Genomic DNA, 56,041 nt, shown 5'->3' on the forward strand with positions numbered 1-56,041 from the left:
GCTTTACCGGGAACGCCCCTGCCGAGCATGGCTCGGCACTACATGGCATTCCCCATCATCCTTGTAGCGGCGGCGTAAGCCGCGAAGCTGGCCACGCATGAAGCCCCAAAGCCAACCCCTCCCCAGCCCTCCCCTTGCCTACGGCAAAGGGAGGGAGGAGAGCGTGGTGCCGAGCCATGCTCGGCAGGGGCTTTACCCGAAACGCCTCTGCCGAGCATGGCTCGGCACTACAGAGGCTGATTCTGAACAATTCAGAATCTAATGTTGCACTGCGCCAATTCCGCGTTATGCTGCAACGCAACAAGCCCCGCCGGATCACCTCGATGTCCGCTCAGTCCAACGACTTCAGCAGTTACACCCAGCAGTTCGCTGCTGCCGCCAACCGTGCCAACCGGCTCGCCTTGGAAAATGCTGAAAGCGTATTCGGCGTGCAGCTGCGCACCTTCGAGCGCAATACCACAGCCGCCGCTGGCTTCCTCGGTGAACTGGCGCAGGCTGGCGCGCAGGCCGATCTGCAGGCATTGCTGCCCAAAGGCCTGCAGGTGGCACGCGACAACCTCGAGCGTCTGGCCAATGCCAACCAGGAAGTGGTCGGACTGAGCCTGAAGACCGGCGAGGCTTTGGGTGAATTGGTCCGCCAGCCCTTCATCGACGCTGCCGGCAAGGGCAGCCGCAAGACCCGCTGAACCCCACACAGAATTTGCGCGGTCCCTCCCCCGCGCAATCCCGGACCCGGTAGCTCCCCTCCCGCTACCGGGTCTTTTTTTGCCTGCGATCCAGCATTCCATTGCCAAGGGCTGCGCTCGGCGGCAGCCGCTGGCAAACTCGACGACCACGCAGCGGCTAGACTCTTACGATGTTCAACACCGACACCCTCACCGGCAGCAAGCCGGAACAATACGCCCAGCTGCTGGCCCAGGCCCGCGCTCTGGTCCATGGCGAAGCCGACCGTATTGCCAACGCTGCCAATCTGTCGGCACTGGTCTACCACGCACTGCCGCAGCTCAACTGGGTGGGTTTCTACTTCTACGACGGCAAGGAGCTGGTGGTTGGCCCGTTCCAGGGTTTGCCGGCCTGCGTGCGTATTCCGCTGTCCAAGGGCGTGTGTGGCGCCGCTGCCAGCAGCCGCCAGACCCAGCGCATCGAGGATGTGGATGCGTTCCCCGGCCACATCGCCTGCGACTCGGCCTCGCGCTCGGAACTGGTCGTGCCCCTGGTCCACAACGGCACGTTGATTGGCGTATTCGACATCGACAGCCCGGTGCTCGCGCGTTTCGATGCCGACGACCAGCTGGGACTGGAAGCCATCGCCCAGGTGTTTGTCGAGGCACTGCAATGAGCGCACCCAAGCTGCGCAACATCGGCCCCAAGAGTGCAGCCTGGCTGCGTCAGGTCGGTTTGCGCAGCGAGCAGGACCTGAGCGCGATCGGCCCGGTTGCAGCGTTCATGAAGGTACGCCGCGCCGGCTTCAAGCCCAGCCTCAACCTGCTGTATTCGCTGGAAGGCGCCTTGGTCGGCTGCCATTGGCAGGAGATTCCCGAGGCGCGTCGCCAGCAGCTGGTCGCAGAGTACGAAATCGCCGCTGGCGCGCTGCCCACCACGCGTGCAGGCCAACAGGCAGGGCCGGTGCATGAAACGCATATGCAGGCCGAAGCTGATGAAGAAGAAGCCAGCGAGATCCGCTTCGAGGACTGAGCCTCACCAGAGGCTTTTGTGGGAACGGCGTTAGCCGTGAAGCTGGCCATTCTTCAGATCGCGCACTGCGTGATTCCGGATGCAGCGGTGGCTTCGCGGCTTACGCCGCTCCCACAATGTCTGCGGGCAGCGGTGCGAGGACCACCAGCGCCAACAACAGCAACGTCTCCACAACCTCGACGCTGGCCCCCAGGCCATCGCCGGAGATGCCGCCGAGCTTGCGCTTCCACCACACGGCCACCAGCGGCACCAGCAGCAGCGCCAGCAACAACGGCCAAGCAAACACCACGCTGATCGCGGCAAGCACCACCGCCCACACCCACATCGCCGAGGGCCGCAGCTGCCACGAGAAACGCTCACCCATACCATCACCATGCAGCGATGGTATGCGCTGGCTCCACCACAAGGTGCCCCAGCGCGCCCACGCCGGCACCAGCACGATGCCGAACCACAATGGACCCACCGCAAGCTCGGTCAACAGCACGAACTTGAGCAGCAGCTGCATGATCAGCGTGACCACGCCGAACACGCCCATATGCGGGTCCTTGAGTACTTCCAGAAAGCGCTGCGGGTTGCGATGTGCGGCGCCGAAGGCATCGGCGACATCGCCCAGGCCATCCAGGTGCAGAGCGCCGGTCACCCACACCCACATCAACAAGGTCAGCACACCGGCCAACCACGGTCGGTCTGCCAAGCCATACAAGGGCAACGCCAGCAATGCGCCGATGATGGCGCCGACCAAGGGGTAGTACACCGCCGACCTGCTCAGGTCTTCCTGGCGGAAGTCACGCACCTGCGGTGTCGGCAGCCTGGTCAGGAACTGGATGGCAAGGATCAGGCGGCGTCCAATCATGGTTGTCGCAACTCCAGCAGTTCGCCCCACAACTGGCCGTCTTCGCCGCGCTCCACGCGCAGGCGCACGCGGGTGCCGTAATCGATGCGCATCGCCCACAGCGACGACAGGCTCATGCCGCAGACGCGCGATACCACCAACCGCAACACGCCGGCATGGCTGACCACCAGCACCGGTTGACCGTCGCCATCGTCTTCGTCCACCAGCCGATGCAGCTGCGCTTCAACACGCGCCTGGAACTGCTGCCAGGACTCGCCATTGGGAGGCACCACATCGTGCGGTTCGCTGTAGAAGCCAGCAAGCTGCTCGGCAGGAACTTCGTCGAAGTGCAGTCCGTCCCAATCGCCGAAGTCGAGCTCGGCCCAATCCGGGTGGATCTCACAGAACTGGTTGCTGCCAGCCACCAGTGCATGCGCGGTGTCCAGCGCGCGCCGGCGCGGTGAAGTGATCACCCGGCTCCAGCCGATGCCGGCATGGCAGCGGTACAGCGTGTCCATCGCGCCTTCGATCAAGGGCGGATCAGTACGACCGTCCAGATGGCCGGCACGTCCTGTGGAGGCGTGTCGCAGCAGGTCGAGAATCATCGTCCAACACCACGATCGGCAACAGCTGCCTCGGCGAACGTCGCCATGCTGTTGTGCAGGGCGCAGGCCATGCGCACCAGCGGCAACGCGAGCGCGGCACCGGAGCCTTCGCCAAGACGCAGGTCCAATGACAGCAGCGGCTGCGCCTGCAATGCCTCCAGCAGGCGGATGTGACCACGCTCGGCAGACTGGTGCGAGAACAACAACCACGGCCGCAGGGTCGGATTGATGCGGACCGCCGCCAATGCTGCAGCAGAAACAATGAAGCCATCCACCAACACTGGAATGCGCCGTTGCGCAGCGGCAATCATCGCCGCGCTGATCGCTGCGATTTCCAATCCACCCACGCGCTGCAGTGCCTCGCAAGCAGGGGACTCCGCTGCATTGATCGCCTCGCCGTGCAGACCCAGCGCACGTGCGATCAGATTCTTCTTCTGCACCATGCGCACCGCGTCCAGGCCAGTACCGGCGCCAACCAACTCGTCCAATGGCAACGGGCCAAGCACGGCAGCGATGGCACTCGCAGCAGTGGTGTTGCCGATGCCCATCTCGCCGAACACCAACAAATCCGCACCATCGGCACAGGCAGCCTCCACCGCGCGGCGACCCGCATCGAAGGCAGCCTCCAGATCGGCGGCCGACATCGCCGGGCCCGTGCTGAAATCAGCAGTGCCATGCAGGGTCTTGGCACTGACCACGCCGGCAATCGCCGTGGTGGCGCGGCTGCCCACATCCCACACGTGCAGCGGCAGGCCCAGTTCGCGCGCCAGCACCGCAATGGCAGCACCGCCGCCGGCGAAGTTGTGCAGCATCTGCACCGTCACTTCGGCCGGGTAAGCCGACACGCCCTGCGCGGTCACACCGTGATCGCCAGCGAACACCACCACCGGCACGCGCTGCGCCACCGGCTGATCCACGCCTTGCAGCGCAGCCAGTTCAACGGCCAATGTCTCCAGACGACCCAAGGCGCCTTCCGGCTTGGTCAGCTGGCGCTGGCGCAGCAGGGCGCGCTGTCGGTATTCCTGCGAAGGCTGGCCGCAGGCCTGCCCGTACCATGTTTCTGTCACGACACTTCCGATACTGCGTTTGCAGCGCGCATTCTAGCCATTCAGCAACAGTGCTGCGCAGGGCGTGTGTCGCCAGCCCCCAATCAAATCGAACTCACGCAACACGTAGCCCGGGTAAGCGCAGCGCACCCGGGAACGAGTTTGCAGCACCGCCGCAAGCCTGCGGCGCCATGAGCTCCCCGGGTGCGCTGACGCTTACCCGGGCTACGTTGAGCTGCGGTTGCAGACACTGAACTATGCCGGCCGTTGCCGCCCATTCCGGCAAGGTGGGCGGCAATGGCATAGAATGCGCGCACTTTCGGGTGACCGTCCGGCATTGCCGGTCGGTTGAAACGGGAAGCCGGTGCCGCGCACTGCTGGAACTCCAGCCTGTCGCCATTCCGGCACTGCCCCCGCAACGGTAAGCAGGACAAGTCCAGACATGGCGCCACTGTGCACGGCACGGGAAGGCGTCTGGACGGAAGCGGCACACGCCGCCTCGCCTGCGAGTCCGGAGACCGGCCCGAAAGCCGACTGGTTGCGATGCGGAGGGCATGGCGGCGGCTGTAGCGCCGTGTGCGCCGCCTCCGTCTTCTCCCTCTTCTGGCAGCCTCCCCAATCCGCCTGCACGGGAGCGTGCAGGCCCAGGAGCTTCCATGAAACTGTCTTACCACACCCTTTCGCTCGCCCTTGCCCTGGCATTGCCGGGCGTTGCCGCCGCGCAGAACGCACCGACCGAGCTGGACGACGTCACCGTCACCGCAACCCGTACCCCGATCTCCATCGAGAACAGCGTGGTGCCGGTGCAGGTCATCGACCGTGCGCAGATCGACCACAGCCAGGCCAACTCGCTGCAGGACCTGCTGCGCGGCCGCGCCGGCCTGGACTTCGCCAACCAGGGCGGCAACGGCAAGATCACCTCGCTGTTCCTGCGTGGCAGCAACTCCAACCAGGTGCTGGTGCTGGTGGACGGCGTGCGCGTGGCCTCGGCCACCAGCGGCATGGCCGCCCTGCAGGACCTGCCGGTTGACCAGATCGAGCGCATTGAAATCGTGCGCGGCCCGCGTTCGAGCCTGTACGGCTCCGAGGCCATCGGCGGCGTGATCCAGATCTTCACCCGCAACGCCGGCCAGGGCCTGCAGCAGAACCTGGCGATCACCGCCGGCAGCAACAACCTGCGCCAGGTCAGCGCCGGCTTCAGCAACCGCGGTGAGCGCGGCTGGATCTCGGCCCAGGGCGGTTACCAGAAGACCGACGGCATCAACGCCTGCCGCGGCACCGCCGCTGGCTGGGGCGCCGGCTGCTACGCCGATGAGCCGGATCGCGATGGCTACCGCAACACCTCCATCAACGTGCGCGGTGGCTATGCCCTGACCGACACGCTGAGCCTGGAAGGCCATGTACTCAACGCCGACAGCTTCAACGAATACGACGGCAGCATTTTCGGCGGCAACGAAGCCGACAACCGCCAGCAGGTCTACGGTGCAAAGCTCGCCTGGGCTGCATCGGACAGCTTCCGCCTGAGCGCACAGGTTGGCCGCAACCGCGACCAGGCCGACAACTACTTTGCGGATGCCAGCACCGGCACCCGCAGCTTCGCCAGCGCCTTCGATACCCGCCGCGATACCGCCAGCGTGCAGGGTGACTTCACCATCGCCGAAGGCCAGCAGATCACCGCCGGTGCCGATTGGCAGAACGACAAGGTCACCAGCTCCACCGCGTTCGACATCGACCAGCGCGACAACCTCGGCGTGTTTGCCGAGTACCAGGGCCAGTTCGGCGCGCACGCGCTGCAGGCCAGCGTGCGCAACGACGACAACGAGCAGTTCGGCAACCACACCACCGGCAGCCTGGGCTACGGCTTTGCCTTCGGTAACGGCTTCCGCCTGACCGCCAGCGCCGGCACCGGCTTCAAGGCACCGACCTTCAACGACCTGTATTACCCGGGCTTCAGCAACCCGAACCTGAAGCCGGAAGAATCCAAGAGCCTGAACCTCGGCATCGCGCAGTACGCCGACAACTGGAACTGGACCTTCAATGCCTACGAAACCCGCGTCGACCAGCTGATCGGCTATGACAGCAACTTCGACCTGGTCAATGTTGCCGAAGCCCGCATCCGCGGCGCCGAGCTGACCGGCTACCTGTCGCTGGCCGGTTTCGACATCAACGCCCAGGCCAGCTTCACCGACCCGCGCGACCACACCTCCGGCGCTGCCACCTATGACAACCTGCTGGCCCGCCGCGCGCGCACCAGCGGTCGTCTGGACGTGGACAAGAGCTTCGGTCCGCTGCGTCTGGGCGTGACCGCTGCCGGCAGTGGCCATCGCTTCGACAACGCTGCCAACAGCGTGCGTCTGGCCGGCTACGGCACCATGGATGTGCGCGTTGAATACGCCATCAACGACGCATGGAGCCTGCAGGCCAAGGCCGCCAACGTGTTCGACCGCGAGTACGAAACCGTTGCCTGGTACAACCAGCCGGGCCGCGAGTACCAGCTGACCCTGCGTTACAACAGCAAGGCCAACTGAGCCGGCGAAGCTGCAGCGCCGCTGCGGTTTCCGCCAGTGTGAAAACAAGCAGGGCCGGCGGTGATTCCGTCGGCCCTGTTCTTTTGCACTCAGCGAATATCATCAGAGCTTCATGCGCACGCCAATGTTGAAGGTGCGGCCCAGCACGTCATACACCGCGGCCTGGTAGCCGCTCTGGTTGAAGCCGGCACCGCCGGCCTCCGCACCCGGCACACGCGGCGGCGCGCGATCGAAGGCGTTGTTGAGACCGCCGAACACGCTGAATTTCGGCGTGAACTGATAACTGGCGTAGAAATCGCTGTAGAAGGTATTGCCTGCCCACTCACGCTCGTAGCTTGCGGTGGACGTATTGCTGCCACGCATCTTCGACACGTGCCGCAGTGTCCAGTAGACGCTGAGCCTGGGATTGGACCAACCGGTACGAACCGTACCCTTCCACTTCGGCGTGCCCCACAGCGTCAGGTAATCCCATGCGTCATTCGGATTCAGCGGATCGGCGACGAACTTGCGTTCCAGCGTACGGCCATAGCTGAGATCCACCAAAATGCGGCCCGCATTGGAGTTGGCTACACCGCCAAGGTCATGGAACCAGTTGGCATTGATATCCACGCCGCGGGCAATGCTCTGCGACAGGTTCAACTGCTGCACCGCCACTTCGACGATATCGCCCGCCGAGTCGCGGGTGACCAGATCGCAGAAGGCGTTGTCCAGGCTGGCCTGGTCGACGCAGCGGTTGAGGATGGTCTGGTAGTCCAGGGTCGAGATCACCCCGCGCAGGTCGATCTTGTAGTAATCGGCGGACACCGTCAGGTTGGATATGAAACGCGGCCGCAGCACCACGCCGAATGTCGTGGTTTTGGCGGTTTCCGGCTTCAGGTTGACGTTGCCCGAGTAGACGATGTCCTTCCACTGCCAATAGTTGCCAACACTGGTATCGCTGGGACTGATCGCTGCGCAATTGCCCGCCGTGTAGCTGGTGGCACTGGTGCGGTTGGCCAGCGCATAGTCGTTGCAGGGATCGTAGATCCAAGCCGACGACACGCTGCCGGCCGTGTACAGCTCACCGATGTTGGGCGCTCGGATCGCCTTGCCGTAGGTGCCACGCACGGTGATGTCTTCGATCGGCGCCCATTCCAGCCCGACCTTCGTCGTCGTGGTGCGGCCGGCGGTGCTGTAGTCCGAGACGCGTCCGGCCAGCTCCAGTGACAAGCGTTCGGCGCCGGTCATGCCCGACAACAACGGCAGGCTGAGCTCGCTGAAGATCTCCTTGACGCTGAACTCGCCGGTCAAGCCGTTCTGGGTGGTGCCCAGGCTGGCGTCATAAGCCGGTTTGGTCGGATCGTACTGGGCGATGGTGCCGATCTCGTTGCGTTCCTTGCGGTACTCCGCACCCACTACGACCTTGGCCTCACCACCGGGCAGGTCGAACAGACCGCCAGATGCATAGGCCGAAGCAACTTTCTGGGTCAGCGTGGTCGTGGACCAGTCGGTGTCGTAGGTCAACCAATCGACCATCTCCGAGGTCAGCCGCTTGAACGGATTGATCGCCACGCAACCTGCCGGTCCATCCCAGCAGATCGGGTTGCCCGCCCCATCCACATAGGAGTTCAGGCCCGACAGCAACCGGTCGTAGGAGCCTGCGTTGAGCTCACGGGTGCGCTGGCGGCTGCGGCCGTAAGAGTAGTAAGCCTCGTAGTTCCAACTGCGGCCAAGGAAGTCGAAATAGCCTTGCGCGCCAACGGTTGCCTGCAGCAACTTGCGGTCGGTCTGCTGGCGCATATGCCCCAGCTCTTCATCGAAGTGACGGCCAAAGGCAATGCCATTGGTAAACGCAGCACCGTTGGCGGTGATCATTTCCTGTGTGATGAAGGGGCTGTAGTACGGCACCACTTCGCTGCCACCCGAACCGTAGGTACTGAGCGAGCGCCAGGACGCCTCGGACTGACTCTGCGAATAGTTGACCGTGCCCACCAGCCGCAGTGCATCGTTGACGTCGAAATCCAGCGTCGAACGTACCGTCTGGCGATCCGATGGTGTCACCAGGTACCAGGAGTCATAGCGGCCACCAAATTCGCCGCCATCGGTAGTGCCTTGCTGCAGCACGTTGAAGCCCGAGCTCAGGTTGGTAAGCCCACCGGGTCCGAGCTGTGAATGGCGCAGCGAGCCATCCGGATTGAAGGTATACAGACAGTTGGCAGCATTGGCCGCGCTGCAGTTGCCCAGCAAGACGGTTGCATTGGGCGAGTTGTAGACGTTGCGGCTGTTGTCCAGGATCACATACGGATCGGTGCTCTTGGCGCGCGCGTAGTACGGATAGCCGTTGGCGGTCCATGGCCGATCCTGGCCACGCACGGTGCCGGAGTTCTCTTCCCAGAAGCCATACAAGGTGAAGTTGCCACGGTTGTCGGCGAAGTTCTTGCCGAACAGCACATCACCGGTATAGGTCGGCATATCGCCACGCGAGGAATCACCGTAGCGAACGCTGGCTTCAAGTCCTTCGTAGTCACGCTTGAGCACGAAGTTGACCACGCCGTTGACGGCATCGGCACCGTACAACGCCGATGCGCCACCGGTGACTACATCCACGCGCTCGATCATGCTCGCCGGCAATGCGCTGACGTCGACACCGGCGGTGCCGGGGATGGAGGCAACCTGGCGACGGCCATCCACCAGCGTCAGTGTGCGCTGCACGCCCATGCCGCGCAGGTCCAGCGCACTGACGCCGACGTCGCCGGTCTGGTTGGCGGTCTGGCTGCTCTGGGTCACGGCGAAGTTCGGCAGCTGGTTCACCAGATCGGCAATCTGGGTATAGCCGGAGGCCTGGATCTTTTCCGCACTGATTGCCGTCACCGGCGCCGGACCTTCGAAGCCCGGCTCACGGCGAATGCGCGAACCGGTCACGATCACCGTGTCGAGGTCCTTCGCATCGGTGGCAGCGGCCTTCTGTTCCGGCTGTGGCGTCGTGGCAGCATCCTGCGCCCAGGCGGCCCCCGCCGCGCTGGAACAAAGTGCGATGGCAACCGCCACCGCCAGTGGGCCACGTCGACGACATGGCAGGGAGTTGGCGCGTTCGTTCGTCTTCATCTACTTCCCCTCGAATATGAAATGTGCAACGAAAATTTGGCAACAGACCACCGGCACCTGCGTACGACCGTGCAGCACACGACAACCGGATCGACGCAGCACCCTCGACCAATGACTGCCGGCATCGCGCACCATCCGGCGGTGCGCCGCTTGGCAATGACCATCGCCAAGCGGCGCGCGCACACGCCGACCTCGGCGCCGGCATGCGCAATGGTCGAAAGCAAACAGGAATTCACGCGCCTTGCCCTGGCGGATCGGGGCAATCACGGCGCATAGCAGGTGCGCGGACACCAGGCGTATACCGCCCACCACAGGGGATGAACCTGACAGCCACACCGCACCTTGTTACACCCCAGCGCCGGATTGAGATCCGCCTAATGCCAGACCCCGCACCGGCACCCGCCCGCGCGCCCGCACCGTCCAGGCTGCTGGCACGCGCACAATTGAATAACACGTAACAAATGCAACTATTTGATTTGCTTATGTATACTGAATCGAAAGAACGCTATGACCGTACATTTCGTATTCCATATTCCACCGCTTGCGCCGTCGCACGCTAGGTATATGTTTACCCGCAGGATGCGGATTTCAGCACAATAATTCCGCTTGAGGAGACGACTCCGCGGTGGCAGGGTGTGCGCTCTGCAACGGAGAGCAAGGCCATGGCTGTCACCCTGTCGCCACAGGTGTTGGTGCGCATGTTTGATCCCCTTCCCGACGTGGTGTTCTTCATCAAGGACACCGAGTGTCGCTACACGCACGTCAACCAGACCTTGATCCAACGCCTGGCAAAGAAGAGCCGCGAGGAGATCGTCGGCAGGAGCGTGTTGCAGCTTTACCCTGCACATCTGGCTGCGCGCTACATCCAGCAGGATCGTCGCGTGCTGACCGGTGAAGTCATCGAAGACATGCTTGAGCTGCAGCTCTACGCCAACCGCAGCCCGGGCTGGTGCCTCACCCTCAAGCAGCCGCTGGTGGAAGACAACCGCATCGTCGGTTTGATCGGCATCTCGCGTGATCTCGGCCAACCCGACCGCGAGGACTCTTCCTTCCAGCGCCTGCATGCTGCAGTGGAATACATGCAGGCGCATTTCCATGAACCGCTGCGCGTGCGCACGCTTGCCGGCAAGAGTGGCGTCTCGGTCGCGCAGCTGGAGCGTCTGTTCAAGAAGGTATTCCAGCTGACACCGCAGCAGCTGCTGACCAAATTCCGCATCGAAGCCGCTACCCGCATGTTGCTCACCGACAGTAGCATCGCCTGTGTTGGCCAAGCCTGCGGTTTCTCGGACCAGAGTGCATTCTCGCGCCAGTTCAAACTCACTGTTGGCATGACCCCGCGCGACTACCGGACACTGGCATCTACCACCAGGTAAACATCCCGCAGAGCCCGATGCAATGCGTGCGCGGGCGATTGCTTCGCAGCTTTGTCGGTTGCTCAGTCATCGCAGGCAACCACCAGCGGCACGCCGCGCGTCGGGTGCTCGATGACCTGCACCGGCTGGCCGTAGACCTTGCCGATGATCTCGCGGGTCAGCACTTCGCGCGGTGAGCCATCAGCGGCAATGTGCCCATCGCATAGCATCACGATGCGATCGGCATAGGCCGATGCCAGGTTGAGGTCATGCAGCACCACCACCACGCAACGGCCTTGCGCTGCGAGCGCGCGGGCGCTGCGCAGGGTGCGCTCCTGATGGCGAAGATCGAGCGCGGCGGTTGGCTCATCCAGCAGCAGCACCGGTGTCTGCTGTGCCAACGCCCGCGCAAGCGAGGTGCGTGCGGCTTCGCCACCGGACAACGTCTGCACATCGCGACCGGCGAGGCCGGAAACATCCACCTCAAGCAACGCCGCTTCGACGATCGCCGCATCCTGTCGTGGCTGTGGTGGATGCGGCAAACGCCCCATCGCCACTACTTCGCGCACGCTGAAGGCAAAGTGCACGGCATGATCCTGCGCCATCACCGCCCGCTGCAGGGCAAGCTCACGCACAGGCCAGTCGGCCAGTGCACGGCCATGCAGCAATGCCTGCCCGGCATCCGGCTCGGCATCACCGGCAAGCAGGGCCAACAAGGTCGACTTGCCTGCGCCATTGGGGCCAACCAGGGCGGTCAGCGTGCCGGCCTGCAATGCTAGATCAACACCCGCCAACACCTGGCGACTGCCACGCAGCACGCTGACCCCGCGCAATTCCAGCAATGGCGCACTCATGCCCTTCCCCCGCGCTTGCGCAGCACCAGCCACAGGAAGAACGGCGCGCCCAGGGCCGCGGAGAACAGGCCGAGCGGGATTTCCGACGGCGGATCCAACGTGCGCGCGGCGGTATCGGCCACCACGATCAACAGCGCGCCGACCACGCCCGACAAAGGCAACAGCCAGCGATGCCCCGGGCCAACCAGCATCCGCACCAGATGCGGCACCACCAGGCCGACGAAGCTGACGCTACCGGCAAACGCCACCGCTGCACCCACCAGCAGCGCACTGAACGCCACCAGCAACAAGCGCGTGCGCGCGACATCCAGGCCGATGTGACGTGCCTGGCGCTCACCGAGCGCGAGCATGTCCAAGGGCGTAGCCAGCCGCAGCAGGGCCAGCACGCCGAGCACAAACACCGGCGTAACCGCCGCCACGTCGCTCCAACTGGCCTGCGCCAACGAGCCCATCTGCCAGAAAACCAGCGACTGCAGTTCGCTCTCGCTGGCGATGTAGGTCAGGAAGCCAACCGCCGCCGAGCAGCCCGCACCAATCGCGATGCCGACCAGCAGCAGGGTCGCGGTGCCTTCACCGCGCCCCGGCCGCGCCAGCAGATAGATCAAGGTCGTCGCGCCAGCACCACCCGCGAATGCCGCCAGCGGAATCAACCACACAGCGAATGCACCCGCACCGAGCACGATGGCCGCCACCGCACCCAGCGCCGCGCCCTGGCTGACGCCGACGATACCGGGATCCGCCAGCGGGTTGCCAAACAGGCCCTGCAGCGCGACGCCGGCCATCGCCAGCGACGCACCAACCAACGCGCCCAACAGCGCGCGCGGAATGCGCAGCTGCCAGACCACGCCCATGTCGCGGGCACTGATCGATTGCGGATCCGCCAAGCCAAACTGCGCCGCCATCGCCCGCAGCACATCGGCTGCAGGCAGCTTCAACGGACCGGTACCGAACGACAACAGCACCGCCCCCAGCAACACCGCCAGCAACAGACATAACAACAGCGCGCCGTTCGGCCGCCGGACCTGCGCCGACATCATCCGCGCGACAACTCCGCAAGGGCCTGCGCCAGGGCCAGCGCACCGGCGCCGGAGCCCACGCTGGTGGATTTCAATTCAACATCAGGCATCACCCATACACGGTTGGCCGCGCCAGCGGGCGTGTGCTTCAGGGTTGGATAGGCCTTCCACAGGCCGGCTTCACCGCCGAACAGGCGCAGGTCGTTTTCCGTTACGAGGATCACGTCTGGCGCTGCCGCAACAACGCCCTCGTTGCTGAGCTGGGAGTAGTTGGCCACACCGGCTTCTTCACCGATGTTGATGCCGCCAGCGATGGTGATCAGCTGGTTGGCGGCGCTGTCAGCGCCGGCCACGGTCGGCAGGCCACCGGCGCCGCTGGCCGACAACGCGATCACCCGCGGGCGCTTCGCATTGTCCTTGGCGATGGCTGCGGCCTGATCGAGCTGTGCCTGCACCTTGCCAGCCAACGCCTCGCCCTGTGCAGACAGGCCAAGCGCAGTAGCCACCTTGCGTACCTTGTCCGCAGGTGGCTGCAGGTCGTCGATCACCACCGCGGCATGACCGGTGGCGCGCAGGCGCTCAGCCAGCAGCGCATGGCGGCGCAGGCTGTTGCCGAGGAACAGGGTTCCGTCCAGGCTCAGCACGCCTTCCACGCCGGTGGTGCGGTTGAACAGGAAGTGCTTGGGGGCAGCCCGGCCTTCAGCCGTCGCCGATCGTTCCGGCGCGGCATAGACCTTGTCGGCCAGGCCCAGCGCTTCGATCACCGCGATCACATCATCGCCACCCGCGACGATGCGACTGATGTCGCTCACTTCAACGTCCACGCCATCGTCCGAACGCAGCTTGGCCGGCAACCGCGGTGCTGCTGCGGCGACTTGCGGCACATCCTGCCCGGCCACGCGCTTCCAACCCGCCGGCAATACGATCGCATCAGCGGCATCGGTAGCGGGCGCTGCAACTGGGGGGGCTTCGGTGGCGGCCTGCGTTGGTGCGGAGCTGCGATCACAGCCGGCAACAAGCGCGGCCAGCAGCAGGCCCAGGCCAGTCGGAACAAGGGTGGTGGCTTTCATCAACATTTCCTCGGTTACCAGATTGGCCGACGCATCGGAGCTGCGTGCCAGCCAGATTTTGATGGCAGTGCGGGAGATGCCGTTACCAGCATCTCCCGCGCGTCTACCGCCTTGCCGCGCCCATAGCGCGGCGGATCACTCAGCGCTGCACAGGCAGCAGGCGGGTGATGCGATCGCCCTTGACGTCATCGGCGCCCTTGGACTTGTTGATCGCGAACATAACCGCATCCGGGCCCTTGCTGACGTGGTTCGGGTAGGTGCCGCCGTCGAGGTTGGCAACGATCTTGCCGTCTTCATCGACCACCGTGACGGTGCCGGCAGCGCGGTTGCTGACATAGGCCAGGCGCGTGCTCGGGCTGTAGGACACATTCAAGGAACCGGCGCCGACGTAGACATCGTGCTCGACCTTGGCCGTGGCCGGGTCGACGATCAGCAAGTTGTCGCTGCCCTGCGATACCACCAGCAGGCGCTTGGCGACCGGGTTCCATGCAACGCCGATCGCATCACGCGCGCCGGCCAGCGGGAATACCTTCTCCACCTTGCCGCTGGCGCCGTCGATGATCGCCGCTTCCGCAGCGGCCAGGCTGACGGTGTAGACCTTGCCGGTAGCCGTATCGATGTCCAGGCTGCCCGGGGTGAAGGTCTCACCGCGCTTGCCGGAAGCAATGGTGATGTTGTCCAGCTGCTGCAGCGTGCGGGTGTCGAACACGCTGATGTAGTCGCCACCGGTGGCCGAGACATAGGCGCGATTGCGCTGTGCATCGACCACCACGTCACGCGCATGCGACACCGCGCCGACCGGGTACTGCTTGACTAGCGACAGGTCGGACTGGCGGTAGACCGCCACCGTGTCCTGGCGGGTATTGGTCACCCACACATTGCCGTTGGCGTCGTCCACGCCCACGCCGTACACGGCGAACAGGTTGCCGTCATTGCCTGGTGCTGCCTGCGGCGATACACGGGCGATGATCTGCAGGGTTTCCGGGTCCACCTTGAGCAGTTCGGACTGCTTCACCGGCGGGCGGCCGACCGCGCTGGTCACGAACGCCGCCTTGCTGGCCGGGCTGTAAGCCACCTGGTACAAGCCCTGCACCAAACGGTTGCTGGCGGCCTGGATACGCTCCTGGCCGGAAAGCGGCACTTCGCGCGAGACCTTCAGCGAGAACACCGCTGCGGCATCCGGCGCAGCCGCTCGCACCACGATCGGGTGCGGGCCGGCGACGGCATCGGCCGGAATCGCCAGCGTGCCACTGAACTTGCCTTCGCCATTGACGACAAAAGGCTGCGCGTTGAGCACGGTCTCACCGCGCAGCAAGGTCACCTTCTGGCCCGGGGTGAAACCATTGCCCTCGATACCGGTTTCGCTGCCCGGCAACACCACCGGCGCGGTAGCGCGAACGCTGCCATTGAACGCGGTATCCGGCTGCGCGAACACCTGCGCGCCCGCAGCGCCGGTAGCCAACAGCAGGGCGAGGCCGAGCAGGTGCGGACGGGCTGCGCGGGCGGTGGGGGAAGCAGTAGTGGAACGAACGTTTGCCATCGGGCATTACCTCTTGGGTGCTGCGCGACGTCGCGCGCATCGTGGGTTTCTGCCTGGGCGATGACACTGCCTGGGTAGTGGAATGCCGGGCCTGTCGGCCCGGATTGCGAACTCAGATAAGGAGCAGGCAGATCAGGAGCGCGGCTCCGTGCTGCGGTCGCGCACGCCGGTGATTTCATGCAGCGCGCGCATCAGCGAGGCGCGGAACATCGGGCCATGGCCGAGGCCATCGAACTGGTGGTACTCAACCTCCAGCCCCGGCACCTGGCGAAGGCGCGCAGACAACTGCTCGGCAGCGTCGGATGGCGCACCGGAGACGCGCTTCAGATGTGCCAGTACACGCGGATTGCTCATGTCGCGGTTGCTGGTATCGCGATCACGCTCACCGCCACCGAGCATCATCAGCACCCGCGCCGGATGACCAGCGTTGTTGCCGATGAACTGGCGCTCGGGAGCCCCCAGCATCGCGCCCTGCTGCCACCACAACGATGGGCTGGCCGGCACATAGGTCTGGAATGCACCGCTACGCGTATACAGCGTATGCAGCACGAACAGCCCGCCCAGCGAATGCCCCCACAGTGCCTGTTTGCTGGCATCGGTAGCCACGTGCTGCGCCAGTTGCGGACGGATGCGCCGCTCTATCACTTCCAGGAACGCATTGGCGCCACCGCCAACCGCCGCGCCACCGTCTTCGGGCTGGTCGGCAATCGGCGTGTAGTCGCGGGTACGCGCAGGCGAATCGATACGCTGCTGGTTGTCGTAGCCGACGAACACCAGCACGGTTGGCTGCTTCTGCGCCAGTTCCTCCAGCAGGGGCGCGTCGAATTCCATCAACGCGCCGTTGCCATCCAGCATCCACAGCGCCGGGAAACCCGCTGCCGGCGCGGTGCCGGCAGGGATGCCCAGATTGACCCGCCACGTGCGCTGGCCATCATCGCTGCGCACCACGAAGCGTTCGAAGCGATAGTGCGCCGAGCCGGTGTCAGCAACGGTCTGGCCGATCAGCTGCGCGGGATTGCGTTGCTGCGCCGCTGCGATCGGTGCTAGCGCGCCAAGCAACAACAGCGAGGCCACGGCTAGCAATGAGTGAAAGCGGGTGCGCATGTGCGTTGTCATCGCTGTGCCTGGATCAGAAACCAACGGTCAGGTTCACCCAGTAGCTGCGACCGGGCTCATTGTAGGTCGCAGCACCAGCACCGGTGGCGCTGGTGCTGGTGGTGCCTTCGCGGAACAGACGCTTGTCGAACAGGTTGTTGATGCCGCCTCCCACGCGCACTTTCGGCGTGATCCGGTACTGGCCGCCCAGGCTCCACAGGTCATAGGCAGCGCGCGTATCCGGCGGCAGCACGGCACCGGTGGTGCTGGACTGCGTCGCCGACTCCTGCTTGCCGTAGAAGGTGCCGGTCAGCATGAACGACAACTGCGCGTTGACCTGCCAATCCAGGAAAGTATTGACGGTGTACTCGGGGATGATGGACAGCGGCTGGTCGGTGGTCTTGTCGACGTTCTCTATCATCCAGGTGACATTGGTATTCCACGACAGCACATCACCACCGCCGATCAACGGCACCTTCAGGTTGCCTTCGACACCACGGATGATGGCTTCCGGCGCATTGGTCCACTGGAATACCTGGCCCTTGGTGTCATTGGTGATGCCGATGCGGTCCTGGCCGGCAACGATCTTGTCCTTGTAGTCGTTGTGGAAATAGGTGACCGAGGCATGCCAGCCGTTGTCGGGCGCCCACTCGATGCCGATCTCCTTGTTGATGCTGGTTTCCGGATCGAGGTTGGCGTTACCCATCACGTAGCAGCCCGAGCCCAGGTTCGGGTTCAGCACCGGGCAGCCATTGCCGCGCGTGTAGTAGAGGTAATCCGGGTTGGCCTGGTACAGGTTCGGCGCCTTGAACGCGCGCGCGATGCCGCCCTTGATCGCCCAGTCTTCAGCCAGCTTGAACTGCACGTTGAGGCTGGGGCTGAGGTTGTTGCCGAACTGCGAATGGTGATCGAAGCGCAGGCCCGGGGTCAGCGTCCAACGCTCGCCGATGTACAGGTTGTCCTCGACGAATACCGCCGCGAACTGCTGGTCGCTCTTGCCGGTGCGCACGCCGTCATAACCCGGGATGCCGCCACCGCTGCTGGAACTCTGGGTCACCGAGTACGGATCATCCAGCTTCATGTCGCGGTACTCGAAGCCCAGCGTCGCCACCTGCTCGATACCGCCCCAGTTCAGCGGCACGTTGATCTCGCCGTCCACGCGGGTGGAGGTCAGTTCGGACGTGGAGAAGCTCGCGCCTTCGGTGATCGAGCCTTCCGGGCCACCGGCCAGTCCTTCGTTCAAGCGCGTGTTGTCGGTGTCGTCGTAGGCGGCGGTGATGCGCGAAGTGCCCCAGTCGTAGCTGCCGCGATGGGTCAGGCCGAACGAACGGCGCAGCATCACATTGGTCTCGGCACCGTAAAGCGCGTTCAAACGCTCGAAACCGTCGCTGCTGACGCCGCGCTCGCCGGAGTAGATATTGCCCTGGCGGCTGACCGCAGCATCCAGTTCCAGCACATGGTTGTCGTTGATGTCATAGCGCAGCAAGCCGCTGATGTCGCGGTTGCGCACGCCTTCGCGGCCGGCCGGCGGGGTCACGCCGGTGGCAAACTCTTCATTGAGCGACAAGGCATCCGGCTCGGTCTTGTTGACGTTGCCGAACAGGCGGAACGACAGCTGCTCGCTCAACGGGCCAGACAACTGGAAGCCAACACGCTCGCTGTCGCCTTCGTCACTGTGCTCGGCCTGGCTGCCGTACAAGGTCAGCGAGCCGGTCAGGTCACCGGTCGGCTTCTTGGTGATGATATTGACCACGCCACCGGACGCACCCGAGCCGTAACGTGCAGCGGCCGGGCCACGCAGCACTTCGATGCGCTCGACCGCTTCGGCCGGCACCCAGTTGCTGTCGCCGCGGCTGTTGCGTTCGCCGCTGCGGCCCATGCGCACCGAATCGCGCGAGCTGACCGGGCGGCCATCGATCAGGATCAAGGTGTTTTCCGGGCCCATGCCACGGATGTCGATCTGGCGGAAATTGCCGTAGGAGCCCGACGCGGTATTGCCGGTCAGGTTGATGCCGGGCATGCGCCGGATCACCTCGGACAGATCGTTGGCCGGTGGCAGACGTTCCAGATCGACCGCAGTGATCACCGAGCTGCCCAAGGCCTGCTTGGCGATCTGTTCGGCGGTGACGTGCACGGTGTCGATATCGGTGGCGGTCGCCGCACCTTCGGCCAATGCCGGGCCGGCGAGCAAGGCGCTCAACGCCAGCGCAGCAGAAAGGGGATTACGGGACAGCAAGACACGCGCGGACAACCGCGACGAGGAACGACGGGACATGGGCAAGCCTCTCGACAGTAGGGGAGCCAACCTCTGGCGAACGGCTTGAGGAACGGCGGATATCGAATGCAGCTGCCGGAAGCAAACGCCAGGCAGGCTGCGGGGTCGCCGTATTCTACACTAAATGAGAATGATTATTGATAACTAAGAGCCATCAGATTGTGGGAGCGGCGTAAGCCGCGAAGCAACTGGATCGTCCGATTGCAGACATCATCGCAATTTCATTGCAGCCAGCTTCGCGGCTTACACCGCTCCCACAAAATATCCTCAAGAATGGCTACGCGACGATGCTCACCAACTCACGCATATCGTCGATCACCGCCACGGCGTCGGCTGCATCCAGATCCAGATCTCGCGAATAGCCATAGCGCACCAGCACGATCGGCATGCCGGCATTGTTGGCCGCGCCCAGATCCGTGCCCGAATCACCAACCATCAGGCAATCCGCCACCGGCTGCTGCAACAAGCCTGCCACATGCAACAGCGGCTCCGCTGCGGGCTTGCGCTGCGGCAGGGAATCGCCACCAATGATGTGGGCAAAGAAGCCGGCAATGCCCAGATGCTGCAGCAACGGCGCGACCATTGCCGCCGGCTTGTTGGTGCAGATGGCCATCGGCAAGCCGCGTGCCTGCAATGCGGTCAAGGCCTCACCCACACCGTCGTAGAGGCGCGGACTGCGCAGCAGGCAGGCCTTGTAGTGCCGCATGAAAACCGACATAACCTCTTCCAGCGTCAATGCGCTGCCAGCGTTCGCCAAAGCGGTGGACACCAGATTGCGCACGCCCTCGCCTATCCAGCTGCGCACCGTCGCCTCGGAGACACGCGGCAGCGCCAGCTCTTCCAATGTGAGGTTCACTGCCTCGGCGATATCACCTGCGCTGTCCACCAGCGTGCCATCCAAATCGAACACCAAGGCCGTAGTCGCCACGCATCCACACTCCATCTCAACGAACAGCGATTGTAGCGGTGTCGCGCTGCGTGATGGATGTACTCAATCCAACGAGATGCCGCGGAACAAATCACCCTGGATCACCAATTCTTCGCGGTCGCGAAAGCCCGCCAGCCCAACACCAACCAGGCGATAGCGCGTATCCGCCGGCAACTGCACGCGCTGGCACAAGGCCAGGGCGATATCGCGCAGGTCTTCAACCGAGCTTGGTGGCGTATCGGGTGTATAGCTACGGGTGAGAATGCGGAACTGCGCGGTCTTCAACTTCAGCACAACCGTATGACCGATGCGTTCGGTGCGCCCGGTTGCACGCCAGGTGCGTTCGGCCAACTGGGTGATGGCTTCATCGAACTCGCCCATATGCAGGTCTTCGGCGAAGGTATCTTCGGAAGAAATCGACTGCACTGGTTGATCGGGCTCCACCGGCCGCTCGTCGATGCCACGCGCGCGCCGATACAAGCCCGCGCCAAAACTGCCGAACAAGGCTTGCAGTTGTTCAAGCGGCAGCGCACGCAGATCACCGACGGTGACGATGCCCAGCGCCGACAGTTTGCCTTCCATCACCTTGCCCACGCCCGGCACCCGTTTTACCGGCAACGGCGTCAGGAACTGCTCCACCCTGGAAGGCGGCACCACGAACTGGCCATCGGGCTTGCGCCAGTCCGAGGCAACCTTGGCCAGGAACTTGTTCGGCGCGATGCCGGCCGAGGCGGTCAGACCCGTGGCCTCACGGATCTGCGCGCGGATGGTGCGGGCGATCTCGGTGGCGATACCGCCACAGCTCGGCGATTCGGTGACATCCAGGAAAGCCTCATCCAGTGACAGCGGCTCCACCAGCGGGGTGTGCTGCAGGAAGATCTCGCGGATCTGCCGCGACACCGCCTTGTAACGGGCAAAGTCCGGCGGCACGAATACAGCGTCCGGGCACAGCCGCTCGGCCCGCAGCGCCGGCATGGCCGAGCGCACCCCGAACTTGCGGGCCTCGTAGGAGGCCGCGCACACCACCGAACGCGCCCCGCGCCAGGCCACAACCACCGGCCGTCCGCGCAAATCGGGGTCATCACGCTGCTCCACGGACGCATAGAAGGCGTCCATGTCGACATGGATGATCTTGCGTTGTGGGCTCAAGGCAACAGTCTCAAAAGGTCGCCAACATGATAGCTGTTGTCGCTAAATGCACACTTGTCCTCACAAATGTACTTATTCGTACCTCCCGTAACAGCCCGCGAACGGCGCTTATCTGCAGCTAACATACGCAACCGTCCAGTTAAAACATTTGATTGAACGCAGCTGCTGCAGCATGCTCCGGGGCTCGCAATGGCTTTGGATTACCCCGGATGACCCGTCTGCATGCTTTCTCGCGCGACCAGCTGCTGGCCAGCGCGCGTGGCGAACTTTTCGGCCCGAACAAAGGCCGTCTTCCCAATGACCCGATGCTGATGTTCGACCGCATCACCGAGATCCGTGAGGACGGTGGCGCACACGGCAAGGGCATGATCCGGGCCGAGCTGGATATCCGTCCTGACCTGTGGTTTTTCGGCTGCCACTTCATCGGCGACCCGGTGATGCCGGGCTGCCTGGGCCTGGACGCCATGTGGCAGCTGACCGGCTTCTACCTGACCTGGCTGGGCGCCGAAGGCCGCGGCCGTGCGCTGGGCTGCGGCGAGGTCAAGTTCACCGGCCAGGTGCTGCCCAGCGCCAAGCTGGTGCAGTACGAAATCGATGTCTCGCGGGTGATCAACCGCAAGCTGGTGATGGCCCAGACCGACGCCCGCATGCTGGTTGATGGCCGCGAGATCTATACCGCCAAGGACCTGCGCGTGGGTCTGTTCACTTCTACCGAGAGCTTCTGATGCGTCGTGTCGTCATTACCGGCATGGGCATCACGTCCTGCCTTGGCAACGATCTGGATACCGTCTCCAGCACCCTGCGTGACAGCCGCCCCGGCATCGTCGCCCTGCCCGACCACGCCGAAGCCGGCCTGCGCAGCCAGATCGGCGGCAAGGTCGAGATCGACCTGGACGCGCAGGTGGACCGCAAGCTCAAGCGCTTCATGAGCGATGCCGCGGCCTACAGCTATGTCGCCATGCGCGACGCCATCGCCGATGCCGGCCTGGACGAGGCTGCGGTCAGCAACGTGCGTACCGGCCTGATCGCCGGCTCCGGCGGCGGCTCCAGCGAATGGCAGGTGGAAGCCGCCGATCTGCTGCGCAACCGTGGCGTACGCAAAGTCGGCCCGTACATGGTGCCGCGCACGATGTGCTCTACCGTGTCGGCCAACCTGGCCACCGCCTTCAGCATCAAGGGCCTGAGCTATTCGCTGTCGGCTGCCTGCGCCACCTCGGCCCATTGCATCGGCGCTGCCGCCGACCTGATCCGCCACGGCGCCCAGGACGTGATGTTTGCCGGCGGCGGCGAAGACCTGCACTGGTCGATGAGCGTGATGTTCGACGCCATGGGCGCACTGTCCACCAGCTTCAACGAGACGCCGGCCACCGCGTCGCGTCCGTACGACGCCAACCGCGACGGCTTCGTCATCGCAGGCGGCGCCGGCATGCTGGTGCTGGAAGACTACGACCACGCCGTGGCCCGTGGTGCGCGCATCTACGCCGAACTGGTTGGTTACGGCGTGACGTCCGATGGTGCCGACATGGTCGCCCCGTCGGGCGAAGGCGCCGTGCGTTGCATGAAGATGGCGATGGAAGGCCTGGACCGTCCGATCGACTATCTGAACACCCACGGCACCTCGACCCCGCTGGGCGACGTGACCGAGCTGGGCGCAGTGCGCCAGGTGTTCGGTGATGCGGTTCCGCCGCTGTCGTCGACCAAGGCATTGTCGGGTCACTCCCTGGGTGCTGCCAGCGTGCACGAGGCGATCTACTGCCTGCTGATGATGCGCGACGGTTTCATGGCCGGCTCGGCCAACATCGAGACCCTGGACGAGCGTGTGGAAGGCTTCCCGATCCTGCGCAAGACCCAGGATGCGAAGTTGGACACGGTGATGTCCAACAGCTTCGGTTTTGGCGGCACCAATGCAACGCTGATCTTCGGCCGGGTTTGATGGCGGATTGATCTGAAAGAAACAGCCGCGAAAGCGGCTGTTTTTTTGTGCTTCTGCTTTGGCTTCTGCTTTGGCTTCTGCTTCTGCCTTGGCTTTGGCCTTGGCTTTGCTGTTGCCTTGGCTTTGCTGTTGCTTTGGCTTTGCTGTTGCTCTGGCTCTTGCTGTTGCTCTGGCTCTTGCTGTCCCCTCTCCCGTTTACGGGAGAGGGGCTGGGGTGAGGGGAAGCTTTTGCTTTTGCTTTTGCTTCAGCAATAGCCGTTGCTCTGCTTCTCCGAAAAACAACAACAATGGCAACAGCAACAAGCAGAAGCTGCCCTCACCCCTACCCCTCTCCCGCAGGCGGGAGAGGGGAAAGCAAAGCAGAGCAAAGCACTTCCTCAGTCGTAATTACTCAACGCCAGCGACAGCAACGCCTTGGCCTGCTCGCGCAGGGACTGCGGCTCCACGATCTCCGCGTCCGAGCCGTAATGCAGCACGTCCATCAACAGCTCGCGCGACACGCTGTACGGCACCTTCAATTCATAACGCCCGTCAGCAAGGAACCGTCCCTGCTGCTTGGAATGCCAGTGCTCATCAGCCACCCAGCGCGCCGCCTTGGCACTGAACACGATCGTCGCCCAGCCCTTCGGCGCACCCGAGAAGATGCCGTAGCTGGCCGCCAACTGCTCGTTCAACTCTTCATCGGCCACATCACGGGCCGGCTGATCGAGCAGCCGCGCCTGGTGGATGCGATCCACCGCAAAACTGCGTACCGCCTCCCGACTGTGATCCCAGGCGTCCAGGTACCAGTTGTCGCGGTAATGGGTAATGCGCTGCGGTGACACCGTGCGGCGAGTCGCCTCATCCGTGGAACGCGCGCGATACTCAAAGGACAACTGCTTGCGCTCCAGCACCCCCGAAGCCACCGTGCGGAAACTGGCCTCGTCCAGCTTGCGGCCACGGTGCGGAATCACCCGCACCCGCTCCACCGGCCAATGCGAGGCACCGGCCTGCGCCGCCAACAAGCCCTCGATGCGCTGCTGCAGCGGCGCCAGCATCGACGACAACACCCCACCACCGGTCCGCGACAACAGGTGCTGGGATGCCAGCAAGGCATGCAGCTCCTCCGAGCTCAGCCACAGACCCGGCAGCTCGAAACGGTCGCTCTCCCCACTCAGGTAGCGGAACCCGGCCTCGCCATCGCCCTCCACCGGCGCCATCAGCGCGTCACGCAGGAAGGCCAGGTCGCGGTAGACCGTGGCACGGGAACAGCCCAACTCCTCCTGCAGCCGCATCACCGTGACCGGATAGCGGGCGGACTTGAGCAGACGATGCAGCGCGTTGATGCGTTCATAGCGGTCCATGCCCGGATTATGTCCGACTCCGGGCCGCAATGGAGCAGGCCCGCTCCCCACATAACAGCGAATGAAGGCCCCGCCCCCCGTCAGCCTGGGGGTCAGGGACCATCCGGTATCATCCAGATGCCAATCATTCCCGTCTCTCCCTTGGAGATCCCCCTGATGTCCCTGCGTGTTTCCCTGATGCTGCCACTGTTGTTGGCCGCCCCGCTGGCCTGGGCCGATGACGCGTCCGACCTGGCCGCCATGACCTCCCCCTGGAGCGGCAGTGGCGGTGAACTGGGCTTTGCCTCGGCCCACGGCAACAGCACCACCGAGAGCTTCAACGGCCGCCTGAAGCTGCGCTATACCGACAACGACTGGATCCACAACATGGACCTGTTCGGCCTGCGCTCCAGCGCCCAGTACACCGAAACCGCCGACGATGGCAGCACCCGCCGCAAGCGCCAGACCACCGCCAACCGTTACACCGGTAGCGCCGGTAGCGCCCTGCAGCTGGGCGAACACCGCCAGCTCACCGCTACGGTGCGTTATGAAAGTGATGACTTCGCCACTTACGACCGCCAGGCCAGCTTCGGTCTGGGTTACGGCACGCGCCTGATCGATGGCGAGCGCCTGATTCTGGATACCCAGATCGGCCCGGGTGTGCGCCGCTCGCACAATGCCGATACCGACGAGGACCGCACCGGCCTGATCGGTCGCGGCCTGTTCGACCTGAAGTTCGCCATCACCGAGAACACCGACCTGGTCAACTCGTTGCTGGTGGAATCCGGCTCGTACAACACCTTCGCGCAGAATGACTTCGGCGTCTCGGTGAGCATGAACAAGCACTTCGCACTGAAGGCTGGCTGGCAGGCCCGCCACAACAGCGACGTGGCCGAAGACAAGCGCAAGACCGACACCTTGACCACCATGAACGTGGTCTACAGCTTCAAGTAACCAGGTGCCGGGGCATGCCCGGCATTCGCCTCACTGTAGTGCCGAGCCATGCTCGGCAAGGGGCGTTACCGGGCTGGTCTGATGCCGAGCAAGGCTCGGCAGTGCGCTTCGGCTTGGTTCGTGGAGCCTCTGCCGAGCATGGCTCGGCACTACGTTGGAGCTTTGTCGATAGAGCCCTTGCCGAGCATGGCTCGGCACTACCGGTAGCGCTCTCTCAGCGCAACAGCTCGCCCGCACCGCCTTCCAGCAGCTGACGCGCCACTTCGCGCCCCAGCGCTTCCGGATCGTTCGCCGGACCTTGCGCCTGCGCGCGCACCGCACGACCGTCGGTCACGCCACCGACCAACCCCTGCAACCATAGATCCTCACCGCGCCACTGCGCCAAACCGGCCACCGGCACGTGGCAGCTGCCGTCCAGCGCGCGATTCATGGCCCGCTCGGCTTCCACGCAACTACGGGTGGATGCGTCATCCAGCGCCTTGAGCAGCGTAATCGTGGTGGTGTCGTCCTGTCGGCATTCAATCGCCACCGCCGCCTGGGCAGGAGCTGGCAACCATTGCGGCGCTGTCAGGCGGTCGCGGATGCGTGCTCCCAATTCCAAACGCTCCAGGCCAGCGCAGGCCAGGATGATGGCGTCGTACTCGCCTGCATCCAGCTTGGCCAGGCGGGTGTTGACGTTGCCACGCAGATCACGCGAGATGAGATCCGGGCGCAATGCGCGCAGCTGTGCCTGGCGGCGCAGCGAAGATGTGCCCACGCACGCCCCCTGTGGCAAGGCGTCCAGCGATGGATAGGTATTGGACACGAAGGCGTCGGCCGAGTCGGCGCGGGTCAGGATCGCCGGCAGCGCGAAGGGGGCTTCCAGCGCCATCGGTACGTCCTTGAGCGAGTGCACCGCGCAATCCGCCTCACCGCGCAGCATCGCCACTTCCAGCTCTTTGAGGAACAGGCCCTTGCCGCCGATGGCCGCCAGCGAACGATCCAGGATTTCATCGCCACGCGTGCTCATCGGCACAAGTTCCACCTGCAGCCCGGGATGGGCCTCACGCAGACGGTCGGCAACATGTTCGCTCTGCCACAGGGCAAGCGGGCTCTTTCGGGTGGCGATACGCAGGATGCTCATCACTGCATTATCACCGCTGCGGGCGCCAGGGTCATCGCCATGGCCCCAACCCGGCCGACGGGGAGTGCCTCAACGGCACTCCCCTCCTCCGCGCAGCGTCGCGCAACCGGCCGTCAAGCCTGCGCGAAGCGCGCCTGCAGCCAGTCACCCAGTGCCTGGATTTCTTCGCCGCAGACCTGGTGGGCCATCGCATAGCGGTGCCATTCCACGCCAAAGCCCAGCGAGGTGAGGACCTGTGCGCTGTGCTCGGCAATCTGCAGCGGAATCACCGGATCGGCGCTGCCATGGGCCATGAATATCGGCTGGGCGATTGCGCCGTCCACCAGCTGTGCCGGCGCGGCGTCCACCTCCGGCAGATAGGTCGACAAGGCGACCAGGCCGGCTACCGGCTCACTGCGCTTGAGGCCCGCGGACAGGATGATCGCCCCGCCCTGCGAGAAGCCAGCCAGGATGATGCGCTTGGCCGGGATACCACGTGCCTGCTCGCGCGCAATCAGCGCTTCGAGTTGCTGTACCGATTCGGCCACACCCTTGGCGTCGGCGCGACTGCGGAAATCCATGCTGACGATGTCATACCAGGCCCGCATCGGCATGCCGTTGTTGATGCTGACCGGGCGCTTGGGCGCATGCGGGAACACAAAGCGGATCGCAGGCCAGTGCGGACGCACCAGCTCGGGCACGATAGGCGCGAAATCATGGCCATCGGCACCCAGCCCGTGCAGCCAGATAACCGACCATTCCGGCGACGCGCCGGTTTCCTGCTCCACTGTTTCCAGCATGTGTATGACTCCCAAAGACAGGCGGGGATTATGCCTGCCCGGCACACTCATCGGTGGAGCCGGCAATTTGTAGGAGCGGCGTCAGCCGCGAAGCTGAAGCTGCTGCCGGTTGAAGCCAAACCGGCGACTTGCACAGAGGTTGCAGGCCAAATGGCGACCGATTGCTATCGACTTCGCGGCTGACGCCGCTCCTACAAAAGAGCAATCCCGATCGTTTGTGGGAGCGGCGTCAGCCGCGAAGCGGGTGGTGCGTCCGATTGAAGCCAAGCTGGCTACCTGCACAGAGATCGCCAGCCAAACGGCGGTTGATTGCTATCGGCTTCGCGGCTTGCGCCGCTCCCACAACAACAGCAACAGCCGCAGCCATCAATCCTGCAGCGGCTCCTTCAACGCGGCCGCACGCAGTTCCGCCGCACGCAGCAGCACCGGCGGCGGTGCGTTCTCTTCCGGAATGCACAGCAGGCCATGCCGGCGCAGCCAGTCACCGGCCTTGCGCGAGGAGGTCCATGCCACCACCGGCACCGCCAGCGCCATGCCGATCACCACCGGCGCCATCCACGCGGCCAGCGGCGGCGACACCAGGTAGGCAGCCACGCCCATCACCACGCCGAATACGCTCAAACCGCCATAACTGCGCAACAAAGCGCTCAGCGAAATACTGCCGTCATCGCGCTGCTGCGCGTCCCAGCCCGAATCCTTGCCGGCCAGCACCTCGGCAACACCGCGCGACTGCACGTACATCACCACCGGCGCCATCAGCGCCGCCAGGACGGTTTCCAGCAGCATCGAAATGAACGCGCGGAACGCGCCGCCGCATCCGATGCGCTCCTTGCGCGAGGTCAGCATCGCCACATAGCCCATCAACTTGGGCGACAACAGCGCGACCATGGTCACCACGAATACCCAGAACACGCCGTCCTGGTCCAAGCCGCGCCAGTAATGCGCCGGCGACATCCGTAGCTGCAGGTGCAGCTCCTCGGCCAGATCGATGCCACCGTGGATGAGCGGAATGGCGATGCCGATCAGCATCAACATCGCCCACATCGGCGCGGTGAAGTAGTGGCCGATGCCGATCAACATGTGCACGCGGTTGACCCAGTGCAGGCCCGGCGTGGCCACTACCTTGGAGTGCTGCAGGTTGCCCTGGCACCAGCGGCGGTCACGGATCAGCAGGTCGGTCAGGGTTGGCGGGCCTTCCTCGTAGCTGCCATGCAGGTACGGCACCATGTGCGAGGCCCAGCCACCCCGGCGGATCAGCGCGGCCTCGACGAAATCATGGCTCAGCACATGCCCACCAAACGGCTTGCGCCCCGGCAGCTCCGGCAACCCGGCCTGTTCGGCAAACGCCTGGGTGCGGATCACCGCGTTATGCCCCCAGTAATTGCTTTCCGCGCCATGCCACCAGGCCACGCCATAGGCCATCACCGGCCCATATACGCGGCCACCGAACTGCTGCATGCGGGCGAAGGCGGTACGCCCACCGACCACCGCCGGCAACGACTGGATCAGGCCGACGGTCGGATGGTTTTCCATCGCCGATACCAACCGCACGATCACATCGCCGGTCATCAGGCTGTCGGCATCAAGGATCAACATGTGCGGATAGGCCCCGCCGAAGCGGCGCACCCAGTCGGCGATGTTGCCGGCCTTGCGCCCGACATTGCTGGCGCGGCGGCGGTAGTAAAGCCGCTCGGCGCCGCCGGTGGCTTCCACCAGCCTTGCGAACACCTGTTCTTCGGCGCGGCCGATGGCATCGCGGGTGGTGTCACTGAGCACGTAGAAGTCGAAGTGCTGCAGTTGCCCGGTCGCGGCCACCGATTCGTAGATCGCCTGCAGGCCCGCCATCATCCGGCGCGGGTCCTCGTTGTAGGTCGGCATCAGCAGGGCAGTACGGCTGCGCAGCTGCGGCAGCGGTGTATCCGGATAGATGCCAAGCTTGCGACGGCCGCGCAACAACGCCTGCAGGCCCGCCAGGCTGCTGACGAAGGACATCGCGATCCAGGCGAACAACAGCACGAACAGGACCAGCAGGCAGCCCTCCAGCACGTTGATGCCGCCGTTGGACAGCACCCGCGCCATCAACCAGGTGGCGAACAGCGTGGTCAGCGCGGTGCTGCCGAATACGTACAGGCGGCGCAGGCCGATATTGGCCGGGGCGGTCTTCTGCCGCGGCACCTGCAGCGAGCCCTCACGCAGCGATTGCTCGGGCATCGGCAACGGATGTTCGGCCGGCAGCACGGCAATGCCGGCATCCAGCCCATTGCCCGGGGTGAGGTTGCCGCTCATCGATCACCCCACTGCGCCATCGGCAGCCCGTCTTGGCGACACACCCTGCGGTAACGCTGTTTGCTTGCGTGTTGCACCTGAAATCCTTGAAGGAAAAGCCGAGCAGCCGGGAAAACTAGAAGAACCAACTTAAACCTGCGGCAAACGAACCCTGCCGGTCGCGATGCGGGAGCCCCCTCGAACCACCTCGCTGCTGGCGGCAACAACCCGCCATGGCCGCTCCAGGGCCAACCGCCGCAGTCCTTTGACCGCATGGGCGTTGGGGGAATTATCCACCATCGATCCGACAGGTACACCTCTGCCAGTCAGCTTGACTGTGACGCCCAGCGCATCTGATCGCAGCGGCAGCGCATCATCCCCGACGCCCCGCGCCCGCAGCCGGCAAGCCCGCCTTCATCCACCAGGCAGCCCAGCCGGCAGCCGCGGCGGTGGAAAACGGTGCGGGCCCGGCAAAGACGGTCACCGGGCGTCCTGATCGTTCAATCCGGGCAGGACGCGCTGCGCCGACGCCTGCGCGCCCCGGTCCAGTCCGCTGGCATACCGCTGACCGGATGAAAGCGGCCAGGCCGACCGGGATCGCGTCGCAGGCAAACACGTCAACGCACAACACAGGCTAAATCCTCCGGCCTGCACAACGCGATCACAACATCGCGCTCACCTGCCACAAACCCGGCGATGCGCAGTCTGGGGCCGTCTGCAGCGAGGCAGACGTTTCCGGAGACCGTTCGTGGACCGCAACCGTGTTGAAGGCACCAAGCACGAGATCAAGGGTGCCATCAAGGAAGCTGCCGGGAGGCTGACAGGCAACAAGGCCCAGCAGATGGCCGGCAACATGGAGAAAAATGCAGGCAAGGCACAGAAAGCAATCGGCAAGGCCGCAGACGAGGTAAAGCATCGGCATTCATGACGAACGCATCACACCGCAAGCACTGCTTCCGTAACGCACATGACCGGAGCACGTAATACCTGGCAACACTGTGCAGTTTCAATGGCGCGACCGTGTGGAAGCCGGCCGCGCCATTACATCAGCATCGAATCAGCGCGGGCGCTCGGACAACAGGCCGATACGACGGAACCACATCTCCAGCGGCACCGTCACCAGCGGCGGCACGGCCGCCAGCAAGGCCAGCAGCACCGCCCACAGCGGCCAGCGCAGCTTCACCCAGGCAAACAGGGTGACGACGACATAGAACAGGAAGGCCAGGCCGTGCACGCGACCGAACAGCCACACCCCCAGCTCGGTGGTGCCGGTGCCGTACTTCAGCAGCATGCCGATCAACAACCCGGCCCAGGTGACAGCTTCAATCAATGCAGCGGCGGCAAACAACTTGCCGGCGGCAGTCATGGGTTTGGCAGACATCGATTCCATCAGCTGTACAAAAGAGCCCGGATTGTAGACGAGAATGCGTCGCATCCCGACCACTCAGAGCCAGCCACGCCGTTTGAACCACAACAGGGGCAGCACGATGCTCGCGGCCACCGCAGCCAACGCTATGGCGTAACCGTAGTGCCAATGCAGTTCCGGCATCGCTGCGAAATTCATGCCCCACACCCCGACCAGCACGGTTGGGGGAATGCCGACCACCGAGGCCACCGCCATCACCTTCATCACCTCGTTCTGGTCCATGTTGATCAGGCCGAGCACGCTGTCCAGCAGGAACTCGTTGCGGTCGCCCAATTGCTGTTCGAACTCGCTCAGCGAGGTCAGGTCCTTGACCACCAGTTTGATGCGCTTCGGGGCATCGGCACCAAACCAGTCCGGCGTGGCCTCATCCAGATAGCTCATCATCCGCAGCATGCCGTGCAAGGTGTTGTGCAGCGCGCCGATGCGCCGCCCCATCATGCCCACCTCATGCAGCATCTGCTCCAGCCGGCGTGAAGCGCGCTTGCCCTTGGGATGGCTGAAGGCCTGCCGCGAGAACTCGCTCATCGTGCTTTCCAGCGACTCCAGCAGATCGGCCAGGCGATCGACGATGTGTTCGATCATGCGCAGGAAAAGATCGGCCGAGCCCTGGCAGGGGTGCTTGTCCAGCGCTGCTTCCACGCCTTCCAGCGCATCGATGCGGTGCTCACGCTGCACCACCAGCGCATTGGGCGCCACCACGAAGCCCAGCGGCCCGACGACGTGCTCGACTTCATACTGGAAGCGCGGCAGATTCAGCACCAGCGCCTCGCCCTCCACGCGCACCCGGCTGCTGAACTCGATCTCGCTGATGCCGGCACGGTCAGGGATACGGAAACCCACTTGCCGCGAGGCCTGTTCCAGCTCTTCCGGCGTGGGTTGGCACAGGTCCACCCATAACGACGGGGTCGCCTTGCCGCCAGCGGCGGTGGCGAGGGTGCGGCATTGGAGCATGGCGTGTTTCCGACACGGGACCAGCGGTCATCCTCGTCTCCACCGTCCGCCGAGTAAAGCCGCAACCGGCTCAATCCAACTGCTGCAGCGCGTACCAGGCCGCATAGGGTGTGTTGCGGACCAGATGGCGGTTGAAGTCCGGCGCCCCGTCCTGCCACCACACCGGTCCTCGCTCGCCCAAGGCGCATTTGGCCGCGTCAACCGCGCCACCCGCCTTGGCCAGACGCGGACGATCGCCGGCACGGCGTGCAGCGCCGACCTCCCGCCGCGCCGCCATCAACTGGTTTACCAGGGCCGCACGCACCGGCTCCTCCAAGCCCGGGTTGCTGGCCCGCCACAACCGCCCACGCACCACCAGATAGCGCCCGTCGGGCGTACGCAACGGTGTTTCGGCCATCTCCCATCCCCTGCCGGCATGCGAGGCCCCAGTATCCCACCTGCCCACGGTTGCAAAGCGCGGCCGCCTTCACGCAAGCTCGCCATTCCTTCAACCACCGGTCCCGCCATGCAAGACAACATCATCCAGATCATCCCTGCCGACGGCTGGGTTGCCGTATTCGAAGAAGCCGGTGATGAAAGCGCACAGAGCCTGGTCTGCTTCGCGGTAGTGGAAGAAGCCGGCAAGCGCGCGGTGCGCCCGATGCTGGCCAACGGCAAGCAGATCAGCTTCGCCGACAACCTGCCCAACTTCGTCCGCGTCGAAGAAGCCGACGCCTTTGAAGAAGAGGATGAGGACGAAGAGGACGAGGAAGAAGAAGACGAAGAAGAGGAGGAGGAGGAAGAGGCCTGAGCCTGCTTCCCGCTCCAGGAGCGGCCGGCATTGCGCCGGCCCGCTCGTTTCAGTCCGCGCCCTGCCCCGGCGCTGCCGCAGCTGGCACGCACTGCTTGCTGGCCGGCTGCACGGGTAGGCGCAGCAGGGAACCATCGGCCGCGACTTCATTCACCTTCAACATGCATACGCCGCCGGAGAAGTCCACGTCCAGGGCCACTTCGTAGTCCTTGCCGGCCTGCGGAGTGAAGGCCGAAGTGATAAGGCGATCACATCGCCAACCGGCCGGTGAGCCCATGCCCGCCTCCACCACCACCGACTGCCCCGGCACCAGCGGGTACTCCTTGAAGTAGGCCTTGGACATGATCATGCCGCGTTGCTTCAGGCTGCGGCTGGTATCCGTGTCCGGCATGCCCAGGCTCTCGTTCTTCACCTTGCCCAGCATCGAGCCGAACGCATTTCCCAGCGAACCGGAAGCGCGGATTTTCTGCGCATACTCTGCCGTGCAGCTGGTATTGGTATAGAGCACCATGCCAACACCGTTCTGGCCGAACAGCCGCAGCCGCGACGATGCCGGCGCGTCCGTCGCCAGCTGCTGCGCACCGGCGGTATTCGTTGCCAGCAACAGGAACACGGTGAAGATTCCACATGTGAAGCGCATTGCATTCTCTCCTTGAACAACAGCGTCCGTGACGCAGATTGAAGCACATGTGCACGCCCACGTGTCATGTGCACGTCACCTCTGCACGCCATTTTGCATGGTTGATTCCGCAACCATCATTCGCCAATGAATCGCAACTTCCTGCTGGGCATTCTGCTGGCCGCCGGCATCGCCGGGCCGGCCATGGCAAGCGCACCGCTGCCGCTGCAACACCATGGCGGTGTCTGGCAATCGGGCCATGTGCAGGGCATCGCCGTGGACCAGCAAGCGGGCTATATCTATTACTCCTTCACCAACCTGCTCGCCAAGTTCGACCTGCAGGGCAATCTGGTCGGTACCTTGACCGGATGGAACGGGCATCTGGGCGATCTGGATTTCAATCCGGCCGACGGCAAGGTCTACGGATCGCTGGAGTACAAGAAGGACCAGGCCTTCTATATCGCGATGATCGACGTGGACCGCATTGACCGGGTTGGCATCGAGGCCACCGACAGCGAAATCCTGCGTACCATCTACCTGCCGGAAGTGGTGAAGGACTACACCGCCGATATCAACGGGGATGGCCGCTTCGACGGTGACGACGGGAAATACCGTGGCAATGAAACCGCCTCCCCGGATCACCGCTATGGTTGCTCCGGCATCGATGGCGTCGCCTTTGGCCCGCGCTTCGGTCACGCCGATGGCCCACAGCTGCTGACTGTTGCCTATGGCATCTATGGCAATACCGCTCGCACCGACAACGACCACCAGGTACTGCTGCAATACGACGTCAGCGACTGGCAGGAAAAGGCACAGCCCTTGCTGGAGTCCGCACCGCACCACAGCGGACCCACGCAGGTGCAGGGCAAATACTTCGTGCGCACGGGAAACACCAGTTACGGCGTACAGAACCTGACCTACGACGCAGCCCAACAGCGCTGGTACCTGGGCGTATACCAGGGCAGGAAGCCGACGTTCCCGAACTACCTGCTGTTCGCGGTGGACGCTGCCGCCAGGCCAACGCCAGGAGACTTGATCGGCGTGCCCGGCAACACTTCCGGCCGCTGGGAACAGGGGCAGCTACTGCCACTCGCCGACGCAGGCCTGAAGGATCCCGTCACCGGCATCCGCGGCTGGATGCAGAAGGCCGACGTTGGCCTGCAAGCCGTTGGCGACGGTCTTTTCTATCTCGCCAGCAACTTCAAGCAGGACGGCAAACAAGGCGCAGAGCTGCACCTGATGCGGTGGACCGGCGATCCGGAACGGCCGTTTGTCGCAGCCGAACCGCAGAGGTAGCAACAACAATCCGCATTCCAGCAGGACACAGCGCAGGCCGCAGACCATCAGCGGCCAACCTTGCGCGTGATGCGGATCAGGACGCCGGACCCGGAAGGCCAGCGGGCAGGTGCGCGACGGCACTGCGTGCAACCGTGCGTAGCCGCGCGAGACCGAACAATCATCGACCGCGCTCTGCCTGCACGGCCACTGCAGGCAGAGCAAAGCAAAGCAAAAGCAGTTTCAGTAGCGACAGTATCCATGACTCAAACGTAAAGGTTCTGTAATTGTCCGGACGTAAGGTGGCGCCGCTTGCACGGCGGAACCTCAGCTGTGTGCGGTACTCCCACACTCTCCGGAACAGATCCATGCTCGAACTAAAGAAGTCGGCGCTGGTCAGCGCCATCCTGGCAGCGCTTTGCGTTTCGCCCGACCTGCCTGCCCAACAGCGCTACGACAACAGCGTCCAGACCATCGCCAGCGGCAGCCTGCGCGGCCGCGTGCTCAACACCGCCACCGGCGAGTACGTACGCAATGCCGAGGTGCGGATCGAAGGCAGTCGCAATATCAGCTATTCGCAGGAAGGCGGCCATTTCCAGCTCTCCGGCATCCCTGCCGGCGACATCACCGTGCTGGTCAAATACACCGGCCTGCAGGAAGCACGGCTCAGCGCGGCGGTCGTGGCGGGCAAGACCACCACGCTCGACGTTGCCTTGAAAGCGCCCTCCTACACCGCCGATGGTGGCGATGCGACCGACCTGGATGCGATCAAGGTCACCGCCTCGCGTGACGGCCAGGCCAGCGCGATCATGGAACGGCGTGCGGCGATGAACGCAAAGAACGTGGTCGCGGCCGACAACTACGGCGCACTGACCATGGGCGACGTCGGTGAGTTCATGAAGTCGATGCCCGGCCTGTCGCTGGACTACACCGAGGTGGATGCCACCGCCGTTCGCATCGGCGGCCTGGACCCGAAGTACTCGACCTTCACCACCGATGGCGCACGCATGGCCACGGCAACATCCAACAACAACTCCGGCCGCCAGAATTCGTTCGAGCAGATGTCGATCACCGGCATCGAATCGATCGAACTCAACAACACGCTGACCGCGGCGATGGACGCCGACTCACCCGGCGGCAATATCAACCTGCGCAGCAAGTATGCGTTCCAGCGCACCAAGCGTGACATCGTGTTCCAGCTGGGCGCGGTCGGCACCTCCGACTCGAACTGGTCGGGCAAGTACTTCCCGGACGACCGCAAGCACGACACCATCTATCCGTCCGGCCAGTTCGGCTTCGGCGATGTATTCATGGACGGGCGCTTCGGCGTCGAGTTCAACGCCAGCTACAACGCCAACTACGTGCAGCAGGACCGCATCCAGACCGACTATGCCTACAAGCCCGACGGCAGCGCCATGCCGTACCGGGTGATGTGGCGCCCGGGCCCGAAGATGACCAGCCGCACCGCGGCCAACCTCAGCCTGGACTACCAGATCACCGACGAACTGGTCGCCTCGCTGCGCAGTACCTACTCGATGTATGACGTGGAGTACTTCAACCAGTACACCTACCTGATTTTCGGCACCACCTCCAAGTCGGAAGCGGCACCGGGCTCCACCCCAGACCACATCGTGGTCAATCCCAACGGCACCAACACCCGCCTGCACACCCAGTATTCGCATCGCTATGCGGGCACGCCGGCGTACCTGATCGCGCCCAAGCTGGAGTACAAGGGCGAAGACTGGGAAGCCGTGCTGCGTGGCAGCTATTCCGGCGCGGAGTTCAACTTCCGCGACAACAGCAAGGGTTTCTTCCAGCGCACCGACAGCTGGCTGACCGGGATAGGCTTCACCCTGGATCGCCCCTCGGAAAGTTCGCATGAGTGGAACCTGGCGCAGACCGGTGGCCGTCCGTGGAACGACCCCAGCAACTTCAACCGCGATGCGCCTATCGGTTACAACGTGCGCACCGCCGAATCCGACGCGCTCAACGACCAATACGGCGTCAATCTCGACCTCAAGCGCCACCTTAGTTTCAACGACACGCCGGTAACCCTGATGGGCGGCCTGGGCACGCGTCGCAACGACTGGCGCACCAATGAGGGCTCCTACCAGCAGTACCGCTATGTCGGCCCCAATGGTAGCCAGACCGACCCCGGCGCCAGCGTGCCGTGGACGGAAAATTACGACTTCCAGATCATCGGTACCGGTGCCGGCAACATGAACCAGCAGGGCTGGCGTGCCGACAGCAACTACGCGATGTACGACATCTACCAGCAGCACCCGGAATACTTCGTGCCCGATGTGGTGGGCAACCTCAAGCGCAAGCTGGACAACAACAAGCGCATCCAGGAAGAAGTGGACGCAGCCTATATCGAGGCCGAGACCCGCCTCGGCGATGCCCGCTTCGACCTTGGCCTGCGCTACGAGAAGACCCGTACCGCTGCCCGCGTCGCCGACGTTCGACCGGTCAGCGAGGTCAAGGCCGCCGGCCTGGACGTCAATACCGTCGAAGGGCTGATGTACCAGTACAACAATGGCCGCTACACCACGCGCAAGGGCGAGTACGACGACTTCTTCCTCAGCGGTGGCGTCAAGTACGACTTCACCGACAAGCTGGTTGGCCAGCTGTCCTTCAGCCAATCCATCCTGCGCCCGGACTACGGCAACCTCGGCGGCGTGGTGTCGGTAAACGACGACACCATGATCGTCACCGTGCCCAATGCCCAGCTCAAACCCGAGCACTCCACCAAGTACTACGCCAGCCTGCAGTACTACCTGGAACCGTCGGGCCTGCTGGGGCTGTCGTACTACAAGCTGGACATGCAGGACATGCAGGTCACCGGCATCACCGTCAATCCGGAGGATGTCGGCTTCAACCCGAACGAGTACGACGGCTACACCTTCCGCAGCGCGCAGAATGCACCGGGCACCAGCACCAACGAAGGCGTCGTGCTGGAGTACAACCAGCAGATGACCTTCCTGCCCGGCGCCTGGAAAGGCCTGAGCGTGTACGGCTCGCTGACCCAGGTGAATCCGGACGGCCCGCGCCAGAACATCCCCAAGCAGGCCGCGAACTGGGGCATCCGCTACAACTACGGTCGTTTTGATTTCCAGATCAACGGCAACTACCAGTCCGAGCATCGCGTCAGTGCCCTGAGCAACACGCCGACCACCGCCAACAACGGCATCCTCTATCGCGATGCGCGCGAGCTGTGGAACATCAGCGCCAGCTACAAGCTCACCGACAACATCGACGTGATGCTGGCAGGCCGCAACATCTTCAACGAGCCGGAAGTGATCTATTCCAACATCCCCAGCCGCGTGCAGATGTACACGGTGTACGGCTCGATGTGGAACTTCGGCATCCGCGGCCGCTTCTGAGGCAAACGGCGCCGCATCGAAAGCCACAGAACAACGTCGAGCGGCGCTGGCTTCCTTCCCCCCCTCTCGCCTGCGCGGGAGGGGGGCTTGCGCCGAGGACCGGCTCGTCCGGCAACCCCTCCGGCCCCACCACCGACACCCGCAACCCAAAGAGCCTCCGATGACCATGAAACTGGACCGCCGCCGTCTGATCATTGGCGCCAGCCTCGGCCTGGGCGCGCTGCTACTGCCCATCGGTCGCGCGTTCACGGCTGAAGTGCAGGCCGCCAAGGGCTTCACCCACAACGTCGCCAGCGGCGAACCCGGTGCGGACTCCATGCTGCTATGGACCCGCTATGTCCCGGCAGCCGCTACCGACGAAACCACCCTGCGCGCGGAGATCGCCACCGACACAGCGTTCCGCAACGTGGTTGCCGGGGCCAGCGTGCGTACCGGCAGCTACCGCGACTGGACGGCCAAGCTCACCCTTGCCGGCCTGCAACCGGGATCGACGTACTACTACCGCTTCATCGCGGCGGACGGCAGCGTCTCTCCCACCGGGCGTACCCGCACGCTACCCGTCGGCCAGGTGGACCGCTTCAAGCTGGGCCTGTTCTCCTGTGCCAACCTGCCGACCGGCTGGTTCAATGCCTACGCCCATGCCGCACAGCGTGAGGACATGGACCTATGGCTGCATGTAGGTGACTATCTCTACGAATACGGCATCGCCGCCTACAAGGCGCAGGACCGCATCGCCGAGCGCGAAGTGATGCCGGCGCACGAACACGAAATGATCTCGCTGCTCGACTATCGCCTGCGCCTGGCCTGCTACCGTGCCGACGCCGACCTGCAGGCCCTGCACCAGAACGCGCCGATGGTGGCCCTGTGGGACGACCATGAAAGCGCCAACGACAGCTGGGAAGGTGGCGCGCAGAACCACCAGAGCGCAACCGAAGGCGACTGGAGTGTACGCAAGGCCGCCGCGATGCAGGCCTACCGCGAATGGATGCCGGTCTCCGATGAGCCGTGGAAGGCTTACCCGATCGGCAGTCTGGCCACCTTGTACCGCACCGAGTCGCGACTGATCGGCCGCACCCGTCCCGCCGACATCGCCGCTGCCTACCGGGCGGATAGCGACGCTGCCCTGGAGGCATTCCGCGACGGTCCGTGGCAGGACCCTGCGGCGACCATGCTCGGCCTGGAACAGGAAAACTGGCTGTACCAATCGCTGAAGAGCAACGCCGCCGGCAATGCGTGGCAGCTGGTCGGCATGGGCACCATCCTGGGCCGGACCGTGATGCCCGCCGAGACCTTAGGCATGCTGCGCAGCGATGCCAGCGAACGCAGCGTGCAGGCTTTCAGGAACAACGTGCGCGGGGCGCGGCTGGGCCTGCCGATGTGGATGGACCGTTGGGATGGCTATCCTGGCGCGCGGGCGCGTTTGCTGCGCGCTGCACAGCAAGCCGACGTCAATCTGGTCATGCTGTCAGGCGACAGCCACAACGCCTGGGCCTATGAACTGCAGCAGGATGGCGAGCCTGCCGGTGTCGAGTTCGCGGTACAGGCGGTCACCTCCGGCGGTATTGAAGGCAGCATGGCCGCCGCACCAGGCGCCGTGGCAAAAGCCTTCATCGCCAGCAACCCGGAACTGCGCTGGTGTGACACCTCGCAACGGGGCTACGCGATGATCGATATCACGCCGGCACGTATCAGCAGCGAATGGGTGTTCATGCAGGACATCAAGACGCGCGGTACCGCGACAGCGGGCAGTCACCGCATGAGCGCCGCGAAGGACCGCAAGACCTTCAGTTGAAAGCGCTTGCTGCACAAGGCTGCGCGGCGAGACCGGCATTGCCGCCGGTTTCGCCGCCTGCCCCGTGCACAAAACCACTAGTGCTTGTGTGACGCACGGCCGGACCCTGACTTTTTCCCGCCACCGTCCTGCTTGTTCACCGTCGCCCAGGCGATGCGCTCGGCATCCTCCTTTGAACGTCCTTCCTTGCGCTCGCTCTGCGCGATGTGCGCGGCCTGTCGCTTCTGCTTGTCTGTATAGGCGCTTTTGTCACCCTGGGTCATCGCAGCGTCTCCGACATGGAAGAGCATCAAACGCTAGGCGTCGCGACGTAAGCGCTGTGTGCAGAACGCCATCGCGATGTCGACACGACCATCTCTTCAGCTGGCAGCGAACAGCTTGAATAGCCGGCGTTCGCAATCCGCTAACAACAACGCTGCGGTGCGCTAACCCCGGCGTTGTCACCATCTGCCTGGGCCAGCGTATGAATGGCCTGTTCCCCCACCAAAGGAGCATCGTGATGAAACACCTGCACCTGCGGAGTGTGTTGTTGATTGCCGCCGCCATCCCCACCTGTACACCGGTTGCAACCGCCGCCTACCTGGGCCAGGAACCTCCTCCCGAAGCCGGGCGCGTCGAACGCACCAGCGATCAACCCGGCAGCGATGCCTGGATAAGCCGCGAAGTGAAAGCCAGACTGATGGGTGCCCGCGATGTGCCTGGCAGCGAGATCCACGTGGAGACGCGCGGCGGCATGGTGTCGCTGAGTGGCCAGGTTGGCAGCCAGGCCGAAGCGGATCGCATGGTGACCGCCGCGCGCGCAGTCGACGGCGTGATCAGCGTCGACGACAGCGGCCTGATCATCGGTGAACCCAGCAACTAGTCCGTTCCATGCAAACCAACACCCGCAGCGCTGCACGCAGCGTTGCGGGTGCCGGGTTGAGCGGACCACCTGACCAGGCGCCGCCCTTGCGAACCCGCAACCTTGATCTGTGCAGGTTGCCTCCAGAGCTGCTCGCACACTGCCACGGGCATTCACGATGAAGGTGCGCGAAGCCGTGCACCGCAGCAGCCAACGCAGCAGTGGATCAATGCTTCCTGCCGTGATTCCGCCGTTCGGCCGTATGTTGGTCCGACATGCGTTGATCGTGCATGTCTTTCTGATGGCTGGGCTCGCCACGCGCGGCCTGGCGCGCCGGGCTGCTGCTGCGTGCCTGCTCGGCGTTCGACTGCCGGGAGCGCGGCGGACCGCCTTCATGGCTGTGCTGTGGATTGTGTTTGCTGATCATTGCAACCTCCAAACTGCGGCTTGGCATACCGCCGGCGAACAATGCGCCGCCCGGCGTTACGTTGATGTGGCGTTCCCGTGCGAGGCCGCTACAAAGCTGAGCAGGAGCTGCGACGCACTGAGGACACACAGGGCATTCATCCAGCCCACGCAGACAGCGACTGCCAGCAGCAGGCACCCAGATACATACCCATTCCAAAAACCGAGTGGGTCGCAACCGTCTGCACGCGCGCATGCCACGGCCGTGGAGTCCGCGAGGCGAAGAACCCAGCCCCCAATGCCGGTTGCAGGACGCACCACGGCACCACCATGCTCAGCAAACCAAATGCCAGCGCCGCGGCCAAGCTGGGATGCAGCAACCACTCTGGACCCGTCACCGCCACCAGCCCGGCGACATAGCCAATGCCCAGCAGGTAGTGCGCAACCCAGCCGGTCAAGCCTTCATACCTTACCGGCGCAGCGCGTGCGATCGCCGCGTGGCGCCATTGCCCATGCAACATGTGGCCGAGCCAGCGCCCGACCAGAGCGTAGTCCAGCGTTGCCACGCCGATCCTGCGCAGCAGCGCACTCCAGGCGTCCATCAGGGCCGTCGCCAGCACCCCTGCCACCAGTACATCAATCATCAGCTCCCAGCTGCCCATGACCCGCTCCGCCCGTTCTGTTACGGTCAGGATGCAAGTTGAAGTCCACTTGAGGTCAAGCATGTTGGAACTGGATATCAGCGAGGTCAGCCAGCGCTCCGGCCTGCCGGCTTCGACCCTGCGCTACTACGAGCAGCGCGGGCTGATCCGGCCCCTGGGTCGCAAAGGCCTGCGTCGCGTCTACGCGCCAACCGTGATGCAGACATTGGCGCTGGTTACGCTGGGCCGAACGGCGGGTTTCGCGCTGGAAGAAATAGCGGCGATGTTCGACGCGGACGGCAACTTCAGCATGGATCGCTTGTCCCTGCTGAACAAGGCCAGTGCGCTGGACCGTCACATCCTGCGCCTGCAGCTGCTGCGCGATGGGCTGCGCCATACCGCCCGCTGCACGCAACCGGATCACCTGCAGTGCCCCAATTTCCGCAAGCTGATGCAAGCCGCGTTGCCGTCCAAACCTGGCAGGCAGGCCAAGCGCCCGGCAGCTGCGGTACGTGGCAAGCGTTGAGCCGCATCGATCAGCGACAGCGGATCGGCGTACTGGCCATCATCTGGAAATCGGCGCGGCACTCAGGCTAATGCTGAAGAATTCACTTCGCTTTTCCGGCGGGACATCCTCAAGGTCGGCGTCGCCCAGGTCCTTGAATGCATCCATCGTCGCGCGTGGGTAGTAGCCGCCCCAGAAATAGCGCGTGGCCACGCCCTGCTGCTGGATCGATGCCGCATCCATGCCCGCGACAAACCGGGTGCTTTCCGGGCGCAGGTTGCCTGCCAGGGCAACGCGGACTTCGGCCAACGCCCAATGGCAGACCTCCCGCCCGTAGTACGCCTCATCGATGATCCGATCCAGATGGATCGTCCCAAGGTATTCACCTTCCGCCACCTTGACCAGGTCGAAGGGTTCGTTGCTGGAGATGCGCGGCATGGCACCTGCAAACGCGTCGCCCCTGCCGCAGCGGCCCGGGTTTTGAACATCATACTGCGCGGTGCCCTGCACGGTTTCAAACGGACCCGGGACATTGGCCAGCCGCACCCTGAGCGCGTAGGCCTGCACCGCAGCGGGATTGAGCTTGCGCAGCGCGGCCGCGGCTTTGCCGATCTCCGGGCTATCCGGTGGCACTTCGCCATGGCGCGGTGCGGCGCAGGCAGCGATCAACAGTGCAATGGCACAGAGGCTGACGTGTGCGGTCTTCCGTAAAGCAAGGCATGTAGTTGAGTGCGCGGGCATCGTCCTTGCTCCCTTTCTCGGTAACACCACCGCTGTGGTCGATGCATTAGATCGTCGGCGCCGATGACAACGCAAGCGAACGGCATGAACCGTCCCGATCCAACAAGGCCAAGGGAATCTCAAAGCGCGCGGGATAAGCCCTCCCTTTGCCGTAGGCAAGGGGAGGGTTGGGAGGGGTGCTTTGGCTTTGGCTTTGGCTTTTGCTTTGGCGCCGATGCTTCGCTTTGGCTCTGCAAGGGAAGAAACCCCAGACGCATCCATTCCCCGTCCAGCCGCCAGCCTTGAATGTGGGGCGAAGCCCTGAGCTACTCAGGCTCCATCGGTGAAGCCCCTGCCGAGCATGGCTCGGCACTACCCTGCTGAACCGCGCGGGATGAGCCCTCCCTTTGCCGCAGGCAAGGGGAGGGTTGGGAGGGGTGCTTTGGCTTTGGCTTTGGCTTTGGCTTTGGCCCTGACGCTTCGCTTTGGCTCTGCAAGGGAAGAAACCCCACACGCAGCCAATCCCCCTCCATCCGCCAGCCCTGAATGTGGAGCGAAGCCCTGCGCTACGCGGGCTCCATCGGTGAAGCCTCTGCCGAGCATGGCTCGGCACTACCGTACTGCGCTTCGGCGCAGTGCCAGGTTGTAGGTGGTCGCATAGAGCGCGGTGACCGACATCGGCACCACGATCGTGCGCAGAATCTCCGGCGTGCCAGCCAACCAATGAATACTGCTGAGCAGACTCAACGAGGCGACCACCGCAACCAAAGGCGGAACCCAATAACCCGCACTCCCCGGCAACCGCGCGGACAGCGCCTCGATCATGCGCTTCAAAAACAACGTGATCAGCGCCGACAAGATGCCCTGCACCACCCCGGCAATCACCGGCCGCGGCATCGGGTGCGTGCTGTTTGCGAATGCGGCCCAGCTGCCCATGGCGATGAAGGCCACAGCCATATGCACGATGCTGTTGCGGGCTGCTGCAGCAGTGGTGGTCGGCACGAACTATTCCTTCTGGCGTAACCCCGGGTTGGCGTCGCAGCATGACGGATGCAGCAGCCCGCCATCAACTCCAGCGAACCCCAAGACGGCTGCCGCGAAGAACAGAGCACCTCGCCATGCCAGGGTTTTGCTGCAACCGGCAATGATCACAGGCCGATCGAGAAGTGAGGCGCTGCCATCCTCAAAGAGTACCCACATCTGCCCTGAAGCTTCAGCTCAGCCGCCCACACCAAGAAACACCCGCATACGTCCCAGCTCAGCCTCCAGTTCCTCGGCAAAGACAGCATCCGATGGTGCCCTGCCGTCCACGTAATGCAGTTGTGCGTTCAGTGCCCCCGACGCCACCGAGAGATTGCCCCAGCCAATCACCCGGTCCTGCCACAACAGCGGCAACGCGTAATACCCCAGCTTGCGCTTTGCCGGTGGCGTGTAGGCTTCAAAGCGGTACGCCCACCCCCAGAACAATTCAAAACGACGGCGGTCCCATACGACCGGGTCGAACGGCGTCAACAGCCGCACCTGTGCGTCGGGCTTCCAACGGCGGCTATCGGCCCGCTCATCGGCCGGCCAGACCCAGTCCACCCCCTCCACCCGCGCCCGCTGCAGGCGCAGGCGTGCGCGTGCCAATGCGGGCTTGCGCGCCTCCTTCCACTGCGGGACACCATTGCCCAGATGGGCCACCAACTGGCCCAGGCTGGCATCCGGCAGCGGTGCATACTTGCCCACAATCAGGTCGATCAGCGCATCCATGCGCGCATCAATCTCGGTGGCAGCAACCGGCAGCGGAATATCGCGTACCGCATAGACACGCGTGCCGCCGTCACGCCGCGCCACCCGCAGCAAGCCACGGTAGTGCATGCCGTCCAGCAACTGCGTGCTGGCGTTGGAAGAGCCACCAAACCAGTTGGTGGTCTTGCCATGGGCGAAATGCGCATCCACTTCGCGCGGGTGCACCGCGCCACGTTCAGCGATGAAGGCCTGCACCGCCTGCGCCTGCTTCCAGCGCGCCGGTGTCCACTCCATCCGCGCCTGCCGCGGATGCATCAACGCCTGCCACTCGCGCGGCAGGAGGCCATAGTTGACGAAGAAGTCCTCCTCCACCGGCAGCCGCGGATAGCGCCGTTCCAAGTCCCCGGCGCGGTAGTCCACAACACGATGCCGCAGGGTCAGGTCCTGCGCCCGCGCCGGTGCGCGGATCGGGTCGGCCTGGACGAAGCCCAGCTTTGCAATCGCCCGCATCAGCGTGGTCGGCTTGAACAGCGAGCGGGCGACGGCGTAGCGGCGGAGTTGGTCGAGGGTGAGCGTCATGCGGGGATCATGCCAGCAACCAGGGCATTGGGGTCACACCGCGACGGGCATCGCACCGATGCAAGCCGATATCCGCGTCCCGTCGCGACTCTTTCCTGATCCAAACCCAGGTCAAATCCGAGCATTGCGCCAGCAGAACAGCTGCGTTCCTCCACGACGATACCGACAGTATCTTCAAGAAAGTTGGCCTAAAACTTCCTTGCAGCACAAGCTGCTCCACCAGGAGAAACGATGAAAAGGAATTCACGAATCCTCGCTACCGTGATCCTCGCATTCCTGGCGCCCGCGGTTTCACTATCAGCGCTCGCCGGCGGCGTGATTGAGTGCAACCGCTGCCCATCGACGGCGAACGCCGCCATCTCAAAGGGCAATGGCCTCACCGTGGTTGTAGATTTTGAGAGTGCCCAGCTGACCGCTTACGAAGTTGAGTACGACAGAGAACTGAAGCGCTGGCGTACGATGCGTACAGCCATCCCCGAGCCGATATCGGCGGCGTTCTACCGCGTATTGGATGCCGCCTCCCTGACACCTTCGTCGGCACAGCCAAATGCAGCGGCCATCCCTGGCCATGAACCAATCCAAGGCGAAGCCGCTGATAGCGCCAGATCCAACAAGAACCAGGGAGGGCTTGTCGTCACCGTGCATCCCGACAACCCGCAGTACTCCAATCCAGTCGGCTTCACCTTTTCTAGCGCATACAAGGACTTCAGCGCCAGCGACATCGTTCTTTCAGCCACATCAAGAGCCAGATTCGGGCAGTATCTGGCTGAAGGCCTCGCGGGGGCTGGCACAAGTAGCGCCGCGTGGAACTCGGTGGCTTTCTCCATACAGGAGCTCGCGCTTTCCTGGGCGGACAAACATGGCGCCGGTGCGATAATCGTCGTCGTCCAATGGCGGGATGGATCACAGACGGTCTACAAAGTGACAACCGACAACGTCACCGAGGCGAAGTACGTCGAGGGCGAAAGCCGGGATAGCGAAGGCAACAGGTTCCCCGATGCCAGCATCGTCGCGCCTGGTACCGCGCCGGACTACGTTGGCGACTACTACTTCGGCGAAGGAAGCCGAGGTAACCGCAATCTGCAGCGCTGGATGGACTCAGCGCGTCGCTACGGCATCCCCATCACCGGTAACGCCGGCGCTAGAAATCGCATGCTGTGCAGCTGGGATGGCAGAACAGTCCATTGCCGGGTGCAATAGCTCCTCCATGAACAAAACGCCCAAGGCCGCGAGATCAATGCCGCCCGGGCCTGGAAGGCAAGGCAGGCTTCTGCCACACCGAAGGGGAACGGCTCACAGGCGTGCTTGCCTGCACGCCCCCGCCGTTCATCCGCTTACACCCGCGGGATCAGTTCCGGCGGGTAACCGAACGGCAATAGTGTTCGGCCAAGGCAAAGTTCAGCGGCCGCTGCTCGGTCAGACCCCACTCCGCTGCAAGCGCCTTGCCATCCACACGCACCACCTGCGACTGCACGCCGCGCTTTTCCAACAAGGCAGGCAGTTTCTTGCCGAACTCGCTGGCGTCGGCATCATCACTGGTGACGATGCAGAGCGGCATTCCGCCCGCCAGCGGCGCCTCGGCGATCATCTCCTCCAGGTCCTCGACGCTGTCCTCATCGTTGTCCAGTTCATCGATGCCGGCGCCTTCCTCGGCGAGCCGGTACTGCAGATTGTCCGCATCCATCATCATCACCATCAGCGATGGAGCGGGGGCAGGCTCGGCTGGACACTTCGGCGGCATCAGTCGACCGACGAGCGGCGTTACCGTGCCATCGGCCGCAACCTGACGCAGCGCAATGCCGCAATGACCCCCTTCGAAGTCACGGATCATGTCGCCCTCGTAGTCCATGCCGGGCTCGGGGACGAAACTGATCTCGATGCCGCGCCCGCGGTTGCAGGTCCACCCCGAGCCGTTGGCGATGTTCGCCTGCAGACGCACCGGCTGGCCCGGCACCAAGGGGTGCTCGGAGTAGTACGGGCTGGCCCACAGCTTGTCGCGTGTGGCCAGGTTGCGGGTGTCATCGGTCTCCGGCATGCCGATGGAGATGTTCTCCGGCTTCTTGCGGACCATCGCCTTGAAGTAATGCCCGATCGAACCCGACGCCTCGATCTCCTCGTCGTACTGCTTCTCGCAGAGCGCATTGGTATACATCGTCAAGCCAACGCCGTTCTGGCCGAACAGACGGATGCGCGCTGGGCGCTCAACGGCCACGGTGGGTTCCTGCGGAGCCGCGTCTTCTACGGCGTGGGCCTCTACACAGGCAAACGCCAGCAACGCCAGCGGCAACAAACGAATCTGCATTTACGCGACTTCCATTTCGACAAGGATGATGGGTGGAGCGGACAGGCGGCGCCGTGCCACGGCACTCGCGGCAGGAGCGAGATGTGTTTCCCCGGGCGGAATTCTATAGACGGCAATCCGCAGCGTATACACGTTGCAGACAGCGATCCGCCCGCATCTCGGCGTCAAAAAATTGGCCCCCGCCCTATGCGCGAAAACAGCGCTGGTCCTACAAAGGATGAGGGCCAAGGCAGCATTCCTGCTGGCCTTGGCCACTCAATACTCAAGATGCTGACGTTTCTTCAGCTACCCAGATCAATGCGGGCGACGCTTTCCTCGGAACCCTTGGGGTCGCCTTCGCCATTCTTGATGCTGACGTAGAGCACGTTGTTCTTCGCATCCAGCGCCAGACTGTTCGGATGTGTGGGCACCGACCAGCTGGCCACCTGCTGGTAGCTGTCGCTGTCGTAGGCGGTGACGCTGCCAGCTTCGCGATTGGTCACGTACAGGCGCTTGCGCGGTGCATCCAACAGGATGCCGAGCGGGCCCGCATCGGTGGGGATGCTGGCCAGTTCTGCGCCACTGCTGCGGTCCAGTACCAGCACCCGCTTGCCCGGATGGCGCGAGACGAAGCCTTCGATGCTGCTGCCCTGGTACTTGCGGATCATCTCCAAGCCCTGGTCGGTGACGAACAAGCGCTTGCCGGCAGGATCAAGCGCGATGTTCATCGGCTGCTCGGCACTGACCTGGAAGCGCTGTTCGACCTTGCCAGTGTCGGTGCCAACGGTGACCACCTCACCGAGCAGATTGCTGGTGTACACGCGCTTGCCGGCCGCATCCAGCGCCAGACCCGGCGCCTTGGCCTTGCCCAGTCCTTCAATGGTGTCGATCAGCTGCAACGACTGCGTATCGACCACGAACAGTACGCTGCCTTCCTGCGAATGCCCGGTGACATACAGGCGATGGTTGGGGGCATCCACCACCAGCTCGCGCAGGTCGTGGCTGTAATAGGACTTGCCGTCCTTGCCGGTGACCTTCTCCATCAGCTGCACGGTGCCGATGGCCTTGTTCTGCGCGGTATCGACCACCGTCACCGAGGTATCGACGGTGTTGCCAACGTAGAGGCGATTGTTTGCGTCATCCAGCACCATACCGAAGCCCTTGCGCTCCAGCGGAATGCGCTGCTGCACGACGAGCGTAGTGGGATCCAGGCGCAGCACCTGGGCCGGGCCGGCGTCATCGCCAAAGCCACCGGAAGAAGCGACGAAAACAGCGTTCTGCGAGGGACTGTAAGCCAGCTCATACAGGCCCTTGGCGACGGCCTGGCGCTGCACAGAGGCGGCAGCGCTGCTGCTGCCTGCAACCGGCGACGTCGCCGAAGTAGCCGGTGCAACTACCGCAAGAGAGACCGCCAGCGCGAGCGCAGCGGAACGGAACAGGGGGGATTTCGACATTGCGAGCTTCCTTGATAGGGCACGAAGGGTGTCCTGGCTCGCTGCGCCGTCGTCGAACGGGAATGGCTGGCTGGTGCCGGCATGTTAGAGCAAAACCGGGGTCACAGTCAGTCCATTGCAGGAACCAACCAGCCGGTGAAATCAGCCGAAAGCCAAGAAAACAACGAATCACTGCCGTCTTGGCATCTTCTCGATGGATCCGCAGCACTGGCACCAGCTCCCCCCACAGCACTAAAGAATCCCTTCAGGCCGCCGATCCCCCTTGCTCTGCAAGATGACTTTTTACCTGCAAGGCAAAGAAAGGGATCAATGATGCAAAAGGATTTGGATGTAGCTTCCGAGTACCTCAATGAGATGCGACTGATCTATCGCTACCTCAGAGCGCATAAATGGGAACTGGCAGGCCTCGGATTTCTTGGAGTGGTTGTCCACTTCTGGCGTGTAGGCTACCTGCCACAACTGTCTTTTATGGACATAGGTCTTCTGGCAACTGCCATGGCCGCTTTCACGTTGCTAGCAGTTCTTTTCTTCGTATTCGTCGTGCTTTCTCCGAGCCTTGCGTTGATAGCGTGGTCGAATCAGCAGATCATTTGCCGGCCTCCAATGTCGGCCACAAGGCTTCGCGCAAGCAGACGGAAGCAGAGGATTTGTCCTTGTTGCAATAACCCGGTGTGCAAAAGCTCCAAAACAGGAAGTCCGGTACAGCGCATCACCTGTCTTGTGTTTGGCTTCCCTTTGCTTGGCTTCTTCACGGCACTAGGACTGCTCTGGAGCATTTCTTCATTGCCGGAAGATTGGAGTACCTACGCGCTTGGGCTGCTCCTCATCATCTGCATCGGAACTTTCCTAGCGTCCCTCATCGATTCCCGCCCTACAACCGGTGCTCAGCGCCGCGAGCGGCGCAGGCGGCGCTGGGTCAAGTACTACATTCGATGTGTCGCTTTGTATGGCATTGTAATTCCGATAGCTGCATTGACGGGAAGTGTTCTCCTGCGGGCCTTTCGCGATGGTGACGACCTAACCAAAGTTTTATTTTTGGCCACCCTCCCTTTCATACATGGCTTCATCTACAGCATTTATCGTCACGAACGAAAGGACCAGTACTTCGTATGGCTTTTCATCGCGATGTATATCGTCTCAGCCACCGGAATTGTTTTCGATGCAAATGACATGGCGGCGTCAAAATTCCAGGCTGGAATGCTGCGCAACCAGGAGATGATCGTTACCCCCCTTGGGTGCGAAATCGCCAAAGCTTCCAACATCGTCGAAACGTGCACGCCTCTCACCAGCTCAGCAGAGCCTCTGATGCTGATGTCCAACGTTCAGATTCTGACGCGCGTTGGTAGCAACTTCATCATTGCTCCTCCCACTTGGACCGTGGGTAAGCGAGGCCAATCTGCGCCCATTCCCGCGACCGAAGTCAGAAGTTGGTTCACGGCTCCAGAGAAAGCCAGCGATAGCTCTGTAGTCACCCCCTCCTCAGCCGGGCCCAATTGAGCACAGCAAGAATTTACCGGCCAAGCGACATCGACCGAGTTGCGATACATGCTGAGGTAGTGTCGGCCCTGAGTCCCAAAGTGCCCCTCCAGAATGGGCCCAACGCAAGCACTTCGCATGAGAAGCGAGGAACCAATCTGGTGCGCATTTGCCCATTGGCTATTCGAGTGGCCAATGGGCCCGCGGACTCAGCCCAGCTCAGTCGTGCTGGGGATCCCAACGACGACTGCAGGGCCAAAGAAAAGTCGCTGCCAAGTCCAGCGCCAGATGGAAAGGGCTAATGCACCGTATCTAGCGCCGCGTTAACTCGACTCTGACCCCGGTTTTGCTCCACGCGGTTGCGGCCGGTGTGTTTGCCGCGATATAGGGCCGCATCGGCTTGTTGCATGGCCTGGCCCAGGCAGGCCGCACTGGCAAAGCCATCGGAGACGCCAATGGTTACCGTGCAACGCAGGCCTTCATAGCGCGCGTCGTGCAGCATCACTTTCTGCTCGATGCTGCTGCGCACACGCTCGGCCACACGCAGGGCCGAGGCGTCATCGGCACCGACGCAGATCGCCGCGAACTCCTCGCCCCCCAGCCGGCAGACGAGGTCGTCCTTGCGGACCGAGGCGCGCAGGGCGTCCGCAACGCCACAGAGCACGGCATCACCCACTTGATGGCCGTAGGTATCGTTGATGTTCTTGAAGTGGTCCACATCAACCAACAGCAAGCGTGCCGAAGTGCCAGGGTGCCGAAAATAGACATCCAGTGCCGTGCTCAAACCACGCCTGTTGAGCAACTGAGTAAGCGGATCACGAGCGGCCATGCCACGCAGCCTGTCGGTCAGGCGGCGCAGCACCAGCCAGACGATCGATGGCGGCAGGATGGTGGCCAGCGAGCACATGTAGACATAGAAGATCATCGAGAACTGGCCGTCCATGCTCAGCGCCGCGAAGCCGCCGGACAGCAGCTTGCTGAGCTTGATGACGTTCAGCACGCAGATGCCGCTGATCAAGCCGGCAAACAGCAGCACCTCACCGCGCAGGTCCCTGGCGAAGCTGCGCACGCCGTACAGCAGCACCGCCACCATGCTGACAAACCACACTGCACAGGTGCCGGCCAACAATGCATAACGCGCCACGGGGCCGACTGCCCAGTTCACCAGAATCTGCAGGAGGCTGTACCCGACCGCCAGGTACAACAGCGGCCTGACCAACGGCGTGGCAAGCCCAAAGAAGCGCGCCCCGCCCACGCAGTACGCCAGCAAGGAGCACAGCGTCAGCGTGTGGTTGACCATACTGGTCCAACTCCAGCCAGGCGGCCCTTCCAGCAGCTGCAGCACATAGGCCCCGCCCAGCATCAGGTTGGCCGCCGCAAAGACGTCCATGCCCATCTTCTCGTCCTGAAGCCGACGACTGATGAGTTGGAACATCAAGCTGAAGCTCAGCAGGTAAACGCAGAGCATGCCGACTAAGAGGGTGGCGATCATTGGGTGTTCAACATAAAGGGCAGGCGAAGGCGCGCCGCCCACCTCATGCGGAACGACGAATGCCAAACAAGAACGCGCAACGCTGCCGCTGATCCCCCGGCCCCGCGTTGTCCCCGCCGTATCGTACCGAATTCGGTTGGGGTTACGGGGTTTGCGGCGAGCTGGAATGGGTATGTAAACGGTTACCGAGACTCTTACGTTGGGCCGGGGGAAAAACCGGGGTCAGAGTGGGGTTTCGGTACGAAACCCCACTCTGACCCCGGTTTTTCCCCCAGACTTGTCTCAACCCACGTATCGCGAACAACGAACATCCCACCTGCCCTGCGCCGCTACGAACAACGAAACCAGCTGGACGAGCGATCCACAAGTCGACAGCGACAACAAGTCCTCTTCCCGAGCATCCCGCAGCCCGACGAACTCGTGAAAGGCGTGGTCCAGATCGTTAGGGCCATCCTCATGGTCGCGCCAATGCTGCTGATGCAGCGCTGGCAGCAACACCTGCTCCGGCACAAACAACTCGCTTTGTTCCAAGCAGCAATACCGCGCCATGCGTCTTCCAGTTACCCGCATCCCGATACAGGTACTCCAAAACGGCGAATCCCTTCTCGCTCTCCATTCCTCACTCCCGCTGACCAAAGAGCAGCGAGATTGCGCTGGGCCAGTCCCACCGGCTGAGATGGAAGATTTGGTGTCGCTCGCCTGCCAGGAGTGGCCCAGTGACCAAGCAATGCTCACTCCGTAGCCATCGAAGAGCCGCCTCCGTGGCGCTGAGACGGATCGGTGAGATTCCAGCGAGTCCTAAAGAACTCGCATTTCCGAAAACCAAATATCTTAAGCAGCATTTCTCCTACGCAAGCTTCCATACTTTGCTGATTGCGCATATAAAGACACCCAAAGCGCCGAACGCAAACTAGGGGCGCAGGCACTTGCGCTCAGGGGGAAGCGAAGCCGAATGACCAATGTTGCATTAGATCCGCAGTATGAAATCGGGGCGCTCTACAGCCGTCGACTGGAGATCCACGACGTGCTTGGTGGTCAGCGCCAAGGTGGCATCTCAACGCCTACTAGCAGCCCATTCGTCATCATTTTTACTGGCGAAGCCGGGAAGCAGCACGGCTACCACGACTTCTGGGACGACAACGGCCACTTTCACTACTTCGGAGAAGGCCAGGTCGGCGATATGCAGGACAAAGGCGGGAACCGTGCGATCCGCGAACACCTTGCCAACAACAAACGACTGATCCTCTTCCAGATGATGGGACACGGCCGACCTTACCGATACGTCGGTGAGTTCCGCTGTCTAAAGGCTTACTCGCAAGCCAATGTTCGGGACACAAAGGACACCCCCCGAGTGGCCATCGTGTTCGAGCTCGAACCCATCAGCTCGGATTCCATCGGATTCCTTGTCAAACACGAGGCCGAGGCAATTCTGGAGCTGGATGCAACATCGGCAAAGAAGCTCACTGAGGTGCGAACCAAGCAAGGCCTATTCAAGCGACGGCTACTCTCGTTCGAAAAGGAGTGCCGCATCACTGGCATTGCGGATCTTCGGTTCTTGCGTGCCAGCCACATGAAGCCCTGGTCAGCCTGTGAGACAGGCACCGAGCGCGTCGACGGCGCCAATGGCTTGCTGCTAACCCCTCATGCGGACTTCCTTTTTGATCGAGGCTGGATCACCTTCACCAACGCGGGGCGCATCGAGTGCTCAGCGCACCTGCCTGCGGAACTGATCAAGCGCATCGGCTTAAATCTGAAGTCACGTAGAGCTACTGGTGAATTCAGCGAAGAGCAACGCGCCTACCTAGCCTTTCATCAGAGCCATGTATATGACAAGGCATTCAAGAAAGCAGACGACCCGATCGCGGAACTACTGGCTACTTCGAAGAGCTGATAGAACAACCAGCCGCTGCGCCAAGGTCGGCCTAGAATAGGCAGCACACCCAGGCAACAGCTTGGAGCCAAGGAGGACTCGCATGGATGCAACTGAACACGAGCAAGAGCCGCAACAAGATCTGAACGATCTGAATTTATCGCTGCCAAGCATAGATTTTCCCGACCTAAACAACGTCCTGGATCAATACCTTCAGAGAATCAATGAGCCTAAATCCAGCAGGTTGGAACGTTGGTCTCTCATTGCTGGCATTGGCGGAGCTGGCGTAGGTTTGTTATTGGGAACCACTTTACCCGGCACTTCTGGCTCGCTCGCGCTTTATGGCGGCCTCATTATTGAGATAGCAGGATTCGTTCTGCACGCTGCACTAATTGCAAAGCGAGATTGGCGGCAGTTCCGGTACGCCCGCGCGCACCACGCGGAAGAATTAGAAGCGGGCTACCAACAACACCAAAGAATTGTTCACCTCGTGCGAGGATTCTCGTTTGAGCAGCGAAGGCGACGCCTTCGATACGTTCAAGACAGACGGGCAACAATGCACGAGCGGTTGGGATTGTTTACGGGTGGAATGGAGCGGCTTGGAGTAGTGCCGCTGCTTATTGCCTTCTACCTGCAGTTCAAGGACTGGCGATGGAGTGACTGGAAAACACTGACCAGCATCACTTTTTCTCAAGCATTGCTCGCTTTCGCACTCATGCTGGCGTACGCGATGTTTTGGCATCTCATCTTCCTTCGCGCTCGCGTGCAGGCATATGAGTCGCTACTTGCGGAAGCCAACAGACAGGATGAGGAAAACAAAAATAAGGAAAATTTGACCTAGCTTGCTCGATGGATAAATCCACCCCCTGCGCGAACCACGCGCTTTGCAATCTCGCCCAGAATATGAGCCACCCGCACCTTTAGCCCGAGGTTTTTTAACGACAAAGGAGCGGAGTGAAATTAACTCGACTCTGACCCCTGTTTCCGCCTGTTTCCCCCTGACCCCTGTTTCCCCGATTTTCTAGCTCGAAGATAAGACAGCAAGAGTCACCTTCACTGAACGGACACAGCTGGCTGGCTGACTGGCGATACCTATACCGCTGGAAACAAAGGACCAGAGCAAAAAAGCACTCCCCCCCCTATTTCCACTGCCCCTATTTCTACCAGCGCCCACCAAAACCTCGCGACTTCCGAGGTGAACCTGACCCTGGTCGACCTATTTCAGCACCATTTCAACTATCCTGTTTCGAGCGAGAAAACAAATCGCGGATCTGTTGTAGCGTGGCGCGACATCCCCCTGCCCTCAGCAAGCTTTCATAAAGTGCCGACACCTAATTTCCTAAGCAATTCCTTAAACAGCCTTCAGATGGCATTCGGCCGCCCAACAGGCATGAAGAACCTGCTTCGTGATCACCCAAACATCTGCATTCCTGTCCATCCTCCCAAAAGATGCGTCGCATTGAGCAGCGTCGTTCAGTGGCACAAACTAGGCCTGCAATCTGCTTTCGACTGGCCTCGTAGAAGACAAGGCAGCCTTATTGGGTGGAAGAAGGAGGGAGGGCGATACGCGAGCTTTGAAGTCTATCTCCCGGAATTCGAACTCATCGGCAGCATGAGTATCAATAAAGATTGGTCATGTGACATTACGGAGCTTGATGGATTCTCTGCATCAAAGTCGAACCTCTGGGATTTCATCGATACCGACCTGATGGTGGAAACCAATTCGCCAGAAATGATAGATGAAGTGACTTATGAACAACTAAAGAATAACCTCGATCATCGCGAGATCCGCATCATACACAACAGAGAAAGTAGCGACCACTTCATTCGCCACACTTGGGATAACCGGCTGTTCCTCGCAAACAGTGGCGGCTCCCACCATCTAGCCGCAGCCAAATATATCGCCAAACGCCTGCACGAGCCAGTGAGACTAAGTGGGGAAATTCATACTTACTCGCTTAATAATCGAGCCATCGCTTCTCTGCGAGACAAATTTTATATATTGGCAATTTCTGACGAAACCGAGACTTCGCTGAAGTTTCACGATGTCATGCAGAGCTTCGGCGCCACATGGCTTTCGTGCGCCTTACCCGCTCCGTATAGCGATACAACCATATCCATTCTTCTACCGAAGAGCGAGAAGCGATCCGTTCAGGTCGCGGCCTTGCTACGAGATGCTGGCGCTTTTGATCTAGGCGATTATCTCTTTCAGCTTTCCACGATCAGCCACCTACATGACCAGCACTAGGGCGGAACTAGCGTAGCCCAATCTTGCGCTTCCTGGAGCCGGATCTTATCAACCATACAGGCCGACGTCCCCCCAAGATTGAGTAGCACAACGGTTTGGAGTCCAATCCTCAATGAC

49 protein-coding genes, 1 pseudogene and 1 riboswitch are annotated in these 56,041 nt (G+C 62.9%); of the genes and pseudogenes, 21 read left to right on the forward strand and 29 right to left on the reverse strand.

The annotated features are described in order from the left end of the window. Positions 1–323 precede the first annotated feature (323 nt). The 3 genes from RT131_RS10065 to RT131_RS10075 all read left to right on the forward strand — a co-directional run bounded on the left by RT131_RS10065 (position 324) and on the right by RT131_RS10075 (position 1,695). Positions 324–686, forward strand: coding sequence for a phasin family protein (locus tag RT131_RS10065; RefSeq protein WP_313172555.1), 363 nt, complete (start codon positions 324–326; stop codon positions 684–686). Positions 687–856: 170 nt separating this feature from the next. Then, entirely contained in the window at positions 857–1,339 is a 483-nt protein-coding gene (locus RT131_RS10070) for a GAF domain-containing protein (protein WP_282268899.1), read from the forward strand. Then, positions 1,336–1,695 (forward strand): TfoX/Sxy family protein, encoded by a 360-nt coding sequence (locus RT131_RS10075; protein WP_313172559.1) that lies wholly within the window; start codon positions 1,336–1,338, stop codon positions 1,693–1,695. The genes RT131_RS10070 and RT131_RS10075 overlap by 4 nt, the downstream gene beginning before the upstream one ends. 100 nt (positions 1,696–1,795) lie before the next feature. Here the strand turns inward: RT131_RS10075 and cobS are convergent, their stop codons facing one another. Genes cobS through cobT form a run of 3 tightly spaced genes read right to left on the reverse strand, consistent with a single transcriptional unit; the run spans position 1,796 to position 4,199 of the window. Beyond that, the gene (gene cobS / locus RT131_RS10080) at positions 1,796–2,548 is read right to left on the reverse strand and encodes an adenosylcobinamide-GDP ribazoletransferase (RefSeq protein WP_313172561.1); all 753 of its coding nucleotides are present in this window, start codon (positions 2,546–2,548) and stop codon (positions 1,796–1,798) included. Next, positions 2,545–3,132 carry a histidine phosphatase family protein gene (locus RT131_RS10085; protein ID WP_313172563.1) on the reverse strand — a complete coding sequence of 196 codons (588 nt, stop codon included), beginning with the start codon at positions 3,130–3,132 and terminating at the stop codon, positions 2,545–2,547. The genes cobS and RT131_RS10085 overlap by 4 nt, the downstream gene beginning before the upstream one ends. Then, complete coding sequence (gene cobT, locus RT131_RS10090) at positions 3,129–4,199, reverse strand: nicotinate-nucleotide--dimethylbenzimidazole phosphoribosyltransferase (protein ID WP_313172565.1); 1,071 nt, start codon at positions 4,197–4,199, stop codon at positions 3,129–3,131. The genes RT131_RS10085 and cobT overlap by 4 nt, the downstream gene beginning before the upstream one ends. A 283-nt stretch (positions 4,200–4,482) precedes the next feature. Continuing rightward, positions 4,483–4,720: riboswitch (cobalamin riboswitch) on the forward strand. A 114-nt stretch (positions 4,721–4,834) separates the two neighbouring features. Between cobT and btuB the strand changes: the two genes are divergently transcribed. Beyond that, positions 4,835–6,706: a TonB-dependent vitamin B12 receptor gene (gene btuB, locus RT131_RS10095; RefSeq protein ID WP_313172567.1), complete on the forward strand. Its 1,872-nt coding sequence runs from the start codon at positions 4,835–4,837 to the stop codon at positions 6,704–6,706. 102 nt (positions 6,707–6,808) lie between these two features. Here btuB and RT131_RS10100 read toward each other — a convergent pair whose 3' ends face one another. Next, positions 6,809–9,790, reverse strand: a complete 2,982-nt coding sequence (locus tag RT131_RS10100; protein WP_313172569.1) for a TonB-dependent receptor — start codon at positions 9,788–9,790, stop codon at positions 6,809–6,811. A 111-nt stretch (positions 9,791–9,901) separates the two neighbouring features. Here RT131_RS10100 and RT131_RS10105 point away from each other — a divergent pair, with 111 nt between their 5' ends. Both RT131_RS10105 and RT131_RS10110 read left to right on the forward strand, forming a co-directional pair. After that, positions 9,902–10,066 carry a hypothetical protein gene (locus RT131_RS10105; RefSeq protein ID WP_313172571.1) on the forward strand — a complete coding sequence of 55 codons (165 nt, stop codon included), beginning with the start codon at positions 9,902–9,904 and terminating at the stop codon, positions 10,064–10,066. 386 nt (positions 10,067–10,452) lie between these two features. Beyond that, complete coding sequence (locus RT131_RS10110; protein WP_313172574.1) at positions 10,453–11,163, forward strand: AraC family transcriptional regulator; 711 nt, start codon at positions 10,453–10,455, stop codon at positions 11,161–11,163. 62 nt (positions 11,164–11,225) lie between these two features. Here RT131_RS10110 and RT131_RS10115 read toward each other — a convergent pair whose 3' ends face one another. From RT131_RS10115 to dinB, 8 genes are all read right to left on the reverse strand, one after another. Continuing rightward, complete coding sequence (locus RT131_RS10115) at positions 11,226–11,996, reverse strand: heme ABC transporter ATP-binding protein (RefSeq protein ID WP_313172576.1); 771 nt, start codon at positions 11,994–11,996, stop codon at positions 11,226–11,228. After that, positions 11,993–13,030 (reverse strand): iron ABC transporter permease, encoded by a 1,038-nt coding sequence (locus RT131_RS10120; RefSeq protein ID WP_313172578.1) that lies wholly within the window; start codon positions 13,028–13,030, stop codon positions 11,993–11,995. The genes RT131_RS10115 and RT131_RS10120 overlap by 4 nt, the downstream gene beginning before the upstream one ends. Beyond that, positions 13,030–14,082 (reverse strand): ABC transporter substrate-binding protein, encoded by a 1,053-nt coding sequence (locus RT131_RS10125; protein ID WP_313172580.1) that lies wholly within the window; start codon positions 14,080–14,082, stop codon positions 13,030–13,032. Before RT131_RS10125 ends, RT131_RS10120 begins: the two co-directional genes overlap by 1 nt. Positions 14,083–14,221: 139 nt before the next feature. Beyond that, positions 14,222–15,622 (reverse strand): ATP-binding protein, encoded by a 1,401-nt coding sequence (locus RT131_RS10130; protein ID WP_313172582.1) that lies wholly within the window; start codon positions 15,620–15,622, stop codon positions 14,222–14,224. A 132-nt stretch (positions 15,623–15,754) separates the two neighbouring features. Beyond that, on the reverse strand, positions 15,755–16,726 hold the full coding sequence (locus RT131_RS10135) for an alpha/beta hydrolase-fold protein (RefSeq protein WP_313172584.1): 972 nt from the start codon (positions 16,724–16,726) through the stop codon (positions 15,755–15,757). Between the two features lie 25 nt (positions 16,727–16,751). Continuing rightward, entirely contained in the window at positions 16,752–18,968 is a 2,217-nt protein-coding gene (locus tag RT131_RS10140; protein WP_313172672.1) for a TonB-dependent siderophore receptor, read from the reverse strand. Between the two features lie 301 nt (positions 18,969–19,269). After that, a complete protein-coding gene (gene gph / locus RT131_RS10145) occupies positions 19,270–19,920 on the reverse strand; it encodes a phosphoglycolate phosphatase (RefSeq protein WP_313172586.1) in 651 nt (216 codons plus the stop codon). Between the two features lie 63 nt (positions 19,921–19,983). Beyond that, positions 19,984–21,069, reverse strand: a complete 1,086-nt coding sequence (gene dinB / locus RT131_RS10150) for a DNA polymerase IV (RefSeq protein ID WP_313172588.1) — start codon at positions 21,067–21,069, stop codon at positions 19,984–19,986. 209 nt (positions 21,070–21,278) lie between these two features. On the opposite strand from dinB, the gene fabA reads away from it, so the two are divergent. Next, positions 21,279–21,794, forward strand: coding sequence for a 3-hydroxyacyl-[acyl-carrier-protein] dehydratase FabA (gene fabA / locus RT131_RS10155; protein WP_296251034.1), 516 nt, complete (start codon positions 21,279–21,281; stop codon positions 21,792–21,794). After that, positions 21,794–23,002: a beta-ketoacyl-ACP synthase I gene (gene fabB, locus RT131_RS10160; protein ID WP_313172592.1), complete on the forward strand. Its 1,209-nt coding sequence runs from the start codon at positions 21,794–21,796 to the stop codon at positions 23,000–23,002. The genes fabA and fabB overlap by 1 nt, the downstream gene beginning before the upstream one ends. A 377-nt stretch (positions 23,003–23,379) precedes the next feature. Here fabB and RT131_RS10165 read toward each other — a convergent pair whose 3' ends face one another. Further along, entirely contained in the window at positions 23,380–24,345 is a 966-nt protein-coding gene (locus tag RT131_RS10165; RefSeq protein WP_313172594.1) for a YafY family protein, read from the reverse strand. A gap of 156 nt (positions 24,346–24,501) precedes the next feature. On the opposite strand from RT131_RS10165, the gene RT131_RS10170 reads away from it, so the two are divergent. Beyond that, positions 24,502–25,278 (forward strand): DUF481 domain-containing protein, encoded by a 777-nt coding sequence (locus RT131_RS10170; protein WP_313172596.1) that lies wholly within the window; start codon positions 24,502–24,504, stop codon positions 25,276–25,278. Positions 25,279–25,492: 214 nt separating this feature from the next. On the opposite strand, the gene hemC is transcribed toward RT131_RS10170, so the two are convergent. From hemC to mdoH, 3 genes are all read right to left on the reverse strand, one after another. Further along, entirely contained in the window at positions 25,493–26,401 is a 909-nt protein-coding gene (gene hemC, locus RT131_RS10175) for a hydroxymethylbilane synthase (RefSeq protein WP_313172598.1), read from the reverse strand. Positions 26,402–26,514: 113 nt separating this feature from the next. Continuing rightward, positions 26,515–27,180 (reverse strand): alpha/beta hydrolase, encoded by a 666-nt coding sequence (locus RT131_RS10180; protein WP_313172600.1) that lies wholly within the window; start codon positions 27,178–27,180, stop codon positions 26,515–26,517. Between the two features lie 366 nt (positions 27,181–27,546). Next, a complete protein-coding gene (gene mdoH / locus RT131_RS10185) occupies positions 27,547–29,466 on the reverse strand; it encodes a glucans biosynthesis glucosyltransferase MdoH (protein ID WP_313172602.1) in 1,920 nt (639 codons plus the stop codon). Between the two features lie 727 nt (positions 29,467–30,193). Between mdoH and RT131_RS10190 the strand changes: the two genes are divergently transcribed. Continuing rightward, on the forward strand, positions 30,194–30,373 hold the full coding sequence (locus RT131_RS10190; protein WP_313172604.1) for a CsbD family protein: 180 nt from the start codon (positions 30,194–30,196) through the stop codon (positions 30,371–30,373). 129 nt (positions 30,374–30,502) lie between these two features. Here RT131_RS10190 and RT131_RS10195 read toward each other — a convergent pair whose 3' ends face one another. The 3 genes from RT131_RS10195 to RT131_RS10205 all read right to left on the reverse strand — a co-directional run bounded on the left by RT131_RS10195 (position 30,503) and on the right by RT131_RS10205 (position 32,219). Further along, on the reverse strand, positions 30,503–30,811 hold the full coding sequence (locus tag RT131_RS10195) for a DUF3817 domain-containing protein (protein WP_313172675.1): 309 nt from the start codon (positions 30,809–30,811) through the stop codon (positions 30,503–30,505). A gap of 78 nt (positions 30,812–30,889) precedes the next feature. After that, entirely contained in the window at positions 30,890–31,822 is a 933-nt protein-coding gene (locus tag RT131_RS10200) for a CorA family divalent cation transporter (protein WP_313172606.1), read from the reverse strand. Positions 31,823–31,892: 70 nt separating this feature from the next. Continuing rightward, complete coding sequence (locus tag RT131_RS10205) at positions 31,893–32,219, reverse strand: hypothetical protein (protein WP_313172608.1); 327 nt, start codon at positions 32,217–32,219, stop codon at positions 31,893–31,895. 108 nt (positions 32,220–32,327) lie between these two features. Between RT131_RS10205 and RT131_RS10210 the strand changes: the two genes are divergently transcribed. Then, positions 32,328–32,612 carry a hypothetical protein gene (locus RT131_RS10210; protein ID WP_313172610.1) on the forward strand — a complete coding sequence of 95 codons (285 nt, stop codon included), beginning with the start codon at positions 32,328–32,330 and terminating at the stop codon, positions 32,610–32,612. A gap of 49 nt (positions 32,613–32,661) precedes the next feature. Here RT131_RS10210 and RT131_RS10215 read toward each other — a convergent pair whose 3' ends face one another. Beyond that, complete coding sequence (locus RT131_RS10215) at positions 32,662–33,252, reverse strand: hypothetical protein (RefSeq protein ID WP_313172612.1); 591 nt, start codon at positions 33,250–33,252, stop codon at positions 32,662–32,664. A 126-nt stretch (positions 33,253–33,378) separates the two neighbouring features. Here RT131_RS10215 and RT131_RS10220 point away from each other — a divergent pair, with 126 nt between their 5' ends. From RT131_RS10220 to RT131_RS10230, 3 genes are all read left to right on the forward strand, one after another. Further along, the gene (locus RT131_RS10220; RefSeq protein ID WP_313172614.1) at positions 33,379–34,527 is read left to right on the forward strand and encodes a hypothetical protein; all 1,149 of its coding nucleotides are present in this window, start codon (positions 33,379–33,381) and stop codon (positions 34,525–34,527) included. Between the two features lie 347 nt (positions 34,528–34,874). After that, entirely contained in the window at positions 34,875–37,889 is a 3,015-nt protein-coding gene (locus RT131_RS10225; protein ID WP_313172616.1) for a TonB-dependent receptor, read from the forward strand. Between the two features lie 160 nt (positions 37,890–38,049). Continuing rightward, a complete protein-coding gene (locus RT131_RS10230) occupies positions 38,050–39,681 on the forward strand; it encodes an alkaline phosphatase D family protein (protein ID WP_313172618.1) in 1,632 nt (543 codons plus the stop codon). A 95-nt stretch (positions 39,682–39,776) separates the two neighbouring features. On the opposite strand, the pseudogene RT131_RS10235 reads toward RT131_RS10230, so the two are convergent. Then, positions 39,777–39,944, reverse strand: a pseudogene (locus tag RT131_RS10235) (HupB); the annotation flags it as partial. Between the two features lie 236 nt (positions 39,945–40,180). Between RT131_RS10235 and RT131_RS10240 the strand changes: the two are divergent. Then, positions 40,181–40,543: a BON domain-containing protein gene (locus RT131_RS10240; RefSeq protein ID WP_313172619.1), complete on the forward strand. Its 363-nt coding sequence runs from the start codon at positions 40,181–40,183 to the stop codon at positions 40,541–40,543. Between the two features lie 205 nt (positions 40,544–40,748). Here the strand turns inward: RT131_RS10240 and RT131_RS10245 are convergent, their stop codons facing one another. Together RT131_RS10245 and RT131_RS10250 are read right to left on the reverse strand one after the other, a co-directional pair. Beyond that, positions 40,749–40,949 (reverse strand): hypothetical protein, encoded by a 201-nt coding sequence (locus RT131_RS10245; RefSeq protein ID WP_313172620.1) that lies wholly within the window; start codon positions 40,947–40,949, stop codon positions 40,749–40,751. A 136-nt stretch (positions 40,950–41,085) separates the two neighbouring features. Then, a complete protein-coding gene (locus RT131_RS10250; RefSeq protein WP_313172622.1) occupies positions 41,086–41,589 on the reverse strand; it encodes a DUF2938 family protein in 504 nt (167 codons plus the stop codon). A 61-nt stretch (positions 41,590–41,650) separates the two neighbouring features. Here RT131_RS10250 and RT131_RS10255 point away from each other — a divergent pair, with 61 nt between their 5' ends. Next, complete coding sequence (locus RT131_RS10255; RefSeq protein WP_313172624.1) at positions 41,651–42,094, forward strand: helix-turn-helix domain-containing protein; 444 nt, start codon at positions 41,651–41,653, stop codon at positions 42,092–42,094. Between the two features lie 39 nt (positions 42,095–42,133). On the opposite strand, the gene RT131_RS10260 is transcribed toward RT131_RS10255, so the two are convergent. The 3 genes from RT131_RS10260 to RT131_RS10270 form a co-directional block, all read right to left on the reverse strand. Continuing rightward, the gene (locus RT131_RS10260; protein WP_313172626.1) at positions 42,134–42,742 is read right to left on the reverse strand and encodes a hypothetical protein; all 609 of its coding nucleotides are present in this window, start codon (positions 42,740–42,742) and stop codon (positions 42,134–42,136) included. A gap of 663 nt (positions 42,743–43,405) precedes the next feature. Continuing rightward, entirely contained in the window at positions 43,406–43,795 is a 390-nt protein-coding gene (locus tag RT131_RS10265) for a hypothetical protein (RefSeq protein WP_313172628.1), read from the reverse strand. Between the two features lie 216 nt (positions 43,796–44,011). After that, positions 44,012–45,103, reverse strand: a complete 1,092-nt coding sequence (locus RT131_RS10270) for a crosslink repair DNA glycosylase YcaQ family protein (protein WP_313172630.1) — start codon at positions 45,101–45,103, stop codon at positions 44,012–44,014. Positions 45,104–45,334: 231 nt separating this feature from the next. Between RT131_RS10270 and RT131_RS10275 the strand changes: the two genes are divergently transcribed. Further along, positions 45,335–46,303 (forward strand): hypothetical protein, encoded by a 969-nt coding sequence (locus RT131_RS10275; RefSeq protein WP_313172632.1) that lies wholly within the window; start codon positions 45,335–45,337, stop codon positions 46,301–46,303. A gap of 148 nt (positions 46,304–46,451) precedes the next feature. Here RT131_RS10275 and RT131_RS10280 read toward each other — a convergent pair whose 3' ends face one another. Further along, positions 46,452–47,405: a hypothetical protein gene (locus RT131_RS10280; protein ID WP_313172634.1), complete on the reverse strand. Its 954-nt coding sequence runs from the start codon at positions 47,403–47,405 to the stop codon at positions 46,452–46,454. A gap of 281 nt (positions 47,406–47,686) precedes the next feature. Continuing rightward, positions 47,687–48,838, reverse strand: coding sequence for a YncE family protein (locus RT131_RS10285; protein WP_313172636.1), 1,152 nt, complete (start codon positions 48,836–48,838; stop codon positions 47,687–47,689). A 135-nt stretch (positions 48,839–48,973) separates the two neighbouring features. On the opposite strand from RT131_RS10285, the gene RT131_RS10290 reads away from it, so the two are divergent. Then, positions 48,974–50,335, forward strand: a complete 1,362-nt coding sequence (locus RT131_RS10290) for a hypothetical protein (protein WP_313172638.1) — start codon at positions 48,974–48,976, stop codon at positions 50,333–50,335. Positions 50,336–50,612: 277 nt separating this feature from the next. On the opposite strand, the gene RT131_RS10295 is transcribed toward RT131_RS10290, so the two are convergent. After that, positions 50,613–51,806, reverse strand: coding sequence for a GGDEF domain-containing protein (locus RT131_RS10295; protein ID WP_313172640.1), 1,194 nt, complete (start codon positions 51,804–51,806; stop codon positions 50,613–50,615). Positions 51,807–52,758: 952 nt separating this feature from the next. On the opposite strand from RT131_RS10295, the gene RT131_RS10300 reads away from it, so the two are divergent. The 3 genes from RT131_RS10300 (at position 52,759) to RT131_RS10310 (ending at position 55,924) form a co-directional block, all read left to right on the forward strand. Beyond that, positions 52,759–53,697, forward strand: coding sequence for an HNH endonuclease (locus RT131_RS10300; protein WP_313172643.1), 939 nt, complete (start codon positions 52,759–52,761; stop codon positions 53,695–53,697). An 82-nt stretch (positions 53,698–53,779) separates the two neighbouring features. Then, positions 53,780–54,517 carry a hypothetical protein gene (locus tag RT131_RS10305; protein ID WP_313172645.1) on the forward strand — a complete coding sequence of 246 codons (738 nt, stop codon included), beginning with the start codon at positions 53,780–53,782 and terminating at the stop codon, positions 54,515–54,517. 354 nt (positions 54,518–54,871) lie between these two features. After that, positions 54,872–55,924 carry a DUF6685 family protein gene (locus RT131_RS10310; protein ID WP_313172647.1) on the forward strand — a complete coding sequence of 351 codons (1,053 nt, stop codon included), beginning with the start codon at positions 54,872–54,874 and terminating at the stop codon, positions 55,922–55,924. Positions 55,925–56,041 lie beyond the last annotated feature (117 nt).

Origin of the sequence: Stenotrophomonas sp. (assembly GCF_032066555.1) — a bacterium.
Classification (GTDB): domain Bacteria; phylum Pseudomonadota; class Gammaproteobacteria; order Xanthomonadales; family Xanthomonadaceae; genus Stenotrophomonas.

Coding starts and splice junctions, on each gene's coding strand:
- RT131_RS10065 (WP_313172555.1), top strand. CDS start 324: ATGTCCGCTCAGTCCAACGACTTCAGCAGTTACACCCAGCAGTTCGCT.
- RT131_RS10070 (WP_282268899.1), top strand. CDS start 857: ATGTTCAACACCGACACCCTCACCGGCAGCAAGCCGGAACAATACGCC.
- RT131_RS10075 (WP_313172559.1), top strand. CDS start 1,336: ATGAGCGCACCCAAGCTGCGCAACATCGGCCCCAAGAGTGCAGCCTGG.
- cobS (WP_313172561.1), bottom strand. CDS start 2,548: ATGATTGGACGCCGCCTGATCCTTGCCATCCAGTTCCTGACCAGGCTG.
- RT131_RS10085 (WP_313172563.1), bottom strand. CDS start 3,132: ATGATTCTCGACCTGCTGCGACACGCCTCCACAGGACGTGCCGGCCAT.
- btuB (WP_313172567.1), top strand. CDS start 4,835: ATGAAACTGTCTTACCACACCCTTTCGCTCGCCCTTGCCCTGGCATTG.
- RT131_RS10100 (WP_313172569.1), bottom strand. CDS start 9,790: ATGAAGACGAACGAACGCGCCAACTCCCTGCCATGTCGTCGACGTGGC.
- RT131_RS10105 (WP_313172571.1), top strand. CDS start 9,902: ATGACTGCCGGCATCGCGCACCATCCGGCGGTGCGCCGCTTGGCAATG.
- RT131_RS10110 (WP_313172574.1), top strand. CDS start 10,453: ATGGCTGTCACCCTGTCGCCACAGGTGTTGGTGCGCATGTTTGATCCC.
- RT131_RS10115 (WP_313172576.1), bottom strand. CDS start 11,996: ATGAGTGCGCCATTGCTGGAATTGCGCGGGGTCAGCGTGCTGCGTGGC.
- RT131_RS10120 (WP_313172578.1), bottom strand. CDS start 13,030: ATGTCGGCGCAGGTCCGGCGGCCGAACGGCGCGCTGTTGTTATGTCTG.
- RT131_RS10125 (WP_313172580.1), bottom strand. CDS start 14,082: ATGAAAGCCACCACCCTTGTTCCGACTGGCCTGGGCCTGCTGCTGGCC.
- RT131_RS10130 (WP_313172582.1), bottom strand. CDS start 15,622: ATGGCAAACGTTCGTTCCACTACTGCTTCCCCCACCGCCCGCGCAGCC.
- RT131_RS10135 (WP_313172584.1), bottom strand. CDS start 16,726: ATGCGCACCCGCTTTCACTCATTGCTAGCCGTGGCCTCGCTGTTGTTG.
- fabA (WP_296251034.1), top strand. CDS start 21,279: ATGACCCGTCTGCATGCTTTCTCGCGCGACCAGCTGCTGGCCAGCGCG.
- fabB (WP_313172592.1), top strand. CDS start 21,794: ATGCGTCGTGTCGTCATTACCGGCATGGGCATCACGTCCTGCCTTGGC.
- RT131_RS10165 (WP_313172594.1), bottom strand. CDS start 24,345: ATGGACCGCTATGAACGCATCAACGCGCTGCATCGTCTGCTCAAGTCC.
- RT131_RS10170 (WP_313172596.1), top strand. CDS start 24,502: ATGTCCCTGCGTGTTTCCCTGATGCTGCCACTGTTGTTGGCCGCCCCG.
- hemC (WP_313172598.1), bottom strand. CDS start 26,401: ATGAGCATCCTGCGTATCGCCACCCGAAAGAGCCCGCTTGCCCTGTGG.
- RT131_RS10180 (WP_313172600.1), bottom strand. CDS start 27,180: ATGCTGGAAACAGTGGAGCAGGAAACCGGCGCGTCGCCGGAATGGTCG.
- mdoH (WP_313172602.1), bottom strand. CDS start 29,466: ATGAGCGGCAACCTCACCCCGGGCAATGGGCTGGATGCCGGCATTGCC.
- RT131_RS10195 (WP_313172675.1), bottom strand. CDS start 30,811: ATGACTGCCGCCGGCAAGTTGTTTGCCGCCGCTGCATTGATTGAAGCT.
- RT131_RS10200 (WP_313172606.1), bottom strand. CDS start 31,822: ATGCTCCAATGCCGCACCCTCGCCACCGCCGCTGGCGGCAAGGCGACC.
- RT131_RS10205 (WP_313172608.1), bottom strand. CDS start 32,219: ATGGCCGAAACACCGTTGCGTACGCCCGACGGGCGCTATCTGGTGGTG.
- RT131_RS10210 (WP_313172610.1), top strand. CDS start 32,328: ATGCAAGACAACATCATCCAGATCATCCCTGCCGACGGCTGGGTTGCC.
- RT131_RS10215 (WP_313172612.1), bottom strand. CDS start 33,252: ATGCGCTTCACATGTGGAATCTTCACCGTGTTCCTGTTGCTGGCAACG.
- RT131_RS10220 (WP_313172614.1), top strand. CDS start 33,379: ATGAATCGCAACTTCCTGCTGGGCATTCTGCTGGCCGCCGGCATCGCC.
- RT131_RS10225 (WP_313172616.1), top strand. CDS start 34,875: ATGCTCGAACTAAAGAAGTCGGCGCTGGTCAGCGCCATCCTGGCAGCG.
- RT131_RS10230 (WP_313172618.1), top strand. CDS start 38,050: ATGACCATGAAACTGGACCGCCGCCGTCTGATCATTGGCGCCAGCCTC.
- RT131_RS10240 (WP_313172619.1), top strand. CDS start 40,181: ATGAAACACCTGCACCTGCGGAGTGTGTTGTTGATTGCCGCCGCCATC.
- RT131_RS10245 (WP_313172620.1), bottom strand. CDS start 40,949: ATGATCAGCAAACACAATCCACAGCACAGCCATGAAGGCGGTCCGCCG.
- RT131_RS10250 (WP_313172622.1), bottom strand. CDS start 41,589: ATGGGCAGCTGGGAGCTGATGATTGATGTACTGGTGGCAGGGGTGCTG.
- RT131_RS10255 (WP_313172624.1), top strand. CDS start 41,651: ATGTTGGAACTGGATATCAGCGAGGTCAGCCAGCGCTCCGGCCTGCCG.
- RT131_RS10270 (WP_313172630.1), bottom strand. CDS start 45,103: ATGACGCTCACCCTCGACCAACTCCGCCGCTACGCCGTCGCCCGCTCG.
- RT131_RS10275 (WP_313172632.1), top strand. CDS start 45,335: ATGAAAAGGAATTCACGAATCCTCGCTACCGTGATCCTCGCATTCCTG.
- RT131_RS10280 (WP_313172634.1), bottom strand. CDS start 47,405: ATGCAGATTCGTTTGTTGCCGCTGGCGTTGCTGGCGTTTGCCTGTGTA.
- RT131_RS10285 (WP_313172636.1), bottom strand. CDS start 48,838: ATGTCGAAATCCCCCCTGTTCCGTTCCGCTGCGCTCGCGCTGGCGGTC.
- RT131_RS10295 (WP_313172640.1), bottom strand. CDS start 51,806: ATGATCGCCACCCTCTTAGTCGGCATGCTCTGCGTTTACCTGCTGAGC.
- RT131_RS10300 (WP_313172643.1), top strand. CDS start 52,759: ATGACCAATGTTGCATTAGATCCGCAGTATGAAATCGGGGCGCTCTAC.
- RT131_RS10305 (WP_313172645.1), top strand. CDS start 53,780: ATGGATGCAACTGAACACGAGCAAGAGCCGCAACAAGATCTGAACGAT.